Consider the following 57,671-nt stretch of genomic DNA (forward strand, 5'->3'; position numbering starts at 1 on the left):
TCGGCTTCAGTGCCGGAAACCTTGTGATGGTTGAGGTGCAGATGACGACGGATCCACGGGTTGATCGTGCTCGGTCGCGCCAGCCAGACCAGGCCCATCATCAGGTTGTGCGGCACGCGCTGCTTGCGGAAGTACATGCTGTGGATCAGGTCGTGTTCCAGCTCATGGGTCAGCGAGGCGAAAAAAGCATTGAACAGCAGGCACACCCACCAGGCCATATGGCCAGTGATGTACAGCGCCGCCGAGCCGATCATCCCGGCCAGCGCGAACGCCAGAATCCCCGCACCGAGGGCATCCTGACGCTGAAGAATCGGGTAGCGCTCACGCAATTGCGCACCCTTGGCCAACACCACTTGGCGAATATGTGCCGAGCGCTGCGCCGCATTCAGTCGTTCAGGGCTTGCAGAAGTACCGTCCATGCTTCCATCCTCGGGTCTAAGATGAATGCATCGTGCCTTGCCGGGGTTCGATCCGCGCTAGCCAAGAACGCCAACCTGTTGACCGGACGCGCCAATCCGCATGAAGGAACCGACCTCCCTCGCCAGCTGGACCCGCGCCTTGCGCAAACAACTCGACGCGCTCGGGCTGGACAGCCTTGCCTTGTGCCAACAGGCCGGGCTCGACCCTACGCTGATGGACGACCCCAATGCGCGCTATCCGCTATCCGGTACCACGCGCCTGTGGGCGCTCGCCGTTGAAGCCAGCGGCGACCCGGCGCTGGGCTTGCGCGTGTCGCGTTTTGTCAGCCCGACCACGTTCCACGCGCTTGGTTATGCACTGGTGGCGAGCGGCAGCTTGCGCGAAGTGTTCGAACGCATCGTGCGTTATCATCCGGTGGTCAGCGATGCGCTGGAGCTGGAGCTGAGCCGCCGCCAAGACCGTTATCAATTTCGCCTGAAAATTCCGCCCGGCAACCCGGCGCCGGCCTTCGAAGCCATCGACGCATTTACGGCGATCTACGTGCGCACCTGCCGCAATCGCCTCGGCCGTGACTACGCACCGCTGGCGGTGTACTTGCGCCGCCCCGAACCGAGCGATGCCCAGCAATGGCACAAAGTCTTCCGCGCGCCGGTGTATTTTTCCGCCGCCGAAGACCGCCTGGAATTCGCCCTCGGCGACTTCGACAGCCACCTCGACGACGCCAACCCGGAACTGGCCGAGCACAACGAAGCCGTACTCAAACGCACCCTCGCCCAGCTCAAACCGCTGACCTGGGAGCGCAAGGTGCGCGATGCCATTGAAGAACAACTGCCCGAAGGCGAACCGAGCGCCGAGCGCATCGCCCAGGCCTTGCACCTGAGCCTGCGCAGCCTGCAGCGGCATCTGGCGGATGAGGGCTGTCGCTTCGACACCCTGCTCAACGAAAGCCGCGAGAATCTGGCGCTGCTGCACTTGCGCGACCCGCAGTGCTCCTTGAGTGAAGTCAGCTATCTGCTGGGATTCGCCGACACCAGCAGCTTCAGCCGCGCGTTCAAGCGCTGGACCGGGATGACGCCGGGGCAGTTTCGGGATCAGTTGCGCTGAGTTTCAACTGTTGCGCAGGCTGCGCGCCAGACCGGCCGACCATTGTTCGATCATTGCAGCGCCCACCTCTGCGAAGGCAGGATGATTTGCGCTGTACTCCGCCATTTCGCCCAGCGCTTGCTGTACACCCTGCGCGACCATTTGCAGTAACTGGTTGCAACGCGCTTCACTTAGATTGCAGGCCGTACGACCAAACCTGGTAAGCATTTTATGCTTGGGCCACGCCTTCGAACCGCCCAACAGCAGTGCCATGCTATCGCTCTTGATGTACACCGACGTGGTGATGATGTCGTACGCCGGAGCCAGCCTGACCAATGCGCGCTCGCCACAATCCTCATAGAGCACGCCAAAGTTTTTCAGGTGGGCATCGCCGTTTTTCAATGCCGCCGATAAAGCGACAATCTTGAAGAAAGCTTCCAGTGCGTGCTTGAGTAATGAGGGCGAAACAAACGCCTTGATCTGCCGTGCGACTCCTTCGTAAGAGCCATCGTATTTGGCCTTCGACGGCCAGCCGTTGAGCACGCAAAAGTCTTCGAAACCGAGGTATCCGGTGTCGCTCAAGTCAAAACGCTCGATGACGAGAAATTTGCCATGCTCGCTGAGTTCGAAATGCGGCACGTCGAGGCCACAAAGTTGCGCAGCGCGCAGGCAGAAATATTCGTTGGTTGCCAGCTCGGGATACTCTTCGGCACGGAAGGCTTTGACCAGATGAGTCGAGCCTCGGTGCGTCAGTCGGTCTATTGCAGCGGCACTGTCACGCACCAACACTTTGGGCTGCACGCCTGAAACTCCGGAATACTGCCCGTAAGTCTGCAAAAGATCCTCGAACAAACCTTGCGCACCGTCATGAACCAACAATTCAGCCAGCGAGGTTTCAGGTGGACGATCAGTTGTCGATGCGCTCGCGATCGAAAGACGCCCGAGTTGATGCGGGCCGACGATACTTAGTAAAGCGAAGTCATCGAAGCCGCGCACGGCTTTGCTGAAACGCCGGACCAACTCATCGCGCAACGCACCTTCAGGAAGATTCATCTCGAATATCGGATGAATGCCGCGTTCATAACCATAACTTTCCAGGCGTGTCGGCATGGTCAGCGAAACGGCATTTTCATCAATCGCATCGTCCCGATAGCTGAACACGCTGTCGACACCTGCGTGCCCGCGCCCCAATCTTCCAACCTCATGGCCGCCGACGCAGACCTGCAAGCGGTCCAATGCCTCAGTCATGGAAGTTCACCTTGCGCAGCGTGTCGAGTGTCGGCCGTCGAGAGGCGCGGGGGATTGCGGCCAATTCGTAGCCGAATCCATTAAGAATCGCTTCGACTTTACGCAGACCGATTTCCGAGATTGTGTTGTTTTCAATCCCCGAGATTGTTGCGCGGCTCATGCCGTATTGCTGCGCCAAAGCTTGCTGGGACAGCTTTTCAGCCTTACGCAAGCTTCTGATCAACTCGCCAATTTTTTCCATCACCGCCCCAGATGCATTGTTTACAATGCAAATCCACTAAAAAAAATTAACTGCATCATAAGCAATGCAATTAATTGAGCTTAGCGTAGATGGTCAGCCATCGCTAACGTCTTAACACCGCCCCGCAAACCCTAACTCAAACACCGTCCCCCCCACATCACTCCTCACCCGCACCTGCCCGCCATGCAACTGCATGATCGACTGCACGATCGCCAAACCCAGCCCACCCGAATCTCCCGGTTCCGCACGTGAAGGATCGACGCGGTAGAAACGGTCGAACAGTTTGCCCAGATGCTCAGGCGCGATGACCGGGCCGTGGTTGTGCACTTGCAGCCAGCACATACCCGGTTCATCGCGGCGTTGCAGGCTGATCAGGCTGCCGGGGTCGGCGTGGCGTACGGCATTGGCCAGCAGATTGCCGAGGGCGCGTTGCAGCAGTTGCTGGTCGGCGAGCAATTCGCCGTGCATGCGGTTTTGCAGTTGGAGGTCGCGGTCATCGGCCAGGGCTTCGAAGTAATCGCAGAGTTCGTCGCCGACGTTGCGCAAGTCCAGTGTATGCAGATTGAGCGCACGTTCGGCCTGTTCGGCGCGGGCGAGGAACATCAGGTTCTCGGCCATGCGCTTGAGCCGTTCGAACTCTTCCATGTTCGAGGCCAGCACTTCCTGATATTCGGCCGTGCTGCGCGGATGGTTCAGGGCCTGGCCGTTGCTGGCGAGCAAGGTGTGCAGAGGGGTGCGGATTTCGTGGGCGAGGTCGGCGGAGAATTGCGACAGGCGCTGCACGCTGTCGTCCAGCCGCGCCAGCATGGTGTTGAGCGCGTGCACCGGCTCGCGCAGTTCGGTCGGCGTGCCCTCGGTAGGCAGGCGTCGATCGAGGCTGCGCAGATCGATACTGCGCACCGCTTCGCTCAACTGATGCAAGGGCTGCAAGCCACGCCGCAGTAATAACAGGCCCAGAGCAAACGCGAGCACCGCGCCGAGGCCGACGGACAGGTACAGACGCAGGCGATAACTGCCGAGCATCTGCTCACGCTCGGTGAGCACTTTGCCGGCGATCACCGTGAGGGTTTCACCGTTGGGGCCTTGGGCCTGGCCGGACAGCAAGGCCAATTCGGCGCCGTCGCTGGCCTGCCAGGTGAGCACGTCACGGCGCTGCGGCATTTGCTCTCGCGGTAATGCATTGAGCGCGGGCAGTTCACGCTGACGCGGGTTGATCGCGATCACGCTGGAGCCGTCGGCCCGGCGCACCAGCAGCAGACTGTCGAGATTACCGAGCATGTTCTGATACAACCGTGGCCGTGCCTGCAAGGCGTCGAGGCTGTCGCTGTCGGCGAGCAAGGCGCGTACTTGCTCGAGGCGACCGAGCAAGGCCATGTCATCACGAAAGGCCAATTCCGAGGCCAGCGAGCGGTAGAGAAACACGCCGATTGCGCTCAGCACCAGCGCGCAGACCATGGCGAAGGCCAGTGCCAATCGCCAGGCGATCGACTTACTCCACATCGTCCGGCGCTTCCAGTTGATAACCGACGCCGCGCACGGTGTGGATAAGTTTCGGCATGTACGGATCATCAACCTTGGCGCGCAGACGCCGGACGGCGACTTCGACCATGTTGGTGTCGCTGTCGAAATTCAGGTTCCACACTTGCGAGGCGATCAGCGTGCGCGAAAGCACTTCGCCCTGGCGGCTGGCGAGCAGTTGCAAGAGGGCGAATTCCTTGTTGGTCAGGGCAATGCGCTGGCCGCCGCGACTGACCCGTCGGCGCAATACGTCGATTTCCAGGTCGGCGATGCTGTACGACTCGGCTTCGCGCATCGGCCCGCGCCGCAGCAGCGTGCGCACGCGCGCGAGCAGTTCGGCGAAAGCGAAGGGTTTGAGCAGGTAGTCATCTGCGCCCAGCTCAAGACCACGCACACGGTCTTCGATAGCGTCCTTGGCGGTGAGAAACAGCACCGGTGTGGCGCCGCGCTGGCGAATCAGCTGGAGCAATTGCCAGCCGTTGAGGCCAGGCAGCATCACGTCGAGGATGATCAGGTCGTATTCCTGTTGCTCGATAAAATAGCGGCCGTCGAGGCCATTGAGCGCAACATCCACGGCGAAACCCGACTCGCCCAGACCCTTGGCGAGGAAGTTGGCGGTTTTGGCTTCATCTTCTACGACCAGCAAACGCATGGCACACCTCGATTGATCAGGCACACAGGCTAGGCGTGTTCGGCGCCGTTGCCCATTACAAACTTGTAATCCGCCTGACGGGGTTCTGACGAAGTGCGCCGGTTAAGGTGCAGACCTTCCCATTCGGAGCCTGCACATGACCGTCAAATACCTTGTCGCCAGCCTGATCCTCGGCCTCAGCGGCGCTGCAAGTGCCACGCCAGAACTGCCGCGCCACGCCGATCTCGACCTGAAAACCGCACGCTGGCTGGCGGACAAGGCGATGAGCAGTTGCACCGGCACGGTGTCGGTGCTCGACCGTGGCGGTAACTTGCTGGTGACGTTGCGTGGTGACGGCGTCGGGCCGCACAACACCGCCGCCAGCCAACGCAAGGCCTACACCGCGCTGTCGACCAAGACGCCGACGCGGCTGTTCGCCGAGCGCGCCCGCAGCAACCCGGAAACCGCCAACCTCAACACCCTCGATGAATTGCTTTTGCTCGGCGGCGGCATTCCGTTGTTCGCCGGCAGCGAACTGGTCGGCGCCATGGGCGTGGCCGGTTCCGGCGGCGGTGAGCAAGACGAAAACTGCGCCCGCGCCGCCGCCGACAAAGCCGGCCTGACCATCACCCGTTCCCACTAAGGAGATCCACCATGACCACCCTGCGCATGACTCTCGCCGCCCTCGGCCTGAGTGCTGTTTCCAGCCTGACGATGGCCGCCGGCAATCCGCTGAGCGTGCACGTGCTCAACCTGGAAAACGGCCTGCCGTCACCGGGCATCAACGTCACCCTGGAAAAACACGTCGGCGAAAACTGGCAACCACTGGCCCAAGGCACCACCAACGAGCAAGGGCGGATCGCCGAGCTGTTCCCGGCCAAACAGCCATTCGAAGCCGGTGAATACCGCGTGGTGTTCAAGACCGGCGAGTATTACCAGAAGATCAAGCATGAGACGTTCTTCCCGGAAATTCCGGTGATCTTTCAGGTCAAGCAGACCGATCAGCACTACCACATCCCGCTGCTGCTGAGCCCGTACGGTTTCTCGACCTATCGCGGTTCGTAAAATAAACACAGATCCTTTGTTGGAACTGGTTTCTGTGGCGAGGGGATTTATCCCCGTTGGACTGCGCAGCGGTCCCATTTTTCAGGGCCGCTTCGCGCCCCAGCGGGGATAAATCCCCTCGCCACAGGTGCCAGTTCCGACATTGGATCGGTTTCAGTTTTCAGATCGTGGCCAAGGCACGCAATCTCACCGCATCGAGAATTTCGATTTCGCCGTATGCGAGCCCGATAATCCCCTGCCCCTGCAGATCCTTGAGGATCTGATTGGTGGTCTGCCGCGACAGCGACAGCATCGCCGCCAACTGCTCCTGCGGCAGTTGCAGCATCCGGCGTGGTGCGTCGAGTTCGCCGTAGCCTTCGGCAATCATCAGCAGCCGATGGGCGAGACGCGCCGGGGCTGGCAGCAGGCTCAGCTGTTCGAGATTGATGAAGGCCAGGCGCAATTTGTGGCTCATCAACAGCGCCAGATGCCGCCAGTACTGCGGCTGTTCGTCGAGCAATTTGAGCAACGCCGCTTGCGGAACATTCAGCAAGGTGCACGACCCGACTGCATAGGCATCGTGAGTGCGAGGCTGGCCATCGAACAGGCAGATTTCGCCGAACCAGTGCGGCGCCTCCACCAGACTCAACAACGCCTCCTTGCCCTGCTCGCTCACCGCGCCGATGCGCACGGCGCCATCGAGCACTGCATACAGACCGCACGGCGCATCGCCACGCTGGAACAATCGTTGTCCCGCCGTCAGCCGCCGCTCCCGAGCCAGCGCCAGCAGGCTATCCTGAAAAGATGCAGGCAAATGACTGAACCACTGGCCGCTGAGTAACTGTGCACGAATTTGCATAACCACTCCTGGAGTGTCGCCTGCCCGACAGAGCGAACGCGGATCCCGAGGGATGATGCATTCAACCCCACTGGAGGAACAACAATGAAAAGCCTCGTCGACCATCTCAGTCAATACGCCGCCTACCACCGCGACCCGCGCAACATTGCCAGCCACTTTATCGGCATTCCGCTGATCGTGGTGGCGGTGGCTGTCCTGCTGTCACGGCCGCAGTGGGAGCTGGGCGGGCTGTGGATATCTCCAGCCGTTGTGGTGGCGCTGGCCTCGGCGTGGTTTTACCTGCGTCTGGAGTTGAAGCTTGGCGTGTTGATGACAGTACTGATGGGGCTGTCGGTGTGGGCCGGGCATGCACTGGCGCAGCAGAGCACCATGGTCTGGCTGAGCAGCGGCCTGGCGATGTTCGTGATCGGCTGGGTGATCCAGTTTGTCGGGCATCACTATGAAGGGCGCAAACCGGCGTTTGTCGATGACATCAGCGGGCTGATTGTCGGGCCGTTGTTCGTTGTGGCTGAGTTGGCGTTTCTGCTGGGGATACGGCAGGAATTGAAACAAGAGATCGAGTTGCGGGCGGGGATGGTGCGGGTCAATCCGAATCGCGCTGCTGTCTAGATCGTATTCGCGAGCAGGCTCGCTCCCACATTTGGAATGAGTTTTCCCTGTGGGAGCGAGCCTGCTCGCGAAGCTTTTGCCTTTAAATATTGGCGACTTTCTGCCAGACCTTCGGCTTGAAGAACAGGGTTTCACCCTTGGCCAACCCGATCAGGCTGTCGTGGTCTTTCACCACTTCGGCCTCGATCAAATCCGTCTGCCCCTCAACCTTCAACGTCACCCGCGTGGTCGCGCCCAACGGCCGGATATCGCGCACTTCAGCGGCATGGTGATCTTCCAGCTCATGCTTGGACAACGACACTTCGTGCGGGCGGAACAGCACGTGGTTGTCGTCGCTCAACAGCAAGCGGTTCGAATCGCCGAGGAAGTGATAGACGAAATCGCTGGCCGGGTTTTCGTAGACGTCGCCCGGTGAGCCGATCTGCTCGATCACACCCTTGTTCATCACCACGATGCGGTCGGCGACTTCCATCGCTTCTTCCTGGTCGTGGGTCACGAACACCGAAGTCAGGTTGATGTCTTCGTGCAACCGCGCCAGCCAGCGCCGCAGTTCCTTGCGCACCTTGGCGTCGAGGGCGCCGAACGGTTCGTCGAGCAGCAGCACTTTAGGTTCCACCGCCAGGGCACGGGCCAACGCGATGCGCTGACGCTGACCACCGGACAACTGCTCCGGGTAGCGATCCGACAACCAGTCCAGCTGGACCATGTTCAGCAGTTCGTGGACCTTGGTGGCGATCTGGCTTTCGCTCGGGCGCTGGTTTTTCGGTTTCATCCGCAGGCCGAACGCGACGTTGTCGAACACCGTCATGTGGCGGAACAAGGCGTAATGCTGGAAGACGAAACCGACGTTACGATCACGCACATCGTGGCCGGAAACGTCCTCGCCGTGAAAAACGATGTTGCCCTGATCCGGGGTTTCCAGACCGGCAATAATGCGCAGCAAGGTGGTTTTGCCGCAGCCCGACGGACCAAGCAGCGCGACCAGCTCACCGCTGTGGATATCCAGGCTGATGTTGTCCAGCGCCTTGAACGCGTTGAAATTCTTGCTGACGTTACGCACTTCGATCGACATGAATTATTCCTCCGCGGCGCTGGCGCGCAGGCGGTTGATACGGTTTTCGCTCCACTGCTTGAGCAGCAGGATGAAGAGCGCCAGGATCAGCAACAGGCTCGCCACGGCGAACGCGGCCACGTGGTTGTATTCGTTGTAGAGGATCTCGACGTGCAGCGGCAAGGTGTTGGTCACCCCGCGAATGTGCCCGGAAACCACCGACACCGCACCGAACTCGCCCATGGCCCGCGCGGTACACAGCACCACGCCATAAATCAGGCCCCACTTGATGTTCGGCACGGTGACGTGCCAGAACATCTGCCAGCCATTGGCACCGAGCAGGCGCGCGGCTTCCTCCTCTTGGGTGCCTTGTTCCTGCATCAGCGGAATCAGTTCACGGGCCACGAACGGCACGGTGACGAAAATCGTCGCCAGCACAATGCCCGGCAGGGCGAAGACGATCTGGATGTCGTGATCCTGCAGCCACGGCCCGAACAGGCCCTGCGCACCGAACATCAGCACGTAGACCAGACCGGCGATCACCGGCGACACCGAGAACGGCAGGTCGATCAGCGTCACCAGCATGCTCTTGCCACGAAACGAGTATTTGCTCACGCACCATGCCGCACTGACGCCGAATACCAGGTTCAGCGGCACCGAAATCAGCACCGCGAATACGGTGAGTTTCAGTGCCGAAAGCGCGTCCGGCTCAAAGATCGCGGTGAAGAACGCGCCGAGACCGTTTTTCAGACCTTGCGATACGACGATGAACAACGGCAGCAGCAGAAACAGGAAAAAAATCAGCCAGCCAAGACCGATCAGGACTCTGCGCGAAGTGGCGCTGCCACGGCGCGCAGCGTTGGCCGAAGAGGCGGCCGCAATGGACGATTGGGACATGTTCGCGCCTCCTTATGGGGTTTCGATGCGCCGCTGCAGCAAGTTGATCAGCAGCAACAGGATGAAGGAAACCACCAGCATCAATACGCCAATGGCGGTAGCGCCGGTGTAATCGTATTGGTCGAGTTTGACCATGATCAGCAGCGGCAGGATCTCGGTTTTCATCGGCATGTTGCCGGCAATGAAAATCACCGAACCGTACTCGCCGACGCCACGCGCGAACGCCAGCGCAAAACCGGTCAGCCAGGCGGGCAGCAGTGCCGGAACCAGAATGTGGCGAAATACCTGCCATGGCTTCGCACCCAGGCACGCCGCCGCTTCTTCGACTTCACGGGGAATATCGGCCAGCACCGGCTGCACCGTGCGCACCACGAACGGCAGCGTGACGAAGGTCAGCGCCAGGGTGATGCCCAGTGGGGTGTAGGCGATCTTGAAACCGAGGTCAGCGGCAAATTGCCCGACCAGCCCGGCCGGCGCGTACAGCGCGGTCAGCGCAATACCGGCCACGGCTGTCGGCAGGGCGAACGGCAGATCGATCATCGCGTCGATCACCTTGCGTCCGGGGAAGGTGTAGCGCACCAGCACCCAGGCCAGCAGAGTGCCGATGATGCCGTTGATGATCGCCGCACACAGCGCGGTACCGAAGCTCAGCTTCAATGCAGCCAGCACCCGTGGTGCGGAGATGATCGTCCAGAACTGATCCCAGGTCAGCTGGGCGGCATGGACGAACATCGCCGCCAGCGGGATAAGCACAATCAGGCTGAGGTACACCAAGGTGTAACCCAGCGTCAGCCCGAAGCCGGGTATGACGGGGGAGATACGACGCGACATAAAAGTCCCTGGTTGAAAACGCATCAATGTGGGAGTGAGCCCTGTGGTGAGGGGACTTATCCCCTCACCACAAAAGCTCAGTCCCACATGTCATGTGCCCAGACATCAGGCCGGGTGAAGGCGAGATTACTGCGCCTGATAAATCTGGTCGAACACGCCGCCGTCGTTGAAGAATTTCGGCTGCGCGGATTTCCACCCGCCGAAGTCCTTGTCGATGGTCACCAGTTCCAGGTTCGGGAACTGCTGGGCGTACTTGGCCGCTACGTCCTTGTCACGTGGACGATAGAAGTTTTTCGCGGCGATTTCCTGACCGGCCGGGCTGTACAGATGCTTGAGGTAGGCTTCGGCGATCTGCGCGTTGCCCTTCTTCTCGGCATTCTTGTCGACCACGGCCACTGGCGGTTCGGCGAGGATCGACAGCGACGGCACGACGATATCGAACTTGTCTGCGCCGCCATCTTCTTTCAGCGCCAGGAACGCTTCGTTTTCCCAGGCCAGCAACACGTCGCCCTGACCGTTATTGACGAAGGTGATGGTCGAACCACGGGCGCCGGTGTCGAGGATCGGCACATGCTTGAACAGGGTTTGTACATATTCTTTGGCCTTGGCTTCATCACCGCCGTTGGCTTTCAGGCCATAGGCCCAGGCTGCGAGGAAGTTCCAGCGCGCGCCACCCGAGGTCTTCGGGTTCGGCGTGATCACCGAGACATCGTTCTTGACCAGATCGCCCCAGTCCTTGATGCCTTTCGGGTTGCCCTTGCGCACCAGAAACACGATGGTCGAGGTGTACGGCGTGCTCGCTTCCGGCAGACGCTTCTGCCAGTCGGCCGGCAGGCTCTTGCCGAGCTTGGCGATTTCGTCGATGTCACCGGCCAGGGCCAGGGTCACCACGTCAGCCCGCAGGCCATCGATCACCGCACGGCCCTGCTTGCCCGAGCCACCGTGGGACTGCTGGATTTTCACCGTGTCGCCGGCATGATCCTGCTGCCAGAACTTGATGAATTCGGCGTTGTATTCCTGATACAGCTCCCGCGTCGGGTCATACGACACGTTGAGCAGCTCGTAATCCTTGGCAACGGCGGAACCGGCAAACACGGCGCTGGCCAGCGCGGCCAAAGCATAACGGCGAATCGACGACATGGTGAAAGCTCCTGGAATTCTTGGTGGTGGCTTTTTCTTGTGTATTGCTGGAATCGGGTCCCGTTGAAAGATCGCCGCCTTCGCCAGCTCCTGCACACAGCCCCCTGTAGGAGCCGCCGAAGGCTGCGATCTTTTGATTTCAGCCCGGTTGTTTACCGGGTTGCTGCAAACGAAATTTCTCTTTGCGTTCGATCTGTACGACTTGCGCGTTGTGCACAGTGATCTCCACTGCGCCGAACCGCAGATCGCGCAGGGCGCTCTGGATTTCCCGCAAGATGGTGCTTTCGTCCTGACCGTCAACGCTGCGAAGGGATGCGCTCATGGTGCTGCTCCTTTGAAGGGGATTTGCCTGGCAGTGGGCGGCACTGCGTTCGGCGTGGGAGCAATATAAGAGAGGCATGGATATTCTTAAAAAGACTATTTAAGAATGTTTATATAACCAGAAAATAATAGTAGAGAGGGCAAGGGGTTTGCGCTGATTTGAACTCGTCAAGAGAACTTGTGGCGAGGGGATTTATCCCCGTTGGACTGCGTAGCAGTCCCATTTCTTGGGGCCGCTACGCGACCCAACGGGGATAAATCCCCTCACCACAAGGTCGGTGATAGCCAGATAGGCCTATTCAGCCAATCAATGGCGTTTTCGCCCAATCAAGCCGATCCGCAGACACCGGCCGCCCAAACCAGTAGCCCTGCCCCAGATCGCATTCCTGCGCCAACAGAAATGCCGCCTGCTCAACCTGTTCGATCCCTTCGGCATGGACCTGCATGCCCATGCTGCGGGCCAGCGCGATGATCACCCGGACAATCGCCACGTCATCTTCATCCCACGGCAACCCGGCGACGAAGCCCTGATCGATCTTGAGTTTCTGCACCGGCAGGCGCTTGAGCCGCAGCAGCGACGAATAGCCAGTGCCGAAATCGTCAATAGCCAGACGTACACCCAGCTCGCGCAAGCGATGCATCTGTTCCAGCGCCACTTCGGGATCGTCCATCACCGCGCTTTCGGTGACTTCCAGTTCCAGATAGACCGGATCCAGCCCGGTGTCGTGCAGCACCTGCGCCACCTGCTGATACAACTCGCGCCGGGCAAACAGCCGCGAGGAGACATTCACCGCGACGAACGCCAGCACCACGCCGCTCTGCTGCCATTGGCACATCTGTCGGCAAGCCTGCTGCATCACCCAGGCATCGATCTCGGCGATCAGCCCGGTGCGCTCGGCAATCGGAATGAATTCTGCCGGTGACACCAGACCGCGTTGCGGATGCTGCCAACGCACCAGTGCCTCGACGCCAACCAGACGGCTGCTTTGCAAGTCATGCACCGGTTGGTAGTAGACGCGCAGTTCCTCCTGCTCCAGTGCGCGGCGCAGCTCGAAGGCGATTTCGACCCGTTGCTGGGCATGGGCGGTCAGCTCTTCGGTATACAGCGCGTAGCCATTGCGCCCGCTGCTTTTGGCCTTGAACAGCGCGCTGTCGGCGTTGCGTAACAACTGCTCGGCGCTGAGGGCATCGCTGGGAAACAGGCTGATGCCGATGCTCGCGTTGATGAACAGTTGATTGCCATCTACCAGCACCGGCTCCTTCAAGGCGTCCAGAGTCCGTTGCGCCAGCGCGGCAGCCTGGGCCGGCTGTGGACAACTTTCCGCGAGCACCGCGAACTCGTCACCGCCGAGCCGCGCCAAGGTAATGCCGTGGCCGAAGAGTTCCTGCAAACGCGTCGCCACCGCTTTTAGCAACCGATCGCCGACGTTATGCCCGAGGCTGTCGTTGATCATCTTGAAATGATCCAGATCGAGCATCAGCAGCGCGCAGCCACGCTTGTGCGTCTGCGCGGAAGCCAACGCCTGTTCGGCGCGGTCGCTGAACAGCAGGCGATTGGGCAGATCGGTCAACGGATCGTGATGCGCCAGGTGTTTGAGCTCGGACTCGGAATCCTTGATCGCACTGATGTCGGAGAACACCGCCACGTAATGGCTGAGCCGGCCGGAATCATCGTGAATCACCCGGATGGTTTGCCACTGTGGATAAATCTCGCCAGTCTTGCGCCGGTTCCAGATCTCGCCGCTCCACTCACCTTCAGCCTCGAGGGTAGCGAACATCGCCTGATAGAAGCCCGGCGGATGATGGCCGGACTTGAACAGACTGGGCTGCTGGCCGATGACCTCGTCGCGCCGATAACCGGTGATCTCGATAAAGGCACGATTGACGTGGACGATGAGACCCCGGTGGTCGGTAACCAGCACCCCTTCGCGAGTGCAGTCGAACACGGCGGCCGCCTGACGCAGACGCTCACGGTCGGTGTGGCGCTCGCGCAAATGCGCGCCGATGCCGAGAAACCCGCACAGCCGCGCCCGTGCGAGGAAAATCAGCGCGGCGCTGATCGTTGCCAGCAGATAACCGTTGATCAGTTGCCAATGGGTCAGCTCACGGAAGTCATCGAAGAATCTGCTTAATAAATGATCAGAAACTTGCAGCCACAGGGCGGCCAGTACGAGGTAGAGCAGCGCTGCACGCAAGGCATCGCGGTAAGTCGCAGACATTCGGTCGTCCATGTCCCTACAAAAAGGTTGGAATTATAGGTCAAGAAACATTCAGCGACTTCTTATCTGAAAGGGCGACTGGTTTTATCTGTGTGCTTAGTGATAATGCAACGGCTGTTTTTATCTTTATCGAGGGCCCTATAGCCTATGTGGTACGAAGGTTTTCTTGGCTTGTCGGCCTGGTCACTGGTCGCGGTCACCCTGCTGATGACCCATGTGACGATTGTTGCAGTCACGGTCTATCTGCACCGTTACTCGGCCCACCGCTCGCTCGAGCTGAATGCGGGTCTGAAGCACTTTTTCCGTTTCTGGCTGTGGCTGACCACGGCGCAGAACACCCGCGAGTGGACTGCCATCCACCGCAAACACCACGCCAAATGCGAAACCGAGGATGACCCGCACAGCCCGGTCATCAAGGGTCTGTCCACCGTACTGCGCACCGGCGCCGAGCTGTACCGCAGCGAAGCGCAGAACCCGGAAACCCTGCGCATCTACGGCAAGAACTGCCCGGAAGACTGGATCGAACGCAACGTCTACAGCCGCTATCCGCTGCTGGGCGTGGCGATCATGGGCGTGATCGACCTGCTGCTGTTCGGCACCATCGGTATCACCATCTGGGCCATCCAGATGATGTGGATTCCGGTGTGGGCCGCTGGGGTGATCAACGGTCTGGGCCATGCCGTCGGCTATCGCAATTTCGAATGCCGTGACGCAGCGACCAATCTGGTGCCGTGGGGCATCCTGATCGGCGGCGAAGAGCTGCACAACAACCATCACACCTACCCCAACTCGGCCAAGCTGTCGGTGAAGAAGTGGGAATTCGACCTCGGCTGGGCGTGGATCAAGGTCTTCTGCTTCCTGCGTCTGGCCAAGGTGCAGCGGGTCGCACCGATTGCCCACCGCGTCGAAGGCAAAGGCAGCCTGGACATGGACACCGCCATGGCGATCCTCAACAACCGCTTCCAGATCATGGCCCAGTACCGCAAATTGGTGATCGGTCCGCTGGTCAAGCAAGAGCTGGCCAAGGTCGATCATTCGGTGCGCCACCAATTCCACCGGGCCAAACGCCTGCTGTCGCGGGAAACCAGCCTGCTGGAAGACCGTCATCACCTGCGCATCCAGACCATGCTCGAACACAGCCAGGCGTTGAAAGTGATCTACGAAAAACGCCTGGCTTTGCAGCAGATCTGGGTCAAGACCAGTTCCAATGGCCACGACATGCTCGCCGCCATCAAGGAATGGATTCACGAGGCCGAGGCCAGTGGCATCCAGTCGTTGCGCGATTTTGCTGATCAGCTGAAAACCTACTCGCTGCGTCCTGCGACTGCCTGACCCGCAATGAGGCTGCGATCTCAAAGATCGCAGCCTCATTGCACTCGTCAGCTCCAACCCCCACCGCCCGGCGGGACTCGGTAATGGCCGGGAACTTCGCCGAAAATCACCTATCTCAATGACACTTCGCCATCCCGGCGGGCTGTCCTGTGGCCGTTGTCGACATTGCGGCGCGCCCTTTGAGATTTGTGCCGATGGTCAACAACAACCAGAAAGACACGTCCTTCACTCAATGGCCCGAGGCCGCGCAAACGCTGATGGCGTTGATGCATGCGCAGGGCGAAGTCGCGCGCCTGAGCGAGCGCGAACAATTGATCAGTTCGCTGCTGGTCAGCGTCAACGCCGTGCTCTGGGCTTTCAACTGGGAAACCCGACAGGTGTTGTACGTCAGTCCGGCCTATGAACGGATCTTCGGCCGTTCCGCCGCGCTGTTGTTGGCGGATTACAACCAGTGGCGCGACAGCATTTATCCCGATGATCTGGAGTACGCCGAGCAGAGCCTCGCCGAAGTCCTGCACCGAGGTGCGGTGGAAGATCGCGAGTACCGCATCATTGCCGCCGATGGCCAGGTGCGCTGGCTCAGCGACAAATGCTTTATCAATCGCCAGGACGAGCCCGGGCAGCCGGTGATCATCGTCGGCATCGCCGAAGACATCACTGACAAGAAAAACATGGAAACCGAGCTGCAACGCTTGGCCACCACCGATGTGCTGACGCAAAGCAGCAACCGCCGCCACTTCTTCGAATGCGCCCACCGCGAGTTCGCTGAGGCCCGCCGCCAAGGCACGCCGCTGGCCTTCCTGCTGCTGGACATCGACGACTTCAAAGTGATCAACGACAGCTACGGGCATCCCGAGGGCGACAACGTGCTGCAACGGATCGCCGAGTGTGGACGCGGCTCATTGCGCCGTGGCGATCTGTTCGGGCGGATTGGTGGTGAGGAGTTCGCTGCGGTGTTTCCCGGCTGTGCGCCGGAGATGGCCGTGCAAGTGGCAGAGCGACTGCAGCAGGAGATCCAGCGACTGCGCTTCAACCACAACGGGCAAGCATTCAGCATCACCGTGAGCCAGGGCCTTACCAACCTCACCGACGATGACAAGAGCCTGGACAGCCTGTTCGCCCGCGCGGATGCAGCGATGTACGAGGCGAAACGGCAGGGCAAGAACCGGATTATTGCGGCCTGATCCGTATTTTGTGGCTGCCGCAATTCCTGTGGGAGCGGGCTTGCCCGCGATGAGGCCCGCACTTTCAACAAAAATGTTGCCTGCGCTGGCGCCTTCGCGAGCAGGCTCGCTCCCACATTGGAATGTGGTGATCTGTCATTTGCGCATCCGCAGCAACTCCGGCAGCCCGATCTTGAGCAACCGCGCCGTCCGGCTCTTCGCCAGTTCCTCTACGCCTTCATGCTCGGTCAGCCGCGCCATCTGCGCCGCCATGTGCATCACCAGCGCCTCGCGACTGTAAACGCCACCACCTAGCTGGTAGGCCGAAGCAATCAACTCGCGCAACTCCAGCGGCAGACGCCAGCGGGTGCGCAGTGCCGAGCCATAAGAGGCGCCAAACTTCGCTAGCGCTTCACCGACCTCCTGCAACTCGTCCAGCTCGCCGCCGGCCTGCTGCCATTCCTGCAAGCAGCGCAGCAGCGCCAGATCGCCGAGCCGATGCAGCATGCCCGCGCAATAGCAACGCTCCTGATCCAGATCGAGCAGGCGCGCCAGCGTGCGCGCATATTCCGCCGTGTGCAGGGACAGTCCCCAATAGCGCTCGGCGTAATCCGCCAGGCATGGATCGCTGAGTCGCGCGCTGCGTTTTAGCGCCAGGCCGAGAATCAGGTTCATGCTCTGCCCGGTGCCGAGTCGGTGCAGCGCCTGGGCCAGGGTTTGCACCGGCGCGCCGTAGTGTTGCGCGGCACTGTTGGCGGCTGCGATCAGCACGGCGGTAATCTGCGGATCGGTGCGGACCTCTTCCTCCAGCAACTTGAGGTCCAGCCCTTCGGGATTGAGGCTACGCTTGACCGCCACTTGCACGTCGGTCATCAACGGCGCGCCATCGGCCTGCTCGCGACGCCGCTCAAGGAACACCGAGAGCGTAATGCCCGGCGCCAGTGCCGGCACTTCGCAAACCACCGCTTCGCCAGCGTTGAGCAGCAACCCCTGCAAGCGCTCGGTCAGGTCTTCCATATTCAACGGCTTGGTCAGGTACGCCGTCGGCGCCAGCGGAATCGCTTCGCGCACACTGGCGCTGTCGTTGCGGCTGCTCATCAGAATGAACGGCAGCGGCGGATTGCGTTTGCGCTGGCGGACGCTGCGCAGCACATGCAATCCGTCGATGCCAGGCAGCTCCCAATCGACGATGGCCAAGTCATAGGGCACCTCGCTGAGCAACGACATTGCCTGCTGGCCATCGGCACACAAATCCAGACGCGCATCGCAGCGCACATTGAGTAGCACTTGTTTGAGCAGGTCACGGGACCAGGGATCGGCCTCGGCAATCAACACCCGAGGTACGGCGGGTAAATCAACGGCAGTCATGCGCGCTCTCCTTGCAATGCCTGAACCTTAGCCAATGCTGGCGATTCGATACAGCGCAAACAGGTCCGATGTGTTTCAAGGGACGAAAAAAACCCGCCGAAGCGGGTTTTTGTCGAGCAAGTCACACCAACGGATCAGAGCTCAGAGAAGCACTCTTCGATGATCGCCAGACCTTTGTCCAGTTGCTCATCGGGCGACGTCAGCGGAACCAGCACGCGCAGCACGTTACCGTAAGTGCCGCAGGACAGCAGGATCAGGCCCTTGTCACGCGCCTTGGCCACCACGGCAGCCACGGCAGTCGGGTTCGGCTTGTGGCTGTCGCCGTTTTCGAACAGCTCGACCGCGATCATCGCGCCCAGCGCACGCACTTCACCGATCACCGGGTACTTGGCCTGAATGGCCTTCAGGCCAGTGACCAGACGCTCACCGACAGCCTTGCAACGGTCCAGCAGTTGCTCTTCTTCAAACACTTCCATCACTGCCAGTGCAGCGGCGCAAGCGATCGGGCTACCGGCGTAGGTGCCGCCCAGACCACCCGGAGCGATGGCGTCCATATATTCGGCTTTGCCGCACACGCCGGCCAGCGGGAAGCCGCCAGCGATGGACTTGGCGAAGGTGGTCAGATCGGCGGCAACGCCCATCTGTTCCATAGCGAAGAAGGTGCCGGTACGGCCAGCGCCGGTCTGCACTTCGTCAGCGATCAGCAGGATGCCGTGCTGGTCGCACAAAGCGCGCAGACGCTTCATGAATTCCTTCGGCGCGACGTAGAAACCACCTTCGCCCTGCACCGGCTCGATGATGATTGCAGCGATGTCTTTCGGCTCGGCGTCGTTCTTGAAGATGCGTTCGATGGAAGCGATCGAATCGTCGATGCTCACACCGTGCAGTTCGTTCGGGTACAGCGCGCGGAAGATGCCGCCTGGCATCAGGCCCATGCCGGCCGAGTACGGCACGACTTTACCGGTCAGGCCGAGGGTCATCATGGTGCGACCGTGGTAAGCGCCGGTGAAAGCGATCACGCCAGCGCGGCCAGTGGCGGCACGGGCGATCTTCACGGCGTTTTCCACCGCTTCGGAACCGGTGGTGACCAGCAGGGTTTTCTTGGCGAAATCACCCGGCACCTTGGCGTTGATTTTTTCGCACAGCTCAACGTACGGCTCGTAGGCCAGTACCTGGAAGCAGGTGTGGGTCAGCTTGTTCAGCTGTTCGGTCACGGCGGCGATGATTTTCGGGTGCACGTGGCCGGTGTTCAGTACAGCGATACCGCCAGCGAAGTCGATGAACTCGCGACCTTCAACGTCGGTCACGGTGGCGTTCTTTGCCGACTCGGCGAAGATCGGGTGAATCTGGCCAACACCACGTGGAACAGCTGCGGTACGACGGGCCATCAGTTCAGCGTTAGTCTTGCTCATTACAGTCCTCATTCGCCGCTCATCGGGCGGCGTGGTTCAAGGATAAAGCGGGAGAAATCGGCGGTGGCAGCATGCGATGATCGACTGCCACGGCGTTCCTGGCCGCAGAGAAAATTCCTGTTTGAAACGACGCAAAGGGACAGCGCTCTCGTGCCCTTTGCGTTTGCAGCGATCTCTTTCCCGGCTTAGATGCCCAGGCAGAGGTATTTGATTTCCAGGTAATCTTCGATGCCGTACTTGGAGCCTTCACGGCCCAGGCCCGAAGCCTTGATGCCGCCGAATGGCGCGACTTCGTTGGAGATCAGCCCGGTGTTGACGCCGACCATGCCGTACTCCAGCGCTTCGGCGACACGGAACACACGGCCGAGGTCACGAGCGTAGAAGTAAGAAGCCAGACCGAATTCGGTGTCGTTGGACATGGCGATCACTTCGGCTTCGTCTTTGAAGCGGAACAGCGGCGCCAGCGGACCGAAGGTTTCTTCCTTGGCCACGGCCGCGTTTTTCGGCACGTTGGTCAGGATGGTGGGCTCGAAGAAATTGCCTTCCATCGCCTTGCCGCCCGCCAGTACGGTGGCGCCTTTGCTTACGGCGTCAGCGATGTGTTCCTGAACCTTGGCCACGGCTTTTTCGTCGATCAGCGGGCCGGTGGTGGTGCCGTCTTCCAGACCGTTGCCGATCTTCAGTTTGGCCACAGCCACTTTCAGCTTCTCGGCGAACGCATCGTAGACCGCGTCCTGAATGTACAGACGGTTGGCGCAGACGCAGGTCTGGCCATTGTTGCGGTACTTGGAAATGATCGCGCCTTCGACGGCCTTATCCAGATCGGCGTCGTCGAACACGATGAACGGCGCGTTGCCGCCCAGTTCCAGCGAGACTTTCTTGATGTCCTTGGCGCATTCGGCCATCAACTGGCGACCGATTTCGGTCGAGCCGGTGAAGGACAGTTTGCGCACGATCGGGTTGCTGGTCAGCTCGCTGCCGATGTCGCCAGCGCTGCCGGAGACCACGCTGAACACGCCCGCAGGAATGCCCGCGCGCTGAGCCAGTTCGGCCAGGGCGAAAGCGGAAAACGGAGTTTGCGATGCCGGCTTGAGCACCATGGTGCAACCAGCGGCCAGCGCCGGGCCGGCCTTGCGAGTGATCATTGCTGCCGGGAAGTTCCACGGAGTGATCGCAGCAGTAACGCCGATCGGCTGCTTGATCACGATCAGGCGCTTGTCCGGCTGATGACCCGGAATCACGTCACCGTAGATGCGTTTGGCTTCCTCGGCGAACCACTCGATGAACGATGCGGCGTAAACGATTTCGCCCTTGGCTTCGGCCAGCGGCTTGCCCTGCTCGAGGGTCATCAGGCGCGCGAGGTCGTCCTGGTTCTCGATCATCAGTTCGAACCAGCGACGCAGTTTGCCGGCACGCTCTTTGGCGGTCAGTGCACGCCAGGCCGGCAGCGCCTTGTCGGCGGCCTCGATGGCACGGCGGGTTTCAGCGGCGCCCATCTTCGGCACGGTGCCGAGGATTTCGCCGGTTGCCGGGTTGTTGACCTTGATCGTCTGACCGTTGTCGGCATCGACCCAAGCGCCATCGATGAAGGCTTGCTGGCGGAACAACTGGGTGTCTTTAAGCTGCATGTCGGCTTTCCTTAACAGCACCGCGGCCTGCGCGGAGCAAATTATGATTGTAGAAAGGCGCCTCGCAAGGCTGCCGTCAGGGAAATCAGTGAGCGGATTGTGGCGCATCAACAGTGCACGACCGGGCGCACCTGCGCTGCAACATCCCGCCAAAGAGCGTTTGAAATCTCAAACGGATCGTAGGTTCAAAGGGGGTAAAGGACAATAGGTCGTTCGAAAAAAAGAACAAAAATGCCGCTTTTCAGATCAACGCACACAATACCCATGCCGCAGGAAAAACCTTAGATCAACCCCGACGAAGCGCCAAGCGAGGGTTTTGCAGGACGTTACCGCTTTAAGGAATGCAGCGATTTTGCGCCGACACGCACACTGACAAAACCCGCCAAACCCGGCATGGACGCCCCGAGCCGACCTAGGTATGATGTCGCCCGCTGCACCAGTAGCTCAGCTGGATAGAGTACTGCCCTCCGAAGGCAGGGGTCGTGGGTTCGAATCCCGCCTGGTGCACCATGAATCAAACGAGAAAGCCCCGGACTGTGATGGTCCGGGGCTTTTTTGTGGGCGATGGCAAGATCGCTGGAACGCCGTCACTCCGTCGTCCAGTCAAACTCGTAATATTCATCGTCGTCATCCCCCTCCTCCTCAGCCTCGTCAAATACCTCGTCTTCTTCAACGAGGTCTTCTTCCGGCTGATTCAGCAGAAACTCCTTACGTGTCTCGGTTACTGCACGCCGCATTTGTTCGCCCTTTTCCGGGCAGTTGAGTAGCTGGGCGATGCGGTCGATTTTTGCTGCCACGGTGTCCTCCAGCGCATTGGCAATGGCTTGATAGTGCGCGTTTTCGCGGGGCAATGCCAAATGGCTGGGGAATCAGGGCAGTCAGCCGCCCGTGAGCGGCCGAACCTCAGCGGTGATAACGCCGCACCGCGCTGCTGTTGCGCAGCACATGGCCTTTGATTTTTTCCATCAGCTCGGCGCGGGTCAGGCCGGCAGGCAGGGCGTCCGGGGCGAGGTCGAGGGCGTAGATCTGGATGATGTAGTGGTGCGCGCTGTCGCCCACTGGCGGGCACGGACCCATGTAGTGGGTGTTGCCTTTGCTGTTGGTGCCGCCGACGCCTTCGAGGGCGGATTTGGCACCGACGCCGGCCGCGATCTGGTGGGTGGTGGGTTTGATGCCGTAGTGAATCCAGTGATCGACGCCCAAGCCTTTCTGGCCATCCGGGTCGTGCATGACGATGGCGTAGCTCTGGGTACCGGCCGGGCCGGCGTTCCAGCTCAACGCTGGCGACTGGTTCTTGCCGCCGCAGCCGGGTGCGTCACTTGCCGCTGCCGAGGTGAACAGACGGTTATCCGACACGCCGGGGATGCTCAGGGTGAAGCGCTCCTGGGCCTGCGCCGGGAACTGCACGCAAAGGGTCACGGCGATGGCCGCCAGCCATGGGTTGAGAGAGGTCAATCGGGTCATTCCGGGAGCACCTTGTGCAGTGAGGCCGTCGTCGGCCCGCAAACTATAGCCGTACCGTTCGTGCCTTGGCAGTAGCAAATGGCTGAACCTCGCGCGGCGCCGCCAACTCACAAGAGAAATGCCTGCGAGGAAGCCGAAAATGTCCCTGCACCGAGTCGCCCGTTTCGCCGATGTCCCGCAAGACCGTGGCCTGCAAGTCGAAATCGGCGACTGCAAGATCGTCCTGCTGCGTGCCAACGGCGAGTTGCGGGCTTTTCAGGGCCTGTGTCCACATGCCGGCGCACCGTTGGCCGAGGGGGCGTTGTGTCACGGCAGGTTGATCTGCCCCTGGCACAAAGCCGCCTACCGCGCCGAGGACGGCGGCCTGTGCGAGCCGCCATCGCTGGACAGTCTCAAGCGCTATCCGCTGGAGTTGCGCGGCGATGAAGTGTGGGTCGATGACCAGCCGTTGCCCGATCCGCACACCCCGCCCGCTGACGACCCAAGAACGTTCGTGGTGGTCGGCGCCGGGGCGGCGGGTACGGCTTGCGCAGCGGCGCTACGGGAGAAGGGTTTCGGCGGACGCATCGTGCTGGTCGATGGCGAACCGGATGCCGGCTACGACCGCACGGTGTTGAGCAAATTTGTTCTCGCCGGGGAGATGTCGCCGAAAGAAGTGCCGCCGCTGCGCGATGAGGCGTTCTATCAAGCGCAACGGATTGAACGTGTGCAAGGCGAAGTGACTTCACTCGACGCCCCAGGCAAAACACTGCATTTGAACAACGGCGGCATCCTGCAATACGACGCCGCTGTACTCGCCACCGGTGGCGCGCCCAATCCGTTGAAGCTGCCTGGCGCCGGGCTGGCGAACGTTTTCGTCCTGCGGTCGAAAGCCCAGGCTGACCAGATCATCAACGCAGCTCAACCGGGCCAGCGCGCGGTGATCATCGGCGACAGTTTTATTGCTCTCGAATGCGCGTCAGCCCTGCGCGAGTACGGCCTCGACGTTACCGTGCTGGCACGCCACTCAGTCCCGTTTGCCAAACAATTCGGCGAGGCCGTGGGCAAGGCGATTCGCGCCCTGCACGAAGAGCACGGGGTGAAGTTCATCAGCGAACACGAGGCTACGCAGATCCTTGGCGAGGACAAGGTCGAGGGCGTGCTGCTCGACAACGGTCTGCGCCTGGCAGCGGATCTGGTTCTCGCCGGCGTCGGCGTTCACCCGGCCACTGCACCTTTCGAATCATTGCCCAAGGAAGAAGACCAATCGTTGCGTGTCGACGACGGCATGCGCGTGAGCGATGGTTTATGGGCCATCGGCGATATCGCCACGTTCCCGCTGAGCGGCCAGCCAACTCGCATCGAGCATTGGCGCCTGGCCCAGCAACACGCGCGGATTGCCGCCGCCAACATGCTGGGTGGCGAGGAACATTATCTGGATGTGCCATTCTTCTGGACGTACCACTTTGGCAAGAACTACGACTATCTCGGTCACGCTGCAGAATGGGACGAGGTCGAGTTCAGCGGTGAGCCGGAACAGCCGCCGTTCATCGGCCTGTTTGCAAAAGACGGCATCGTCGTTGCGGCGGTGGCCTGCGACAAGCAACGCGCGATGGCGCTGCTGGCCGAGCGGATGAAGCAACCTCTGCGGATCAAGGAGGCCTGGACGCTGATTCAGGCCTGACACCGGTCCTGTAGGAGCTGACGAGTGCAACGAGGCTGCGATCTCTTGATCTTGTTTTTACATAAGCAAAATCAAAAGATCGCAGCCTTCGGCAGCTCCTACAGTGGAGGTCACGTCAGCCGGTTTACCGGCTCGCGTTGATCATCGCCATCGGCATGCAGAAAGATCACCCGCTGTTGCCCCGGCGGCGCGGGCAAGGCCTGCTGCTGTAACGGCCAGAAATGCGTTTCCACATGGCTGATGTCGCCGTCCTGATCGTTATGAATGGTCATCACCCCCGGTGTGCGCAGTTTCTGGAAACGCTCGTCGCACAGCTTGAAACTCTTGCTCAGACCTTCATCGCCAATCACCGGTGACGGCAAACGGCGCTGGGCGAAGCTGCGGCTTTTGCGTTGCTGGTAACGCGCCCAACCGATCAGGATCACCGCGTTGACGAGCGCCACCCACATGTAAACCTGCAAAGTGCCCAAGGCGTCGAATGCCGAATGATCGATGCGCGGGCCGCCGGTGGTTTCGATCAATGGCCATAACCCGCGTACCAGCAGGAACAGCAGGCCAACCCAGGCCAGGACGGTGAGGATCACGTCGATCACCACCAGAAAGGGCCGCTGGCGAGTGCGGATAATTTTCATTTGATGACTTCCTCCTGGTCGTCGCCCAGCGGGCGAATGCCCCGATCAGGACTGACCCAGCGCGCGCGTTTTTTGTGTTGGCTGAACAACACTTTGGGGAAACTGACCAGGGTGGTCAGCAGACTGACGAGCCAGAACACCAACGGATACCAGACCACCCAGAACATGGTCTTGCCCAGACCCGGCTCATACCGCCGGTCAATGACGATGCTGACGGCAAACTGCACCAGGCAGACAAACGCCAGCAACAGACCGGTGAAGGCCGGTGGCATCAGGTGATCCACGGCGATCGCGTCGGGCATGACCATGAACTTGCCCATGCCCCAGAAAATCACCGACAGCAGGAAAGTGAACGCCCAACCGGTGGACAGGCAGTATTCGAACAGCAGCGGCCACAGGTAGCGATGGCGGTATTGCCAGATGCCGCGAATGTTCTTGAACAGCACTTCGGCGCCACCCTGAGCCCAGCGCAGACGCTGCTTCCACAGGCCGCCGAGGGTTTCCGGCATGAGGATCCAGCACAGCGCGCGCGGTTCGTAGAAGATGCTCCAGTGATCGAGTTGCAGCTTCCAGCTGATATCGATGTCTTCGGTGATCATGTCCGGGCTCCAGTAGCCGACCCGGTTCAGCGCGGTGCGGCGGAACGCGACGATCACCCCGGAGACGGTAAAGATGCGCCCGAAGACCCGTTGCGTACGTTTGATCAGACCGATGATCGAGGAGAACTCGCCGACCTGCACCCGCCCGATCAAGGTCGAACGCGTGCGGATGCGCGGGTTGCCGGTCACTGCGCCAAGACGTGCGTTATCCAGCATCGGCGCGACCAGATAAGCCGCAGTGTTTGGGGCCAGCAAGGCGTCGCCGTCGATGCACACCAGATACTCGCTGCGCGCAGCGATCGCGCCCATGCGCAGGGCTACAGCCTTGCCCTGGTTTTCCGCCAGATGCAGAACCCGCAGTCGCGGATCTTCCTTGGCCAGCGCATCGAGCACTTCGGCGGTGTTGTCCTTGGAGCCGTCGTTGATCGCGATCACTTCGATGTTCGGGTAGTGCTGGGCCAGCGCCGCGTAAATGGTATCGGCAGCGTTATCGCCTTCGTTGTAGCAAGGAATCAGAATCGAAATCAGCGGCTCGCCTTCCAGCGGTGGCGGCAGCGTGTCGTCCTGCCATGGCCAGTGGCGCTCCCAGTGCAGCCAGAAATACAGGCCGCCGGCGATCCATAACCCGGACATGAACAGTGGGTAGAAGAACACGAACGACATCAGGAACTGGCCGGTCACGAGGAAGATCAGCCCCAGCGGAACGCCAAGGACAATCGCCAGAACAAGCAGGGCTAACAGTCTATCCAGCATGTTATGGATTCCATTTGTTGGAGAGTGCAGGCCTTACGGTTTTCAGGTCTGGCAGGTTGTCGAGAAAGTTGTCCGGGTAGTAACCGAAGCTGGTTGCGCCTTGACGCTTGAGCCGGCCCATCCAGTCCGCCAGATGCACGGCGTCGATATCGGCCTGATCCTTCTGGTTCCAGTCACGCGCCTGCAATTCGAACACGGTGCGGTTGAGCGCGCCGGGACGTTTCTTCACCGTGGCGACCAGTTCTTCCAGCCACGGGCCGGACTCGGCCAGCGTCTGTTTTTCCATCAACGGCATGGCCATCGGCGCCGTCCAGTCGTAGGTGGCGAGGAAGTCATCGAGGTTCTGGGCGAACCACGCTTCGCTCTCTGGATTGAGCATCGGTTCGGCGAAGATGTTGCGTGCGGTCAGCACTTGCGGGCCGCGAATCGCACGGACTTTCGCGGTCAGTTCGTTGGTGAAGTCGATCAGGTAGCGGCTCTTGAAACGCGTCCAGCGTTGCATCGCCGCCGGATCGTCGCGCAGCGCGGCAATCGAACCTGGCAGACCTTGAGCGGCGTAGGCCTTCAGGGCATCCGGGCTGGCGTCCTCGAAATCCGAGAGCACCGCATCGTCGTGGTAGAGAATGCCGTCGACCGAGGTCAGCCGCGCCACATCTTCATAGATTTCACCGATGATCTTGCGCACTTCCGGATTGAACGGTGACAGGCGTTTGTACTGCTTCGGGTCGACCGAGGTGATGGCGGTTTTCGGGTCCCAGCGGGTTACACGCGGCAGCTTCGAATCCAGTTCGAAACTCAGCACCGGCATCCACGCAAAGACCTTCACGTGGGCACGGGTGCGCAGTTGCCAGGCGACGCGGTCGAACAGGTCGGCGCGCATCGGCAAGTGACGGTTGGGGAAGTACAGCGAGTGCACCAGACCATCGCCCTTGGGGTCGGCGAAGGCTTGCAGGAACACCGTGCTGGCACCGAGGTCAGCCATGCGCTGCACCAGTTTGCCGAGGTTGATGTCCTGCTGGGCCGGGTCCGGGTCGTAGACGTTGTCGAGGTCGACATGCACCACGCGCATCGGCGCTTCGGCCTGCACCGAGACGATGCTGTTGGCGAAATGCTCGCCATCAGGATCGGAGGCGACCAGAAAGCGCGGCCCGCTCATCAGGTTATCGAGGGTGTCGAGGCCGTCGTCCAGGGTCAGGGCCATTTCGTAGCCCTCCTCGCCAACCACGGTCAGCGAGGTACCGTCGGCGGTGCCGTACGGCCAGACCCAGACGCGTGGTTTGTAACCGGTGGCCTTGCGGATCTTCTCGGAAATGTTTTTCACGTCGGTGCGAATGCGCGCCTGGAAATCGGCTTCGGATTCGTAGCGTTTGGTCACCGGGTCATAACGCCGGGTCGCGGCGGCCGGCTGCAGGTTGCCCTGCGGGTTGCCAAGGATGCCTTTGTGGTTGGCATCGGTGTGAGCGGCGATCTCTACCAACCCGGACCTGGAAATTTCGCGGATCTGCTGCCAGGTCAGGAAGTTGTCACGGTTACGCGGTGTGCCGGCGAAATCCACCGGTTGATTGAGCGGCGTGTCGATCCAGGTGCCAACCGGCGCCAGCAAGGCTGGCCAGTTGTAGGCGCGCAGCACTGGCAGCACGCGGGTATAGAAGCTGGCGTAACCGTCGTCGAAACTGAGCAGCACCGCTCTCGCCGGCAGCTCCGGGCCGCCCTTGCGTGCGGCCATGATCTGGTCGACGGTCACTGGTTTGTAGCCGTTCTCGCGCAGCCAGGCGAGCTGCTCGATCATGCGCTCGGTGCGCACCGCCACCACGGCCTGATCAGGATCACGGTCTTCGACATCGTGGTAGGCGATGCCGAGCACGTGGTTTTTTGGCCACGGTTGTTCACTGGCCGCGACCGGGCGCTCGGAGGGCGGCGCGAAGGCCGGGGCTTGCTGGGCGCAGGCGCTGACCAGCAGCGCTCCCAGCAGAAGGATGAAACGCGAGATAAAAGGCATCTTCAAACTCTTCTAGAAGCGGAAAGTGAGGTCGACAAGCAGACGCAGATCAGTTTCCCGATCACCGTCATAAGGCCGGTTGATCACACTGAACATGCCGCCCACATCGAACACGTCGTTCCAGGCGTACCGTTGGCCGTAACCGAGCAACGCCATGCCGCCGGTGCCGTGGTCGCGCTGACTGTAAGTGCCCGCGCCGGCCTGGAATTGCTGGCTCCAGGAAGTCTCGTAACGGTGGTAGAGCACGTGGTTGACGTTGACCAGCGGCATCACGCTGAAGTCCGACTTCGGGTTGAAGTAGGGCACGTCGTCGGATTTCGAGTTGTGGCTGGTGCCGACTTCCAGGCCGGCGTCGACCTGGATGTTCGGCGCGGTGTAGATGCCCTCGCGCCCGGTCACCAAGGCTTCGACGCGGTTGTTGCCATCACTGAAGTGCGACGGGCTGACCGACACGCGCCACTCGCGGCTTTCGTTGGCGCGCCAGCGCAGGAACGCACTGCCGCCATTGGCCTTGATGTCGCTGTTGAGCGCGCGCAGCGGCGTTTCCGCCGAGAGGTATTCGAGGCTGCCGCCGTACTGCCAGTGATCGTTGATGTCGCGGGCTATCGCCAGGCGTGCGCCTTGTTTGTCACCGAAGCCGTAATCGTGATTCGACACCTCGGCTTCGAGGGTCATGTCACGGGTGCGCCGTTCCAGGCCGACACGCTGGAAGCGATGGTGGCCGGTGCCTTCGGCGAAATCACCGGTGGCATAACCGGCCCCGGCGAAGACACGCCAGTCTTCATTGATCGGTGGGCTGTAAAGGGTGCTCTGGATACCGAAATCACGGCTGCCGCTGACCGCACCGGCATCGCCGCTGCCGCCACCGTTGGCCTTGCCGCCGTAGGCTTCGACGCGCAGTTCGGCCATGTCATGCACTTCCCGTTCGCGAGCCAGACGCTGCACCTGGCGGTTGTCCGGATAACGCGCGACCACATCGTCGACCAGCGCATCGTTCTGCCGCCACTCCTGCAACTCCATCGCGGTGCGCGCCTGAGCGACTTCCAGGCCGGCATCGCGGGGCGCCATGCTCTCGGTTTCCTTGAGCTGATTTTCCGCGCGGCGCGGCCACTGTCGGGCGAGGTAAAGATCGGCCTGGGCCAGACGCAAGCCAAGGTTGCCCGGCGCCTGATCGACCAGCGTCTGCAAACGCTCTTCGCCGTGCGGAAGATCGGAACCGTAGGTGCCGGCCTGGGCGGCGAGTTGCTGGGCGTCCATCCATTCGTCGTTGGGGTTGCCGATGGGCAGACCTTTGAGCTCGACGCGCGGACGCTGGGCTTTCGCTGCGTCTTCGGCGACCTTGCGTGCTTCATCGGCGCGGTCGCTTTCCAGCAGCGAGTAGTACAGCGCAGTGCTGTCCTCAAGACGATCACCGACATCGGCGTCCGGCGCCGAAAGCACCCGGCGATACAGATCGGTGGCAGTCTCGGGCTCACGCTGATCCAGATAAGACGCTGCCACCCAGCGCAAAGCATAGGTCGGAATCTCCACGCCCTCGGCTTGCAGCTTTTGATATTCGCTGATGACGTCGGCGGTGCGCGCCCGCGCCTTGAGCGCGCCCATGCGGTCGATGCGCCAGCGCGTCACGTCATCGTGAGCAGAGGCGTCAGGGGTCCAGGTTGCGAGCAATTTGTCGTAAGCGGCCAGCGCGCGGTCGGCGATGACGTAGCGTTCCCTTTCGCTGCGGGTGGCCAGTTCGGCGAGGCGCACGCGTTCGGCGGCGAGATCGCCTTCCAGGCGGCGCAAGGTCACCGGATCAATCAGGCCTGGACGTTGACTGGCCAGCCGCAGCGCCGGTTCTGGCAGGCGTGCCTTTTGCAGGGCGACCACGTACTCGCGGGCAACTTCCGGCTTGTTGCCGGCGCGGATGAAGGCCTGATCGTATTCGAAGAGTGCGTCGTACTGTTTGCCGGCTCGACCGAGTGCGTAGCCCAAGGCGAGACGGCGTGACGGATCGTCGGGTTTGGCGGCGACCAGCGCCTGGGCGCGGGTGACGGCCTGATCGGGTTTGCCGGAATCGGCCTGGGTCAGCGCGAGACCCAGTTGCAGGTCGGCGTTGTCCGGCTCCAGCACCAGCGCCTTGTTGTACACCTGGGTGGCCTGATCCCAGCGCTTGAGGTTGCGATAGGCACGCGCAACGGCAGTCAGCGCCTGCACCGGCAGAACGCGGTCACGGCCTTGGGTTTCATAGACCTTGACCACTTCGGCATCGAGCCCGGCCCAACTGGCGATTTGCAGATGATCGCTGATCTGGCCTTCGCTGGCCTGGCCAGGCGGCACCTGACGCAGCACGGTCAACGCAGGCGTGTAATGCCCGGCCCGGGCATCGCGCACCATCTCGTCGTAGGGTGTGTCGGCCAACGCCAGCAGCGGCCAGAGCAACTGGCTGCACAGGGCGAATCGGAACAAAGGGCGTAAACCACGATGTAATACAGGGCCATCAATACGCGGCATTTGTCAGCATCCTTACATGGCCAGCCGGGTCGCAATGCCCTCCTTGCCCATTCGTAACGGTGGCCGACAAAAACAGCCTTCGGCCAAGCTTGGTGAGGCAGTCTGCACGCAAGCGAGAGCGAATTTTCACAACGCAATATTTGTTCAGAATCGGTCCATCTGTACAAAATCCGTACAGCAAAACGCCCGGCGCCTGTTCACACAGGGGCCGGGCGTCTGGGGGGGGCGCGGTTGGGTTTATTGCTCTTGGGTGACGCCGGCAAACTTGCTCATGAGGAAACCGATGAACTGCTCGACGGTCATCTTCTGGCCGTTGAATTCGACCTGATTGGCCGCGTAATGCAGTTTGGTCACCACGTTGGTGCCGTCGGCGACAGCCAGTTGCGAGCCGACCGCCATGCCGGCGAACATGTCCGCCGCTTCCTTGGACTGATCGACGATGGCTTTGGCGTCAGTCTGGCCATCGAGTTGCGCCTGCACGCTGAGCAGATCGACCAGCATCGGCTTGGATACCTGAATGTTCAGGTCGAGCAGCGCGATCAGTTGCTTGCCGAGTTGATCCGGCGGCAGATCCATCGATTGCGGCTTGGTCAGGTCGATCACCAGATTGGCGCGGCTTTCACCGTTGGCGGTGTTGAACGACAGGTTCTCCAGCGCCAGTTGCGGGCCGGCCGCCAGCAACTTCTGCAGATCGGCTTTGACCTGGGCGTTTTCCGCTTCGGTCAGATTCAGCTCCGGTGCCGGCAAACCCTGCGCGGCGGCCTCGGCGGCAGCTTTTTCGTATGGCTGCAATTTGGTCTGGTAGATCTGCATCAGCGACATGGTCGACGGAATGTCGAGGTTCTTCAGGCTCATGGCCATGGCCGCCGAACCGACTTTCTTGTCGTTGAGCGTCACTTCGCCGATTTTGTAGTCGGCACGCCCCGAGGCGTTGCTGCCGCTTTCTTCGGTGCGGTTCTTCATTTCGAAGTTCTTCACGCCCAGCACCATCGGCTTGGCACCGAAGGTGGTTTTGCTGCTGGTCACTTCCAGGGTGTTTTCCCCGGTGTAGTAGCCGTAGCTGCTCTTGGTGAGGTTGCTGGCCAGGGTCAGACCGTTGAGCTCGACCTGCACCGGCGCCTGGTCTTGCGACACGGTGACCAGTTTCAGGTTGTCCATGTAGCCGTCGGCCTTGACCTTCTGCGCCTGGGCGCTGGCGGCGATGTCCATGCTCAGACCGGAAAACTTCAGGCTCGACTGCTCATCCAGCGCGGTTTCGAACGGCACCAGGTTGAGGGTGCTGGTGGTCGATTCGTCGTAGCCGATGTTGGTCACGCCCTTGAGCGGCGCGGCGCCGTTGGTGGCGGCGAACCATTTTTCCGTGGACGGGCTCTTTTCCAGCTCGTAGTTGCTGGTGGCCATGACCGGCAGCCACTTCAGCGAGACCAGACGCGAGAACGGCAGCGGGCCGTGTTCGATGTGGTCGACGAACAGCAACTCGACCGGGGCATCGCCGAACATCTCGCCCTCGCCCTTGAGGCGATAGTGCGCGGTGCTGGTGAAGGTGTGGCGTTCCAGCGACACCAGTTCCAGCGACGCGGTGCCGTTGGAGCCGGCCATGGCGGTCTGCAGCTCTTTGTTGGCGTTGCTGACGGCGTTGTTCAGTACGCCTTCGATCTTGGTCCCGGTGTACCAGGCCCCGCCTGCGCTGATCGCGCCGATGGCAACAACAATTCCGAGAAGCACGCCTGCTGATTTATTCATGAATGACCTGATCGGTTTCCGTGGCTGTGGATGAAGTCGTCTTCCTTGAACCCGGGATCGGGTCGCGGCTCGACTGTGCGCAATTAAGCGGTGGAGATTAGCACCGGGCGCGGGCGACGGCCCAATGTTTAAAGGTTAAAGAGTGTCTATGGAGGGAATGGACAGTCGGCAGGAGCGAAGAGTTTCGGTGTTTTTGCGGGCCTCTTCGCGAGCAGGCTCGCTCCCACCAGGATAGTGCTGTACCTGTGGGAGCGAGCCTGCTCGCGAAGAGGTCGGTGGATTCACAGCAAATCAGGAATACTGAACCTCGATTTCATCCAGCTGATGATCAAAGCTCTTCAGCCGCGCGGTCCAGGTATACACCAGCACTTCGAAGTCGCGATCGATCACCGCTCCGCCGGTGGTATCCGCCCGCACATCGCAGAAATCCAGCTGATAGCGTTCACGAGCCATGGCCGTGGCGACGTCGGACAGCTCGCGGGCGTTGCTCAGCCAGTGCCAGCCGTCATCGGCGATCTGCTTGTCGAGTTCCAGGCATTGCTTCTTCAGCCCTTCGAGGCTCTTTTCCAGCGGCGTGCCGGTGAGCTCGCCCATGACCTCGGCGAAGGTTCGCCCGGGCTGCCAGTAACTGCCCCAGAAGTAGCGGTCGAACACGGTTTCAACCCGGCGCAGGGCGACTTTGGTGTCCCAGATCAGCACGAGCATCTTGCCGCGCTCGAGCTGGCGCTTCTTGACCCGTTGCAGCTGAATCGAGGTCCACGCGACGACGACGATCGCCATCACCGCGATCAACGCAACGGCGCTGTCGAGGAAAACCATTGCCGTGTCGATCTGGTGGGCCAGCATGATCCCGTAGAAATACGTGGCCGAGAGCAGCACCAGTGCGACCAGAGCGCACCAGAAGCCGAGAGCGTAAGGGTTTTTCATTATTGGTTTCCCCTGGGCCAGCACGAGCAATGTGCATTGCAGGAGCGCTTGGCATGGGGCGCCCCTCCAACACTTCAAAGCATAGCAACGGCCTCAGGGTTTGCTGGCGCTCGAGGTGTTCGTTCGTCCGCTTTCCCAGCCACCGCCCAGGGCGAGGAACAAATCGATCTGGCTCATTGCGACCTGGGTGTTGGCGGCGGCCAGTTGCGCGGTGACATCGGTGTAGGTGCGGGTTGCTTGCAGGTCGGCAAGGAACGACTCGCGGCCGGCCTGGAAGAAGCGGTGCGTCTGCTCGGCGGCGAGCTTGGCCGACTGCTCGGCTTCGGCCAGCGCATCGCGGCGTTGCAGCAGCGCGCTGTACTGGGCCAGACCGGTCTGGGTCTCGCGGATGGCGTTGAGCACCACGCCGTCGAAATGCGCTAGCGCGCCTTGAGTGTTGGCCTCGGCTTCACGGATGCGCGCGCGGGCGCCGTTGGTCGGTACTTTCCAGCTCAGCGACGGGCCGAAGCCCCAGCGGTTGGTCGACGGGTCGCCAAGGTCATCAATGATGCCGACGGTGCCGATGGTCGCGCCGATGCTGATGTCCGGGTACAGCTCGCCGGTGGCAATGCCGATGCCGGCGGTTGCCGCCGCGAGGCGCCGTTCAGCCTGACGAATGTCGGGACGGCGCTTGAGCAGCGCAGCGCCGTCACCGACCGGCACCAGTTGCGCGATCTTCGGCAACTCGGCGCAACTGGCTGTACCTGCCGGCAACTGCTCGACCGGTTTGGCCAGCAGCATCGACAGACGGAACAGCCCGGCCTGACGCGCCGCTTCATAACGCGGCAAGTCGGCGCGCAGGGATTTGAATTGGGTCTGCGAACGGGTGACCTGGGTCTCGTCACCACGCCCGGCGTCACGTAGACGCTGGATCAGCGTGGTGCTCTGCGATTGCAGGTCGAGAGAATGCTCGGCGATTTCCCGCTCTTCATTGGCTGCGCAGACTTGCGTATAGGCGCGAACCACGTCCGCCACCAAGGTGATGCGCGCAGTGTCGGCTGCGGCCTGAGTCGCATCGGCATTGGCTTTGGCCGCTTCGATGCCGCGTTGCAAGGTGCCCCACAGGTCGAACTGATACGAAGCGCTGATGCCGATATCGGCGATGTTGGCCACCGGGACTTTTTCCGGCAGCAGGAACGCCTGACCGGACTCCTGCAGACGTTGCGCACCCATTTTCACCCCGCCGCTCCACCCACCAGCGGCCTCGGCTTCATCCACCTGAGCACGTGCCCGCGACAGGTTCGCCGCCGCTACACGCAAATCGGTGTTGGAAGCCATGGCCTGCTGTACCAGTTGATCGAGGCGCGGGTCTTTATACAGCCGCCACCAGTCCGCCGGCACCGGCGCCGAGACCACCGGTTTGCCGGCGACTGCCAGCTCACCCTGAATATCCTTGCGCTGCACCGCCGCGTCGGCGGGCACCTGATAATCCGGGCCGACCATCTGACAGGCCGAGAGCATCACGCCCAACCCGGCGATCAACCAGGCCCTGCTCATGGCTGCGACTCCTCATGCTGGTCGTCGATGATCGACACGGTGGCGGTACGCCCGGCAATCATGCGGAAGTCGGCCGGTACATCATCGAATGCGATGCGCACCGGAATCCGCTGTGCCAGGCGCACCCAACTGAACGCCGGGTTGACGTTGGGCAGCAGGTTGCTGCCGCTGGTGCGGTCGCGGTCTTCGATGCCGGCGACGATACTTTCGACATGCCCGCGCAACCTGGCGCGGTCGCCGATCACGCGGATATCCACCGATTGCCCGACGTGGATGCCGTCGAGTTTGGTTTCTTCAAAATAGCCGTCGATGTGAAAGGAGTTGCTGTCGACCACCGACAACACCGGGCGCCCGGCGGTGACGAACTCCTGCGGACGCGGCGCGCGGTCGTTGACGTAACCATCGACCGGGCTGCGGATCACCGAGCGATCGAGGTTGAGCTGTGCACTGTCGATCGCCACCAAGGCTTCGGCCAATGCCGACTGCGCACGGGCGACGCGCGACTGGCTTTCTTCCAGTTGTTCGGCCGGCACCAGGTTACCGAGGCCACGGTTACGCTTGGCTTCACGCTGCGCCTGGGCGAGGGTTTCTTCGCGATCGGCAACGGCGGCCTTGGCCTGGCGCAGAGCCAGTTTGAAGCGATCCTGGTCGATGCTGAACAGCACCTGACCGCGCTTGATCAACTGGTTGTCCTTTACCTCGACCTGCTGGATCAGCCCGGACACGTCCGGAGCGATCTGGATGATGTCGGCACGAATGTGGCCGTCTCGGGTCCACGGCGCGAACATGTAATACATCACCATGCGCCAGACGAGGACAACGGCAAAAGTCACGATCAGCAGGGTCAGAACCACGCGACCGATGGTCAGAAACGGTTTTTTCATGTCATCAGGTATCGACTGAGTGAGTCCACGCCGTACAGCAGCACGGCGTAGAGCGCCACGTTGAACAATGCCCGGTGCCAGACCAGACGGTAAAAATGCAGGCGTTGCAGCACGCCATGCACCAACAAAAACAGCACGTAAGTGATGCCCATCAGCACCAGCAGGGTCGGCAGGAAGATGCCGCTGATATCCAGATCACCGATCATAGGGGCGCTCCATCGGGCAGCGGTTCTTCGGGCTCGGCGCTGGAGACGAACTCGACGCCGGGCAGCAAGGCCAGACGCAGACCGCTCAAGGCGTGCAACAGGTGCAGACGGGTTTCATCGTCACCCTGGCCGTTGAGCGCACGGCGCGTGCGATCGAGGGTCATCAGCAGACCGCTCGGTGCCGGCAGGCGTTCGTCGGCTTTGAGGCAGGCGCGAAAATACTCGCCGACCTCGCCCACCACTTGTCGCAGCAGGGCGTTTGGCGCGCCGGTGACGCGCGGGGTGTAGGCAAGCAGATCGAGCATGTTCAGACCGACACGCACTTCACGCATGGCGATGCCGGTGTCCTGACCGGTCAGGGCCAGACGCGGCAGGTGCTGCATCAGCCGATCGAGCAACTGCACGCCCAACTGCCGATGCTCGGCGAGGCTGGCCGGTTCGGTCATGCTGACGATGTCTTTCCAGCTGAATCGGGTCAGACGCTTGGCCGCCAGTTCGGCACCGAATGGCCGCGCTACCAGCGTCCAGATGAAGGCGAACAACAGCCCCAGCGGTCCAGCCAGATTGGAGTTGGCGAAGGCGAAAAAGTCCGCGTCGTAGGCACCCTGAATACTGATGAACGACGAGGTATTGACCAGCGTCAGCAGCATGCCGAGGTAGAAACGCGGCTGCACGGTCAGCGTACCGATGCAAATGAACGGCACGGCAAACGCCAGCACCAGCATCGGGAAATCGTGCAGGTTGGGCAGAATCAGAAACAGGTAAAGACTGGCAAACAGCACCGACATCCCGGTCCAGAAAAAGAACCGGTAAATCTGCGGCGCCGGGTCGTCCATCGAGGCAAAGAAGCTGCACGCCACCGCCGCCAGAATCACCGCGCTGCCGCCGTCCGGCCAGCCGAGCAGGATCCACAGCACCGAAGCAACGATGATCGCCAGAATGGTCGAGGCCACCGAGTACAGCATCAGCCCGCGATCGATGAACGGCGTCAACCGGCCCAGGCGCCAATGCCGGTACACCGCGCGCCAGCTGTCCTGGCGCTCGCACAGAATCGCATCCTGCAGGCTGCGGCAGTCCTGCCACAGATCGATGAATTCACCGAGGCGGTAAATCGCATTGGAGAACAGCAACTGCTTGCGCTCCTCCAGCGCTTCGGCGCTCGGTTGCAACGCGTCGAGTTGATCTCTCAGTGCTTGCCAGCGCTCGAGATTGGCGTCCGCGTGGCCCAGCCATTCCCGGGTCGCGGTCAGCAACGGCTGGAATTTTTCCACCAGTTCCGGGGTGCGACGTTCGAGGGCGTACAGCGAATCCTCAAGGGCATCGATCACCGGCAACAGATGGATCATGCGCCCGCGCAATTCCTTGGTGTTGCGCACGGTTTGTGGCCGCGCGCCTTCGTGGGGCAACTGGCCGATCATCAACTCGAGGCTGTTGAAATTGGCGACCATGGCCATGCGCAGCGCGGTGACTTCTTCCGGCTGCACATCGCGGCTGAGAAACTTCAGGCTGTAGCTCGTCGCATCGGCGAACCATTTGCTCACGGCATCATTGAACACCGGCGCCAGGCGTCGCGGCCAGAACATCGCACCGACCACCGCAGCGACGGCGATGCCAAGGAAAATCTCTTCGGTACGCGCCTCGGCCACGTCCCACACCGCCAGCGGATTATCGACCACCGGCAGGGCAATCAGCGGCAAGGTGTAACCGGCCAGCATCAGCGCATAGCTGTTGGCGGTGCGCAGATGCAGGGACATGAACAGCAGAATGCCGGTCCACAACGCGATCACCACCACCAGCACATACGGGCTCTGCACGAACATCGGCACGAACAGCACCGCCGCCGCTGCGCCGAGAAATGTACCGGCCGCGCGGTAAAGCGCTTTGGAGCTGGTCGGGCCGAGAAACGGGCTGGAGACGATATACACCGTGGCCATCGCCCAATACGGACGCGGCATTTGCATGAGCAAGGCGATGTACAGCGCAATCATCGACGCTGCAAAGGTACGAACCCCGTAAAACCAGTCACGGGCCGGCGGCATGCCAGTGAAAAAACCGTTCAAGAATTGACCACCACAGGCGAACTCGCCGCCTCAAAAGCCCTCAGTACCCGAAGCGTAGCTTCCAGATCACTGCGCTCGATGCCTTCCAGCACCTCATGACGCAAGCGCACCAGCTCAGCCTCCACCGCCTGTACCAGCTCGCGACCGGTATCGGTCAGGCTCAGGCACTTGGCGCGGCGATCCTGGGCATCTTCGGTGCGACAGACGTAACCGGCGTGGCACAGCTGATCGAGCAAACGCACCAGTGAAGGACTCTCCATCCCCGCAGCCTGGGCGACTTGCACCTGACGCACGCCCTCGCCCAAACGCCCGATCATCAACAAGGGCACGGCGCAGGCTTCGGAAATTCCGTAATTGACCAGCGTGGTCTGGCAGATCTTCCGCCAATGCCGGGCGGCCACCACCATGGCGCTGCTGATGTTCATCTGGAGACTGTCGAGGGAATCGGACACGGGATAACGGACACTGTTAGTTTGCTAACTATCAATATCGCACTGGATGGGAATTTCAGTCAAGTTTTGAAACAAATCTCTCCGTTAGTCGCCCTATCTGACTCAAAGCTACCTCCTTCGATACTGACAAGGTATATATGTTGTCATCACCAAATTCAGGAGCCCAACATGTCAAAACAAGCCGTTTTCACAATGAAACTGGAGCCGGAACTGCGGGAGGAGTTCATGGCGGAAGCCGAAGCGGCACACCGGCCGGCGTCGCAAATCATGCGAGACATGATGCGTCAGTATGTTCAAACCCAGCGAGAGGCCCGCGAATATGAAGCGTTCCTGCAACGCAAGGTTGAAATCGCTCGGGAATCCGTACGTGCCGGAGACGGATTGAACAACGAAGACGTAGAAGCAGCGTTCGCGGCAAAGCGCAGGCAGGCAGAAGATCACCTATGAAAATCATATGGACGCCAGCCGCCGCACAGGATCGTGCAGACATTTGGGACTACTTGCAGGCCGCCAACCCAAGAGCGGCCATCGAAATGGATCTGCGCTTCAGCGAAGCGGTTCATCGCCTTTCCGACAATCCGTTGATTGGCCGTGCCGGCATCATTGCCGGTACGCGTGAGCTGATTCCGCATCCCAGTTACCGTCTTGTCTATCAAACGGAGAGAGATGCCGTCTGGATCATGGCGCTGGTGCATACGGCACGGACTTGGCCTCAGCCGAAGTAATCAGCCCGCCCCTTGCGCAACATCACATTCAACTGATCCACCACCTCCGCCCAATCCGCATCATCCAGAATCTCCTCGCGCAGAAACTGCGCCTGACTTTCCGTCCAGAAAAACGCGTCAGCCAGATGCAATTCCGGTTTGAGCGGCGAATGGCTGGCGATGAATTTGTCGATGCCGGTCGGATCGTCATCGAGGCCGAGTTGTTTGAACAGGGCCGGTAGGCTGTGCTGCGGATTTTCCATGATGCAACTCCTCTGCAATTCAGGTCCGGCGTTGCGCCGTTTGCTGCAATGGAGTTGATCATAGCTGGCGCTGCGGGTTCAGGGTCTGGCGACGTCAGGCGAGCCTGCGGCCAGTTGCGCTGACGGATAGACCGATTGCCATCCGCCGCCCAACGCCTTGTACAAACCGACCATCGCCAGGGAAACGCCGGTCGAGCTTTCCACCCATTGCTCCTGCGTGGCGAGCAAGGCGCTCTGCACGGTGAGGACGTTGACGAAATCGACCACGCCTTCGACGTATTGCTGTTGCGCGGTGCGCAGGGCGATCTGGTTCTGGCGCACGGCTTCGGCGAGGCTGTCGCGACGGCGCTGGCTGGCGTTGTAGGCGGTCAGTTGATCATCGATTTCATGCCAGGCGCGCAGCACGGTTTGCTGGTAGGCGATGGCCGCTTCCCGCTGTTGGGCTTCACGCAGTTGCAACATACCGCGCAGGCGTCCGCCGTCGAACAACGGCAAGCTGAATTGCGGGCCGATGGCAAAGGCACGCGAGCCCCATGAACCGAAATCGCTCAGCTGCATGGCCTGTGAACCGAGGTTGCCGGACAGGGTGATGCGCGGATAGAAATCGCCCTTGGCCACGCCGATGTTGGCGGTGGCGGCGTGCAGACGCGCTTCGGCCTGGCGGATATCGGGGCGGCGTTCGGCCAATTGCGACGGCAGGCCGATGGCGACTTGCAGTGGTGACTGCGGTACTGCCGCGTCTGTGGATAACGTTTGAGCGAGAGCTTGCGGTGGCTCGCCCATCAACAGACTGATCGCGTTGATCAGTTGCGCCTGACGCTGCTCGAGCGCCGGCAGCCGTGCCTCGATGGCGGCGACTTGCGCGGCGGCTTCGGCGACGTCCAGGTCGGTCGCCACGCCATCGGCCAGCCGCAGCTGCGAGAGTTTCAGGCTGTGGCGAGCGACGTCGAGGTTCTGCTCGGTGACGGCGCGGGTGTTCTGCACGCCGCGCAGCTGAATGTAGTTTTGCGCGGTGTCGGCGAGCACGGTCAGCAGTACGTCACGACGGTCGTTTTCTGCCACTTCGAGATTGGCATCAGCGGCTTCGGTTTCACGGCGCACGCGGCCCCAGAAGTCCAGTTCCCATGACGCCGAGAAGCCGGCATCCCACAGGTTGAAAGCCTCATCGCCGTTATTTCCCGATGGATCGTTCAAGCCTTTGCCACTGTTGCGTTTACGTGCGTAGCTGCCGGTGGCGGCGCTGTTCGGATAACGCTCGGCGGTGATCACCTGGCGCGCGGCGCGGCTTTGTTGCAGGCGGCTGCTGGCCAGTTGCAGGTCGAGGTTGTTGTTCAGCGCCAGTTGGGTGAGCGCGGAAAGTTGCGTGTCCTGAAAGGTTTCCCACCAGTGTTCGTTCAGGGGTTCGCTGACGGCCTGGCTCGGGGCGGATTGGCTCGGTTTGGCCCAGTCGGCAGGCTGAGGGGCTTCGGGTTTCTGGAAGTCCGGGCCGACGGTACAAGCGCTGAGGCTGACTGCAAGCAAGGCACTCAGGGTGAGCTGCTGCCTATGCCGCCATCGCTGGCAAGCCAGCTCCCACAAGGATTGTGCAGGTTGTGCAAAATGGTTCAGCCTGCCAATGACCCCTGTGGGAGCTGGCTTGCCAGCGATGAGGCCAACCGATTCAACACCGATCATCGCTGCGTCACCTCGCGCCCGGACGCCTTTGAGCTGGCGGTATCAATACTCGCCTCGACCGACATCCCCACCCGCAACCGCTCAGCCAGTGGCTGGCCCGGCTCCAGCATGATCTTCACCGGAATCCGCTGCACAACCTTGGTGAAGTTGCCCGTCGCGTTATCCGGCTTCACCGCCGCAAAGGTCACGCCAGTTGCCGGCGCAATGCTCTCGACGCGGCCGGTCAGGGCTTCGCCGCCCAAGCTGTCGACCCGCACTTGCACATCCTGACCCGGCTGCACGTCGGTCAACTGGGTTTCCTGAAAATTGGCGACCACATAAGCCTGCTGCAACGGCACCACCGCCAACAGTTTGCTGCCCGGGGTGACGTAGGCACCGACACGCACCGCGCGCTCGCCGATCATGCCGTCCTGCGGCGCGGTAATGCGCGTGTAAGAGAGGTTGAAACTGGCGATTTCCAACGCCGCCTGCGCGTGTTTCAGATTGCCTTCAGCGGCGTTGCGCTGGGCAGTGAGGATTTCGACTTGTTTGCGTTCGGCCGCCAGTTTCGCCGTCGCGGTGTCGAGACGCGCCGAAGCCTGATCAATGCGCGTGCGCGCCTGTTGCGCGTTCTGCACGGTGCCGGCACCGACTCCGGCGAGGTGGTTGTAGCGGTTCAGTTCCTGCTGCGCAAAGGCCATTTGCGCTTTGGCCGAGACCACAGCGGCCTGCGCCTGAGCGATCAGCGACGCCTGCCGCTCAAGGGTCGCATTGGCGTTCTGCAATTGCGCCCGCGCGACCAGGGTTTGCGCGTCCGCCGCTTCCGCCGCTGCGCGCAAATCACGGTCATCGATCAGCGCCAACAATTGCCCGGCCTTGACCTGCTGGTTGTCTTCGACCAGCACCTGCTTGATGAACCCGGCCACGCGCGGCACCACCAGCGTGTAGTCGGCGGAGACGAAGGCGTCATTGGTGGTCTGCTCGGTGCGTTGGCCGAACAGCCCGGGCATCGCCAGGTACACCAGCACGCCCACCGCCAGCGCGGCAGCCACGGCCACCGCGAGTTTTTGCTTGGATTGAGTCATAAAAAACCTTCAGTTTCAGTACAGCGATCAGGTCGGCGCGCGCGGCGGATAAATCCGCGTCGGCAGCCAGAAAATCAGCAGGATCAACGCCACGGCGACGCCAGCCATGCACAGGTACAAATCGGACGAAGTCAGCACCACCGCCTGCTCGTGCACGCGGTGAGCGAGGCCCGGATCGCTGTGATCGGCCAGCGGCGAATTGCCCAGGCTGTCGACCAACATGGTCGAATGGAAATGCAGGCGCGCGGTGGTCAGCGCTTCGATCACGCCGGTGGCGACCACTGCGGCGAGACCTTTGACGGTGTTGAACCACGCCGACGCGAACGGCCCTTCCATCGGCGTGATACTGCCGGTCGACAACATCAGCAGCGGCAACACCGCCATCGGCTGGCCGAAAATCTGCAGCCATTGCAGGACGTAGAAATCATCGCGAATCCACGCCGAAGTCAGGTGCGAACCGCCGAGGCAGGACAGCGCGAGCATGCTCAGACCCATGCCGAGCACCCAGCGACAATCGACCCAGCGCAAGTTGCATAGCGCCGCCACCAATGGCAGCGCAATCAGCTGCGGCAGCGCGGCAATGAGCATGATCGGCGCGGTTTGCGCTGGACGATAACCCTGCACCTGCGCCAGATAACTCGACGGAATCAACACCACCGCCAGCAGCACGATCAACACCCCGGCGAGGGTGATCAGGGCGAACAACAGGTTGCGGATGCCGAGCATTTGCAGCTTGAAAAACGGAATCGGCTGCGACCATTCATTGATCATAAAAGCCACCAGCAGCAGCGAACCGGCACCGAGTAATCCACAGATCAGATTCGACTCGAACCAGTCCAGCCGATTGCCCTGCAACAGACCGATCACCAGCATGCAGATCGCTGGAAAGCCCAGCAGCAGGCCTTTCCAGTTGAACGATTTGAAGCGCTCCAAGCGCAGCGGATCCTGGGGCAATCCGTAAGCCACTGCGGCCATGGCGATCAGGCACGGCACGATGATCTGCCAGAAGGTCCATTGCCAGCCGATGTATTCAGTCCACAGACCGGCCAACGGCGTGCCGAGACCTGGCCCGAATGTCGCTGTTAGTGCGTAGCCGGCCAGTCCGTAGAGTTTGATGTTGGCCGGGAGAAAGCGCAGCGCGACGGTCATCAGCATCGGCGGCAATGCACCACCGGCGAGGCCCTGGAGGATGCGCATCAGCAGCAGACTTTCGTAATTAGGCGCGAACGGGCACAGCACGCCGAGCACGGTAAAAAGACCGATGGCGCACAGCGTGAAGCGGCGCAGCGAGAAGGTCACCGCACACCACGGCGCGAAGGCCATGGCTGCGACCGACGTGGCGGTGTAGCTGGCGACCAGCCAGGTGCCTTCGTCGTAGCCGATGTGCAGCGCGCCGCGAATATCGGCGAGTGCGACTTTGGTGACCATCTCGTTGAGGCCCGAGACCAGCACGGCCAACAGCACGCCGACCAGACCAATGATGATCCGCGCCCCGAACACCGGTGGCGCAGCCGCCGTCGCCGGGCTGGTCGCGGCGAGAGGCGCCGAGACCGTCAGGGATGTCATGAATGAAAAGCTCCGGGGGTGAAATACCGGAGCATTTTAGTGGGGCTTGATGCTGACGAAAATTGACTTATTGGCAGGTTATAAGTGCATCAGACACAACGGTGAATGCCTATGTGGGAGCGAGCCTGCTCGCGAAAGCGGAGGACCAGCCGCCATTGAGGTGACTGACTCGACGCCTTCGCGAGCAGGCTCGCTCCCACAGGGATTCGATGGTGCCTGATGATTTACGGCTGTGCCGCCAGCCACGTTTCATCGCAGCAGGTCTTGAGGGTTTCACGCAGCCAGCGGTGGGCCGGGTCCTTGTCGAAGCGCGGGTGCCAGGCCTGGGTCAGCATGAGCATGGGCAGCGGAATCGGCAGGTCGAACGAACGCAGTTTCAGGCCCAGCCGCCGCACGCTGAGCAGGGCTTCTTTGGGCACCGGCAGGATCAGGTCGGAGTCGGGCAAGGCAAACATCGCCGCGTGGAAGCTCGGCGCGATCACCGCCACCCGGCGCTCCAGCCCCAACGCATTCAACGCCGTGTCGATCGGGCCGCGAGCGATGCCACGCCGCGACATGCTGATGTGGGAAAAACCGGCGTAGCGCTCGGCCGTGATTTCGCCGTCGAGCAAAGGATGGTTCTCGCGCACCAAGCCGACGAAATGCGTGGAGAACAGGTTCTGTACCTTAACCTCCGGCGTGAGCGGACGGGTGTTGCTGACGCTCAGATCGATGCGTCCTTCGCGCAGCGCCTCATCGTCGCCATCGCCTTCCGGGACGAAGCGCAATTCGCAATGCGGGGCGAGTTGGTCGAGGGTGTCGAACAGCTTGCCGCCGTAAACGCCGACGAAGAAATCATTGGCGCGAATGCTGAAACGTCGACGCAAGGTGCCTAGCTCGACGCTGTCGGCGGAACGAAACAGCAGCGCCGCCTGCTCGACCACGTCGCGCACCTGTTCGCGCAGTTCGAGGGCTTTGGGGGTCGGCACCAGGCCACGCCCGGCGCGCACCAGAATCGGATCGCCGATGGCTTCGCGAATCCGCATCAGCGTGCGGCTCATGGCCGCCGGGCTGAGGTTCATCCGCCGCGCCGCGCCGACCACACTGCCCTCGTCGAGCAAGGCATCGAGGGCGACCAAAAGGTTCATGTCCGGGAGTTGCATGCTGAGCACTCTTGGCCGATCTGGATTGATCCGGGCACAATGCTAACAAACATCCCTAAAGAGTGACGATGCCAGCGCTGGCCTCTTCGCGAGCAGGCTCGCTCCCACCCTGGAATGCGTTCTCATGTGGGAGCGAGCCTGCTCGCGAAGAGGCCGGCCCAGCCAACGAAGACCTCAGCGCTGCATACCCCAGCGCTTGACGGTCACGCGCTCGAGGGTGGCAAACACCAGATTTTCCACCAACAGGCCAATCAGGATCACCACCGCCAACCCGGCAAACACCTTGTCGGTGTACAGCTCATTGCGATTCTGGAAGATGTACCAGCCCAGCCCGCCCTTGCCGCTGGTCGCGCCAAACACCAATTCGGCCGCGATCAACGTACGCCAGGCAAACGCCCAGCCAATCTTCAAACCGGCGAGAATCGACGGGAGTGCCGCCGGGATCAGGATGAACAACACAAGGCGCAAACCCTTGAGGCCATAGTTGCGCCCGGCCATGCGCAGCGTCTCGGACACACCGAGAAATCCGGCATAGGTGTTCAGCGCCAACGCCCACAACACTGAATGCACCAGCACGAAAATCAGACTGTTCTGCCCCAAGCCGAACCAGAGCAGCGCCAGCGGCAGCAGGGCAATCGCCGGCAACGGATTGAACATCGAAGTCATGGTGCTGAGCAGATCACGTCCCAACTGGGTCGAGACCGCCAGTGTCGTCAGGGCGAACGCGAGGACGATGCCGATCAGGTAGCCCTTGATCAGCACCACCAGCGAGATCCAGACCTTGGCCAGCAGCTCGCCACTGAGCAGCCCGTCGAACAGGGCCTGCGCGGTTTGCAGAAAACTCGGCAGCATCAGGTCATTGTTCTGAATCCGCGCGACCACCTCCCAGATGATCGCCAGCACAATCAGGATCAGGCTTTTGCGCAACCAGCCCTGTTGCCACAGGCGCGTGCCAAGCGGCAACTCGCGCTCGACCGGCACTGCGGTCAGCGGCTCGAGCACGGTTTCGAATTCTTCACGCACGGATGATGAATGGCTCATCGGGTAGTCCTCCTGGCCGCTCAATAGGCGATGCGAATGTCGTTGAAATCGTGATCACGTTCGGTCTCCGGCGCCTGGCCCTCATCGAACAGCAGACGATGAATGCGCCGCGCCGACGCCTGAAACGCCACGCCGCCGAGGCTGTGCAGATCGTATTGATGGCTGTGCACTTCGGCGCGCACCCGCCCCGGATGTGGCGACAACAAGAGGATGCGATTGCCCACCACCAGGGCTTCTTCGATCGAATGAGTAACGAACAGCAGGGTGAAACGAACCTCTTCCCAGAGCAGCAGCAATTCCTCCTGCATCTTGCGGCGGGTCAACGCATCGAGTGCAGCGAAGGGTTCGTCCATCAAAAGAATTTTTGGTTGCATGGCCAACGCCCGGGCGATCGCCACCCGCGCCTTCATGCCGCCGGACAAGGTGTGTGGATAGGCGTCGGCGAACGCTGCCAGACCGACCTTTTCCAGGTAGTGCAGCGCACGCTCTTCGGCGTCTTTCTTGTTCAAGGTGCGCGAGGCCAGCAGCGGGAACATCACGTTCTGCTTCACGGTTTTCCACGGCGGCAACTGGTCGAATTCCTGAAACACCACAATGCGGTCCGGCCCCGGCGCATCGACGCGCTGGCCTTGCAGGCGGATCTCGCCTTCGCAGGGCTGGATGAATCCGGCGACCGCTTTGAGCAAGGTCGATTTACCGCAACCGGACGGGCCGAGCAGGACGAACCGATCAGCCGGGTCGACGGCGAAACTGACTTGATGGGTAGCGCGCACCACTCGCTGCGGCGTGCGGTATTCGAGGCTGACGTGATCGACGGCCAGCAACGCTTCGCTGTGGGCGATCGGGTTGCTGACCGCGCGGCCTGGCAAAGGGGCGTTCATGATCGATCTCCGGCAAATCAGAAAGGCGCGTCGCCCTGGATGGTCGTGCGATACAACTTGCGGCGCAGATGCGCGGGGCAGCCGGCGGCGAGGTGGATCAGCGAGCGGTTGTCCCAGAACACCAGATCATGCGGCTCCCATTGATGGCGGTAGATATTTTGCGGCAGCACGCTGTGAGCGAAGAGTTCGCCGAGCAGCTGACGACTTTCGTCTTCCGGCAAGCCGACGATGCGCGTGGTAAAGCCTTCGCTGACGAACAAGGCTTTGCGGCCGTTTTCCGGATGGGTGCGCACCACCGGATGCACCACTTCGGCGACCTGAGCCAGTTGTTCCGGGGTCAGGGTCGGGCGCCAGTTACCTTCGAACTTGGTTTCGCTGTAGCGCGCGGTATAGGAATGCGCAGCGGAACGTCCTTCGACCGCAGTGCGCAAGGCAGCGGGCAAGTCGTCCCAGGCTTTGTGCATGTCGGCGAACAGCGTGTCGCCGCCCTCGGCGGGCAGCTCTTGGGCGTGCAGCATCGAGCCGAGACTTGGCAGCTCTTTATAGGAGAGATCGGAATGCCAGAACTTGCCGGCGTCACCGAGACCGATGTTCTGGCCGTTCTCGATAATGTTGGAAACGATGAGGATTTCCGGGTGATTGGCCAGCAGGAACTGCTTGAGCACATGGATCTGCAACACGCCGAAACGGCGGCTGAAATCGATTTGCTGTTGCGGGGTAATCTGCTGATCGCGGAAGACCACGACGTGGAAATCCAGGTGCGCGCGGTGAATCCGCGCGAAGTCCTGATCATTGACCGGCCGGCGCAGGTCGAGGCCAACGATCTCGGCGCCGACGGCACCGCTGAAGGGGCGAATTTCGAAGATTTGCGGCGCGACAGTTGCGGCGCTTTCGGTGGCAGTAGCGGCGGACATCAATCATCTCCCACGCACGGCGCGCTCATGGCCGCGCTCGTCGATCAGACACTCACGCTGGATTGCGTGTCGGTTCAGGTCGTGCGGCGCGCCGATTGGTCGGCAGGTACGCAGGTGGGAGACTTTATAGCTATAAAAACTGGAAATTAAATACCGTTAATGAATAACGATATGGCGAATGGTGAGGGGGTGGGTGACCATTTGTGTCACTTACCGACGGATATGTAGCGCTTCGGAGGACGCCTTCGCGAGCAGGCTCGCTCCCACAGTTGGAATGCAATCTCCTGTGGGAGCGAGCCTGCTCGCGAATAGGCCGTCACCAGCGCCGAAGATCTAGCGCTCGTGCAACGCTTCAGCCCGCGCCCGAATGATCGGCTTGAGCAAATAGCTCAACACCGATTTCTTGCCAGTGATGATATCCACCGAAGCGACCATCCCGGGAATGATCAGCAAAGGCTTTTCATCCGTGCCCAAGTGGCTGCGCTCGGTGCGCACTTTGATCACGTAGTAGGTGGTTTTCTTGTCTTCGTCGGTGATGGTGTCCGCACCGATCTGCTCCAGCTGTGCCTTCAGGCCGCCGTAAATCGTGTAGTCATAGGCGGTGAATTTGACGATCGCTTCCTGACCCGGATGCAGGAACGCGATGTCCTGCGGGCGGATCTTGGCTTCGACCAGCAGGGTGTCGTCCAGCGGCACGATTTCGACCATGTCGCTGCCCGGCTGGATCACACCGCCGATAGTGTTGACCAGCAACTTGTTGACGATACCCCGCACGGGTGAGGTAACCAGCGTACGGCTGACGCGGTCTTCCAGCGCCTTGCCGGTGGCCTGGGCCTTGTTCAGATCGGTGCGCGCTTCGTTGAGTTGGGTCAGCGCTTCGCTGCGGAATTTGCCGCGGGTTTCGTCGATCTTGCGCTGCACTTCCTTGATCGCCGATTCGGCGCGCGGAATGGCCAGCGTGGTCGCGTCGAGCTGGCCACGGGTTTCCACTTCGGCACGCTTGAGGCGCAACACTTCCACCGGCGAGACCGCGCCCTGCGCCACCAGCGGCTCGGACATGTTGATTTCCTGACGCTGCAAGCCGAGTTGCTGACGGTACTGCGCCTGCTTGGAGCTGAACTCACGCAGCTCTTGCTGGCGCTGGATCAATTGCTCCTGCAGGCCGCCGATTTCGTCGTGCAGTTGCTGACGACGGCTGATGTACAGCGACTCTTCGCTTTTCGCCTGACCCGGCACGGCTTTGAGTACGTCCTCGGGGAAGTTCAGCGGACGATCATCGACTTCCGCGCTCAGACGCTCGACCCGCAGCAGCATCGACAGGCGATCAGCCTCGGTTTCGCCGACGTTGGAGGCAAAACGCGTGTCGTCGAGACGAATCAGCGGCGCGCCGGCCTCGACGATCTGGCCTTCCTTGACGAACAGCTCGGAGACGATACCGCCCTCCAGGTTCTGGATTTTCTGGATCTTCGACGACGGAATCGCCTTGCCGTCGCCCTTGGTCACTTCGTCGATTACGGCGAAGTTGGCCCAGAGCATGAGGAACACGAAGAAGCCGATGATCGCCCAGATGGTCAGGCGCACGACGCGCGGGGCGTCTTCGATCAGCGCCTTGTTGACCTCTGGCAGCGGCTGGCCCTGCAGCGAGGCAGAGCCCTTGAAGTAGCGACGGATCGACTCCTTGACACCGGACTTAAGCAACACTGATCTGCCCCTTCTTCAACGCTTCCATCACGGCGGCTTTCGGGCCGTCGGCGAGAATCTGCCCGCGATCGATCACCAGCAGGCGATCGACCAGCGACAACAGCGATGCCCGGTGCGTGACCAGCACCACGGTCTTGTTTTCAATCACTGCTGCGAGGCGTTGCTTGAGGCGTTCTTCGCCGGTGTTGTCCATCGCACTGGTTGGCTCATCCATCAGCAGAATCGGCGGATTGAGCAACAGCGCCCGGGCCAGGGCGACGTTTTGCCGCTGGCCGCCGGAAAGGTTCTGCCCGCGCTCGCCGACTTGCAGTTCGTAGCCTTGCGGGTGCAGACGGGCGAATTCGTGGACGCCGGCCAGTTCGGCGGCTTGCAGCACCAGCTCGTCTTCGACGTAACGCGCGCCGGACACCAGGTTGTCACGCAGGGTGCCGGACAGCAGCTGGATGTCCTGCGGTACGTAGCCGATGTTGTAGCGCAGTTCGCTGACGTCGATCTGGCGGATGTCCACGCCGTCGACCAGCAAGGCACCGTCGTCCGGTTGGTACAGGCCCACCAGCAGTTTCGCCAGCGAACTCTTGCCCGAGCCGCTGCGGCCGATGATGCCGATCTTCTCGCCGGGACGGATGACCAGGTTGATGTTCTTCAGCGCAGGGTTCTGCTGGTCCGGGTAGGTGAAGCTGAGCTGACGGCATTCGATCGCACCCTGCAAAACCTTGCGGCTCAGCGGGCGCTCTTCGAAATTGCGCTCCTGCGGCAGCTCCATCATCTGGTCGACCGAAGTCATGGTCACCCGCGCCTGTTGATAGCGCGTGAGCAGGCCGGACAGCGACGCCAGCGGGCTCAGCGCACGACCACTGAGCATGTAGCAGGCAATCAGCCCGCCCATGCTCAGGTTGCCGGCGATGATCTGGTACACGCCGAAGACGATCATGATCACCCCGGCCAGTTGCTGGATCAGCAAGGTGATGTTCATCGCCAGACCGGAGAGCATTTTCACTCGCAGCTCTAGGCGGCTGAGGGTGCCGATGGTCTGCTCCCACTGATACTGGCGCTCGCTTTCGGCGTTGTTGACCTTGACCGCATCCAGACCGGCGAGGGTTTCGATCAGGCTCGACTGGCGCTCGGCGCCCAGCGCCATGGTGCGTTCCATGGTCGCGATCAACGGCTTCTGCAAGGCGTAGCCGATCAGCAGGGCAATCGGGAACGCCAGCACCGGAATCCACACCAGATGCCCGCCGAGAATGGCGATGACGATGAAAATCAGGATGGTGAACGGCAGGTCGATCAGACTGGTCAGGGTCAGCGACGCGAGAAAGTCGCGCAGGCTCTGAAACTCATGGATGTTCTGGGCAAAACTACCGACCCGCGCCGGGCGGTATTTCATCGCCATGCCGACAATGCGCTCGAACAGCGTGGCGGAGATGATCAGGTCGGTTTTCTTCCCGGCCAGATCCAGGCACAGGCTGCGCAGGCTCTTGAGGATCAAGTCGAAGATGTAAGCGCCGGTGATGCCCAGCGCCAGCACCCACAGGGTTGCTTCGGCCTGGTTCGGTACTACGCGGTCGTAGACGTTCATCACGAACAGCGGTGCGGCCATGGCGATGATGTTGATCAGGAAACTGGCGGCGATCGCATCGGCATACAGCCAGCGCGAACGCTTGAGGGTGTCGCGAAACCACGAGCGTGCACGCGGGATCAGCGTGCCGTGATTGACGTCGAATTTGTGCTGCGGCTGGGCGAAGAACACTTTGCCGGTGTAATCGTCGCTCAGCAGTTCGCGGCTGACCACCGATTCGCCGCCATCGCTTTCGCTGAGCAGCACTCGTGCTTCGTTGTCGCCCTGCCAGCCGAGCAGAACGGCGCTGCGGCCATCCTTGAGCAGCAACAGCGCGGGCATGGCGATCGCCGGAATTTCTTCGAGTTTGCGCTGCAACACTCGCCCCTGCAGCCCGGCGCGAGCCGCTGCGCGCGGCAGCAACTCGACACTCAAACGTTGTTTGGGCAGCGGCAGGCCGGTGGTCAGCATCGCCGCGCTGGCAGGCTTCTGGTGCAGCATGCACAGGGCGAGCAGACCATCCAGCAACGGATCGTCATGCAACGCGCGTGGATCATGGCTGAGTTGAACTCGACTGACTTCTGATTCCACGCTCGACACTCTTTAACAGTTGGAAGGGATAACTCAGTTCATCCCAGGCAGCTGGACCTTGGGCTTCACGTCGTTCTGCACAACGGATGCCAACGGCGCGACCACTCCCTGGCTTTTGAGCAATTGGCCCATGGTCGCCTTGATTCGGTACTGAGTAAATAACTGAATGTTCTTGATTTCCGCCAGACGCCGCGAGGCGGTGAACAGTTCGTTTTCGCTGTCGAGCAAATCCAGCAGGGTGCGTTCGCCGAGGCTGAATTGACGCTGGTAGGCGGTACGCACCGAGGTGCTGCGATCGACGTATTGCTGGGCGATCGGCACTTGGGCGTTGGCATTGTTCAGCGCGTTCCAGGCGAGGCCGAGCTCTTCATTCAACTGACGCAGGGCGTTGTTGCGGATGTCCAGCGCCTGGTTGGCCAGGTACGACTTGGATTCCAGATCGGCCTTGTTGCTGCCGCCGGAATACAGGTTAAAACGCATGCGCAGCATGGCCTGCCATTCGTTGTTGTGGCCGTTCTGACCATCGAGATCGTTGTCGGCGGAGCGGCCCAGTTCGGCGTCGAAACGCGGGTAGAAGGTCGATTTGGCGGTGGCGAACTGCTTCTCGGCAGCGGCGATGTCCGACTCGGCGGAACGCAGGATCGGGCTGTTTTCCAGCATTTGCGCGCGGGCTTCATTGAGGTTGGCCGGCATCATCGCCATGAACGGCGCCGGGCGCTCGAGCTGGTCGGGCATCTGGCCGACGGCGCTGAGGAAGTTGGTTTCCGCGTCGGCGAGGTTGGTCTGTTCGGTGATCAGATTGTTGCGGGCCTGGGCCATACGGGCTTCGGCCTGATCGAGGTCGGCACCGCTGCCGACGCCGCGCTGGGTGCGCAACTGGATCTGGTCGTAGATGCGCTGGTGGCTCTTGAGGTTCTCCTCGGCCAGACGCACGAATTCGCGACGGGTCAGCACGTCCAGATACACCTGGGCGACGGTCAGTGCAGTACGCTCGGAAGTACCCAGCAGCGAGTAAGCACGGGAGCTGACGTTGGCTTGTTGACGCGCAACTTCGTTAGACGTCGCGAAACCGTCAAAAACCATTTGCGAGAGACGTAAACTTGACTCGCTGCGGTTCAACGTCTCCCAGTGATTGCTTCCACCGTTCGCTCTCGTGGTCACACTGTCAGTGCCTTCACGGCCATAACCGCCCAGCAGATCGACCTTGGGCAGGTATCCCCCTTTCGCAGCCTTTAACTGATAATCCGCCGCCAATCGACTATTGACCCCCGCCTGAATCTCCGGATGGACATCCAGCGCCTGTTGCATGGCTTCTGGTAAGGATTGTGCTTGTACAAAAGAGGCGGCGAGAGCGAAGGGAGCGGCAAGGAGCAAAAGCGAACGCATGGTTGGAATTTTCCCGGAACTTCTTGTCTTGAATCACAGCAGAAACGTGGTGCTGCGTCGGATGATGGCAACCCGAAAGACCGTATGTCGGAAAGTTCAAAACAGGAACTGGATGACAGGCTGAAGGACAGGTCGCCGCGGAAATATCAATGTGACATTAGTGGGGCGATTGTTTAGGATGGCTCCCAGAAGGTCAATAGTTTGGCATAAAGTTAATCGCGATAATTTATAGCCAGATTATTGACGGAAATACAACGTCAATAAGTTATCCATTTATAGAAAGTACGTCCAGACTGAAGTGGCGCCGACGCCCGTCAGGTCCATGGAAGTCAACTGAATGTGACACCCCGGAGAGTCTTCAATGAGCAGTGTTGTTGCCGTCGTCAAAAGCATTGTCGGTCAGGTTTTCGTGGTGTCCCCAGAGGGCGTGCGTCGCGTACTCGTTGAAGGCGATCGCCTGTATGTCGGCGACCAGATCGATACCGGTCTGGCCGGCGCGGTGTCGCTGGAACTGGCCGATGGCCGCATGCTCGATCTGGGTCGCGACACCCAGTGGAGCGCCAGCTCGCCTGACTCCAGCACTGACCTGGCCGAAGCCACCGCGCAGGCTGCGCCTTCTGTAGAAGAACTGCAGCAAGCCATCGCCGCCGGTGTCGACCCGACCACCGCACTCGAATCCACCGCGGCCGGCCCGACCGCCGCAGGTACCGGCGGTGCGGCCGGTGGTGGTCACAGCTTCGTCATGCTCGACGCCACCGCTGGCCGCGTCGATCCGACCATTGGCTTCCCCACGGCGGGCATCAATTCTGCCGGGCAAGTCGCGCAGGACACCACGGGCGGCCTGACCACCGACACCACCACCAACGCACTGCGTGACTCGACCCTGAGCCTCAGCGCCACGCCGACCATCACCGAAGCCGGCGGCGTGCTGGTGTACACCGCGACCCTGACCCAGGCGCCGCTGACCGACCTGACTATCACCCTGTCCAACGGCGCAGTCATCGTCATTCCCGCCGGCGCCACCACCGGCACCGTCAACGTGCCGCTGGCACCGAACGACACGGTCTACAACGACCCGAGCCAGATCGACGTGACCGTCACTGGCACCAGCGGCGGCAACGGCATCACCGTGACCCCGCCGACTATCCCGGCGACCACGCAAGTCACCGACACCGTCGACACCACTACCGTCACGTTGACGGCTGGTTCGAGCGTGACCGAAGGCGGCCAGATTACCTACACCGCGACGCTGACTAACCCGGCGCAAACTCCGGTCACCGTCACGCTGTCGAATGGCTCGACCATTACCATTGGCGCTGGCCAGACTACCGGCACCGTCAACGTGCCGACCCCAGCCAATGACGTTTACAACAATGGCAGCACCGTTACGACCACGATCACCGGGGCTACCGGCGGCAACTTCGAAAATCTGGTGCCGAACCCGACACCAGCCGTTACCACCATCACAGACTCGGTTGATAACACCGGCCTCACGCTGACCGCGACCAACAACATCGTCGAAGGCGGCCAGATCACCTACACAGCGACACTGACTAATCCAGCGCAAACGCCGGTAACCGTCACCCTGTCCAACGGTTCGACCATCACCATTGCTGCTGGCGAAACCGTGGGCACCGTCAACGTGCCGACTGCGGCCAACGACGTCTACAACAATGGCGGCACCGTCAGCACCACGATCACTGGCGCTACCGGTGGCAACTTCGAAAACCTGGTGCCGAACACCACACCAGCCGTTACCACCATCACAGATTCGGTCGACAACACCGGCCTGACCCTGACTGCGACCAACAACATTGTTGAAGGCGGTCAGATCACTTACACCGCGACACTGACCAACCCGGCGCAGACGCCGGTTACCGTCACCCTGTCCAACGGTTCGACCATCACCATTGCGGCAGGCGAAACCGTGGGCACCGTCAACGTGCCGACTGCGGTCAACGACGTCTACAACAATGGCGGCACCGTCAGCACCACGATCACTGGCGCTACCGGCGGCAACTTTGAAAACCTGGTGCCAAGCAACACGCCTGCGGTCACGACGATCACCGATTCGGTCGACAACACCGGCCTGACCCTGACTGCGACCAATAACATCGTTGAAGGCGGTCAGATCACTTACACCGCGACACTGACCAATCCAGCGCAGACGCCGGTAACCGTCACTCTGTCGAACGGTTCGACCATCACCATTGCGGCTGGCGAAACCGTGGGCACCGTCAACGTGCCGACTGCGGCCAATGACGTCTACAACAATGGCAGCACCGTCAGCACCACGATCACTGGCGCTACCGGTGGCAATTTCGAAAATCTGGTGCCAAACACCACACCAGCCGTGACCACCATCACCGACTCGGTCGATGACACTGGCCTGACTCTGACCGCGACCAACAACATCGTTGAAGGCGGTCAGATCACTTACACCGCGACACTGACCAACCCGGCGCAAACCCCGGTAACCGTCACTCTGTCGAACGGTTCGACCATCACCATTGCTGCGGGCGAAACCGTCGGCACCGTCAACGTGCCGACTGCAGCCAACGACGTCTACAACAATGGCGGCACCGTCAGCACCACGATCACTGGTGCAACCGGTGGCAATTTCGAAAATCTGGTGCCAAGCAACACGCCTGCGGTCACCACGATTACCGATTCGGTGGATGACACTGGCCTGAGCCTCAGCGCCACCGGTTCCGTGGCCGAGGGTGGCCAGATCACCTACACCGCCACGCTGACGAATCCGGCCGGCACCCCGGTAACCGTGACCCTGAGCAACGGCTCGGTGATCACCATTGATGCCGGCAAAACCACGGGCACCGTTAGCGTTCCAGCGCCGGCCGATGACGTCTACAAAGACGCCGGCCAGGTCGAAGTCAGCATCAAGGACGCCACCGGCGGCAACTTCGAAAATCTGGTGCCGAACACTACTCCAGCTGTGACCGAAATCACTGACACCGTCGATACCTCGACGGTGAAGCTGACCGCAGACACCTCGGTTGCCGAAGGCGGCACCGTGACTTACACCGCCACCGTCGGCGCGCCAGTCACCGGCTCGCCTGTGGTCGTGACGTTGGCCAATGGTCAGAACATCACCATCGCCGTCGGCCAGACCACCGGCTCCATCACCTACACCGCACCGAACGATGCCTTGACCGGCAACGCTCCGCTGACCAACTCGATCACTGGCGTAAGCGGTGGCAACTACGAAGATCTGGTGGCGGACAAAACTCCAGTTTCGACCACCGTCACCGACGTGGCCGACACCACCAATCTGTCGCTGAGCGCGACCGCTTCCGTGGCTGAAGGCGGCCAGATCACTTACACCGCAACCTTGACCAATGCTGCTGGCTCGCCAGTGACCGTGACCTTGTCGAACGGCGCCGTCATCACCATCAAGGCAGGCGAAACCAGCGGTAATGTGAGCTTCCCGGCTCCGTTCGACGACGTCTACAAAGACGCCGGCTCCGTGCAGGCCACCATCACCAGCGCCACCGGCGGCGACTTCGAGAACCTCGTTCCGAGTACCACGCCAGCGGTCACTCAAGTCACCGACACCATCGATACCTCGACGGTCAAATTGACCGCCGACACCTCGGTCGCTGAAGGCGGCACCGTCACCTACACCGCCACTGTCGGCGCGCCCGTCACCGGCTCGCCAGTAGTCGTGACCCTGGCCAACGGCCAGAACATCACCATCGCCGTCGGCCAGACCACCGGCAGCGTTACCGCCCCGGTATCGAATGACGTGCAGATCGGTCACGCACCACTGACCAACTCGATCACCAACGTCAGCGGCGGCAACTACGAGAATCTGGTCGCCGACAAGACCCCGGTCAGCACCACTGTCACCGACACCGTCGACACCACCAGCGTCGCGCTGACTGCCACCGGCAACGTCAACGAAGGCGGGCAGATCACCTACACCGCGACGCTGAGCAACCCGGCCGGCACGCCGGTAACCGTCAATCTGAGCAACGGTTCGGTCATCACCATTGAAGCCGGCAAGACCACCGGCACCGTGACCGTTCCGGCACCTGCCGACGACGTCTACAAAGACGCCGGCAAAGTCGAAGTGACCATCAAGGACGCCACCGGTGGCAACTTCGAAAATCTGGTGCCGAGCACTACGCCTGCGGTGACCAATGTTGCCGACACGATCAACACCACGCACCTGACCCTCAGCGCAGAAAGCTATGTGCTCGAAGGCTCTTCGATCACTTACACCGCAACGCTGACCAACGCCGCGCAGACGCCGGTGACCGTCAACCTGAGCAATGGCCAGACCATCACCATCGAAGCCGGCAAGACCAGCGGTTCGGTGACGATTGCCGCACCGAGCGATGACGTCTACAAGGACGTCAGCAAGCTCACCGTAACCATGACCGATGCCAGCGGCGGCAACTTCGAGAAACTCGACGTCAGCAAGACCCCGGTCAGCACCACGGTCAACGACACCGTCGACACAACCGCACTGACCCTGACTGCCAGCGATACCGTCAGCGAAGGTGGCCAGATCACCTATACCGCGACCCTGAGCAATCCGGCCGGCACTGCGATGACCGTTACCCTGGCCAACGGCGCGGTGATCAACATCGCTGCCGGTGCTACCAGCGGCTCGGTGAATTTCCCGGCGCCCGCCAACACCCCGTACATCGATGGCAGCAACGTGCGGACGGCGATCGCCAGCCACAGCGGCGGCAATTTCGAGCGCGTCGAGGCCGATCGTTCAGCTGTGGTGACCAAAG

At 61.3% G+C, this 57,671-nt stretch carries 49 protein-coding genes and 1 tRNA gene (2 of these 50 running past the window's edge); 11 read left to right on the top strand and 39 right to left on the bottom strand.

Annotated features, from left to right (window positions below):
• On the bottom strand, positions 1-419 hold the 5' portion of the coding sequence (locus tag J2Y39_RS20770) for a fatty acid desaturase (protein WP_310219433.1). It extends 655 nt beyond the left edge of the window; the window shows 419 of its 1,074 coding nt (coding positions 1-419); it begins with the start codon at positions 417-419; its stop codon lies beyond the left edge, outside the window.
• A 100-nt stretch (positions 420-519) separates the two neighbouring features.
• Here J2Y39_RS20770 and J2Y39_RS20775 point away from each other — a divergent pair, with 100 nt between their 5' ends.
• Entirely contained in the window at positions 520-1,524 is a 1,005-nt protein-coding gene (locus tag J2Y39_RS20775; RefSeq protein WP_305381957.1) for an AraC family transcriptional regulator, read from the top strand.
• A gap of 3 nt (positions 1,525-1,527) precedes the next feature.
• Here the strand turns inward: J2Y39_RS20775 and J2Y39_RS20780 are convergent, their stop codons facing one another.
• From J2Y39_RS20780 to J2Y39_RS20795, 4 genes are all read right to left on the bottom strand, one after another.
• A complete protein-coding gene (locus tag J2Y39_RS20780) occupies positions 1,528-2,751 on the bottom strand; it encodes a type II toxin-antitoxin system HipA family toxin (RefSeq protein ID WP_252879215.1) in 1,224 nt (407 codons plus the stop codon).
• Entirely contained in the window at positions 2,744-2,992 is a 249-nt protein-coding gene (locus J2Y39_RS20785) for a helix-turn-helix domain-containing protein (protein WP_016772238.1), read from the bottom strand. Before J2Y39_RS20785 ends, J2Y39_RS20780 begins: the two co-directional genes overlap by 8 nt.
• A gap of 111 nt (positions 2,993-3,103) precedes the next feature.
• Positions 3,104-4,492 carry a heavy metal sensor histidine kinase gene (locus J2Y39_RS20790; RefSeq protein WP_150637866.1) on the bottom strand — a complete coding sequence of 463 codons (1,389 nt, stop codon included), beginning with the start codon at positions 4,490-4,492 and terminating at the stop codon, positions 3,104-3,106.
• Entirely contained in the window at positions 4,482-5,162 is a 681-nt protein-coding gene (locus J2Y39_RS20795) for a heavy metal response regulator transcription factor (protein ID WP_041477440.1), read from the bottom strand. The genes J2Y39_RS20790 and J2Y39_RS20795 overlap by 11 nt, the downstream gene beginning before the upstream one ends.
• Positions 5,163-5,298: 136 nt before the next feature.
• Here J2Y39_RS20795 and J2Y39_RS20800 point away from each other — a divergent pair, with 136 nt between their 5' ends.
• Both J2Y39_RS20800 and uraH read left to right on the top strand, forming a co-directional pair.
• Positions 5,299-5,784 carry a heme-binding protein gene (locus J2Y39_RS20800; RefSeq protein WP_041477439.1) on the top strand — a complete coding sequence of 162 codons (486 nt, stop codon included), beginning with the start codon at positions 5,299-5,301 and terminating at the stop codon, positions 5,782-5,784.
• Between the two features lie 11 nt (positions 5,785-5,795).
• Positions 5,796-6,206 (top strand): hydroxyisourate hydrolase, encoded by a 411-nt coding sequence (gene uraH, locus J2Y39_RS20805; RefSeq protein ID WP_056786996.1) that lies wholly within the window; start codon positions 5,796-5,798, stop codon positions 6,204-6,206.
• A gap of 160 nt (positions 6,207-6,366) precedes the next feature.
• Here the strand turns inward: uraH and J2Y39_RS20810 are convergent, their stop codons facing one another.
• Positions 6,367-7,044, bottom strand: coding sequence for a Crp/Fnr family transcriptional regulator (locus J2Y39_RS20810; RefSeq protein ID WP_236168252.1), 678 nt, complete (start codon positions 7,042-7,044; stop codon positions 6,367-6,369).
• Positions 7,045-7,128: 84 nt separating this feature from the next.
• On the opposite strand from J2Y39_RS20810, the gene J2Y39_RS20815 reads away from it, so the two are divergent.
• Positions 7,129-7,653: a DUF962 domain-containing protein gene (locus J2Y39_RS20815; protein ID WP_236168253.1), complete on the top strand. Its 525-nt coding sequence runs from the start codon at positions 7,129-7,131 to the stop codon at positions 7,651-7,653.
• A gap of 82 nt (positions 7,654-7,735) precedes the next feature.
• Here the strand turns inward: J2Y39_RS20815 and J2Y39_RS20820 are convergent, their stop codons facing one another.
• From J2Y39_RS20820 to dibA, 6 genes are all read right to left on the bottom strand, one after another.
• Entirely contained in the window at positions 7,736-8,725 is a 990-nt protein-coding gene (locus J2Y39_RS20820) for a sulfate/molybdate ABC transporter ATP-binding protein (RefSeq protein ID WP_056786991.1), read from the bottom strand.
• Positions 8,726-8,728: 3 nt separating this feature from the next.
• A complete protein-coding gene (gene cysW, locus J2Y39_RS20825) occupies positions 8,729-9,601 on the bottom strand; it encodes a sulfate ABC transporter permease subunit CysW (RefSeq protein WP_041477435.1) in 873 nt (290 codons plus the stop codon).
• A 12-nt stretch (positions 9,602-9,613) separates the two neighbouring features.
• On the bottom strand, positions 9,614-10,432 hold the full coding sequence (gene cysT, locus J2Y39_RS20830; protein ID WP_016772245.1) for a sulfate ABC transporter permease subunit CysT: 819 nt from the start codon (positions 10,430-10,432) through the stop codon (positions 9,614-9,616).
• 126 nt (positions 10,433-10,558) lie between these two features.
• The gene (locus J2Y39_RS20835; protein ID WP_310219441.1) at positions 10,559-11,572 is read right to left on the bottom strand and encodes a sulfate ABC transporter substrate-binding protein; all 1,014 of its coding nucleotides are present in this window, start codon (positions 11,570-11,572) and stop codon (positions 10,559-10,561) included.
• Between the two features lie 139 nt (positions 11,573-11,711).
• A complete protein-coding gene (oscA, locus tag J2Y39_RS20840; RefSeq protein ID WP_007917682.1) occupies positions 11,712-11,894 on the bottom strand; it encodes a sulfur starvation response protein OscA in 183 nt (60 codons plus the stop codon).
• 298 nt (positions 11,895-12,192) lie between these two features.
• On the bottom strand, positions 12,193-14,112 hold the full coding sequence (dibA, locus tag J2Y39_RS20845) for a phosphodiesterase DibA (RefSeq protein ID WP_310219443.1): 1,920 nt from the start codon (positions 14,110-14,112) through the stop codon (positions 12,193-12,195).
• Positions 14,113-14,259: 147 nt separating this feature from the next.
• Here dibA and desA point away from each other — a divergent pair, with 147 nt between their 5' ends.
• Both desA and J2Y39_RS20855 read left to right on the top strand, forming a co-directional pair.
• On the top strand, positions 14,260-15,444 hold the full coding sequence (gene desA, locus J2Y39_RS20850; protein ID WP_122508377.1) for a delta-9 fatty acid desaturase DesA: 1,185 nt from the start codon (positions 14,260-14,262) through the stop codon (positions 15,442-15,444).
• Positions 15,445-15,638: 194 nt separating this feature from the next.
• Positions 15,639-16,628 carry a sensor domain-containing diguanylate cyclase gene (locus J2Y39_RS20855; RefSeq protein ID WP_310219506.1) on the top strand — a complete coding sequence of 330 codons (990 nt, stop codon included), beginning with the start codon at positions 15,639-15,641 and terminating at the stop codon, positions 16,626-16,628.
• A gap of 135 nt (positions 16,629-16,763) precedes the next feature.
• Here the strand turns inward: J2Y39_RS20855 and J2Y39_RS20860 are convergent, their stop codons facing one another.
• The 3 genes from J2Y39_RS20860 to gabD form a co-directional block, all read right to left on the bottom strand.
• A complete protein-coding gene (locus J2Y39_RS20860) occupies positions 16,764-17,975 on the bottom strand; it encodes a response regulator (RefSeq protein ID WP_310219449.1) in 1,212 nt (403 codons plus the stop codon).
• Between the two features lie 134 nt (positions 17,976-18,109).
• Positions 18,110-19,387: a 4-aminobutyrate--2-oxoglutarate transaminase gene (gene gabT, locus J2Y39_RS20865; protein WP_003220503.1), complete on the bottom strand. Its 1,278-nt coding sequence runs from the start codon at positions 19,385-19,387 to the stop codon at positions 18,110-18,112.
• A gap of 185 nt (positions 19,388-19,572) precedes the next feature.
• Positions 19,573-21,015 (bottom strand): NADP-dependent succinate-semialdehyde dehydrogenase, encoded by a 1,443-nt coding sequence (gabD, locus tag J2Y39_RS20870; RefSeq protein WP_024011131.1) that lies wholly within the window; start codon positions 21,013-21,015, stop codon positions 19,573-19,575.
• A 433-nt stretch (positions 21,016-21,448) separates the two neighbouring features.
• Here gabD and J2Y39_RS20875 point away from each other — a divergent pair.
• A tRNA-Arg gene (locus J2Y39_RS20875) sits at positions 21,449-21,525 on the top strand.
• A gap of 77 nt (positions 21,526-21,602) precedes the next feature.
• Here the strand turns inward: J2Y39_RS20875 and J2Y39_RS20880 are convergent.
• Both J2Y39_RS20880 and J2Y39_RS20885 read right to left on the bottom strand, forming a co-directional pair.
• The gene (locus tag J2Y39_RS20880) at positions 21,603-21,872 is read right to left on the bottom strand and encodes a hypothetical protein (protein WP_310219454.1); all 270 of its coding nucleotides are present in this window, start codon (positions 21,870-21,872) and stop codon (positions 21,603-21,605) included.
• A gap of 46 nt (positions 21,873-21,918) precedes the next feature.
• Positions 21,919-22,479, bottom strand: coding sequence for a YbhB/YbcL family Raf kinase inhibitor-like protein (locus tag J2Y39_RS20885; RefSeq protein ID WP_016772253.1), 561 nt, complete (start codon positions 22,477-22,479; stop codon positions 21,919-21,921).
• A gap of 139 nt (positions 22,480-22,618) precedes the next feature.
• On the opposite strand from J2Y39_RS20885, the gene J2Y39_RS20890 reads away from it, so the two are divergent.
• The gene (locus J2Y39_RS20890; RefSeq protein WP_310219457.1) at positions 22,619-24,142 is read left to right on the top strand and encodes an FAD-dependent oxidoreductase; all 1,524 of its coding nucleotides are present in this window, start codon (positions 22,619-22,621) and stop codon (positions 24,140-24,142) included.
• Between the two features lie 110 nt (positions 24,143-24,252).
• Here the strand turns inward: J2Y39_RS20890 and pgaD are convergent, their stop codons facing one another.
• The 11 genes from pgaD to J2Y39_RS20945 all read right to left on the bottom strand — a co-directional run bounded on the left by pgaD (position 24,253) and on the right by J2Y39_RS20945 (position 38,399).
• On the bottom strand, positions 24,253-24,774 hold the full coding sequence (pgaD, locus tag J2Y39_RS20895) for a poly-beta-1,6-N-acetyl-D-glucosamine biosynthesis protein PgaD (protein WP_310219458.1): 522 nt from the start codon (positions 24,772-24,774) through the stop codon (positions 24,253-24,255).
• Complete coding sequence (gene pgaC / locus J2Y39_RS20900) at positions 24,771-26,126, bottom strand: poly-beta-1,6-N-acetyl-D-glucosamine synthase (protein WP_305381948.1); 1,356 nt, start codon at positions 26,124-26,126, stop codon at positions 24,771-24,773. Before pgaC ends, pgaD begins: the two co-directional genes overlap by 4 nt.
• Position 26,127: 1 nt before the next feature.
• Positions 26,128-28,125: a poly-beta-1,6-N-acetyl-D-glucosamine N-deacetylase PgaB gene (gene pgaB, locus J2Y39_RS20905; RefSeq protein WP_310219459.1), complete on the bottom strand. Its 1,998-nt coding sequence runs from the start codon at positions 28,123-28,125 to the stop codon at positions 26,128-26,130.
• A gap of 12 nt (positions 28,126-28,137) precedes the next feature.
• Positions 28,138-30,618: a poly-beta-1,6 N-acetyl-D-glucosamine export porin PgaA gene (pgaA, locus tag J2Y39_RS20910; RefSeq protein ID WP_310219461.1), complete on the bottom strand. Its 2,481-nt coding sequence runs from the start codon at positions 30,616-30,618 to the stop codon at positions 28,138-28,140.
• Between the two features lie 237 nt (positions 30,619-30,855).
• Positions 30,856-32,361 carry a YdgA family protein gene (locus tag J2Y39_RS20915; RefSeq protein ID WP_310219463.1) on the bottom strand — a complete coding sequence of 502 codons (1,506 nt, stop codon included), beginning with the start codon at positions 32,359-32,361 and terminating at the stop codon, positions 30,856-30,858.
• Between the two features lie 291 nt (positions 32,362-32,652).
• Complete coding sequence (locus J2Y39_RS20920; protein ID WP_150742987.1) at positions 32,653-33,288, bottom strand: NADH:ubiquinone oxidoreductase subunit N; 636 nt, start codon at positions 33,286-33,288, stop codon at positions 32,653-32,655.
• 93 nt (positions 33,289-33,381) lie between these two features.
• A complete protein-coding gene (locus J2Y39_RS20925; protein WP_073471477.1) occupies positions 33,382-34,824 on the bottom strand; it encodes an efflux transporter outer membrane subunit in 1,443 nt (480 codons plus the stop codon).
• On the bottom strand, positions 34,821-35,708 hold the full coding sequence (locus J2Y39_RS20930; protein WP_310219465.1) for an HlyD family secretion protein: 888 nt from the start codon (positions 35,706-35,708) through the stop codon (positions 34,821-34,823). The genes J2Y39_RS20925 and J2Y39_RS20930 overlap by 4 nt, the downstream gene beginning before the upstream one ends.
• Positions 35,705-35,914 carry a DUF1656 domain-containing protein gene (locus J2Y39_RS20935; protein WP_016772264.1) on the bottom strand — a complete coding sequence of 70 codons (210 nt, stop codon included), beginning with the start codon at positions 35,912-35,914 and terminating at the stop codon, positions 35,705-35,707. Before J2Y39_RS20935 ends, J2Y39_RS20930 begins: the two co-directional genes overlap by 4 nt.
• On the bottom strand, positions 35,911-37,974 hold the full coding sequence (locus tag J2Y39_RS20940) for an FUSC family protein (protein ID WP_236168260.1): 2,064 nt from the start codon (positions 37,972-37,974) through the stop codon (positions 35,911-35,913). Before J2Y39_RS20940 ends, J2Y39_RS20935 begins: the two co-directional genes overlap by 4 nt.
• Entirely contained in the window at positions 37,971-38,399 is a 429-nt protein-coding gene (locus tag J2Y39_RS20945) for a MarR family winged helix-turn-helix transcriptional regulator (protein WP_016772266.1), read from the bottom strand. Before J2Y39_RS20945 ends, J2Y39_RS20940 begins: the two co-directional genes overlap by 4 nt.
• A 195-nt stretch (positions 38,400-38,594) precedes the next feature.
• Between J2Y39_RS20945 and J2Y39_RS20950 the strand changes: the two genes are divergently transcribed.
• Both J2Y39_RS20950 and J2Y39_RS20955 read left to right on the top strand, forming a co-directional pair.
• Complete coding sequence (locus J2Y39_RS20950) at positions 38,595-38,873, top strand: hypothetical protein (RefSeq protein WP_016772267.1); 279 nt, start codon at positions 38,595-38,597, stop codon at positions 38,871-38,873.
• Positions 38,870-39,151 (top strand): type II toxin-antitoxin system RelE/ParE family toxin, encoded by a 282-nt coding sequence (locus J2Y39_RS20955; RefSeq protein WP_016772268.1) that lies wholly within the window; start codon positions 38,870-38,872, stop codon positions 39,149-39,151. The genes J2Y39_RS20950 and J2Y39_RS20955 overlap by 4 nt, the downstream gene beginning before the upstream one ends.
• Here the strand turns inward: J2Y39_RS20955 and J2Y39_RS20960 are convergent.
• The 11 genes from J2Y39_RS20960 to J2Y39_RS21010 form a co-directional block, all read right to left on the bottom strand.
• Complete coding sequence (locus tag J2Y39_RS20960; protein ID WP_130887562.1) at positions 39,139-39,393, bottom strand: DUF2789 domain-containing protein; 255 nt, start codon at positions 39,391-39,393, stop codon at positions 39,139-39,141. The two genes, J2Y39_RS20955 and J2Y39_RS20960, sit on opposite strands and share 13 nt — an antisense overlap.
• Before the next feature lie 78 nt (positions 39,394-39,471).
• Positions 39,472-41,067 carry an efflux transporter outer membrane subunit gene (locus J2Y39_RS20965; RefSeq protein ID WP_310219468.1) on the bottom strand — a complete coding sequence of 532 codons (1,596 nt, stop codon included), beginning with the start codon at positions 41,065-41,067 and terminating at the stop codon, positions 39,472-39,474.
• A complete protein-coding gene (locus tag J2Y39_RS20970) occupies positions 41,064-42,131 on the bottom strand; it encodes an HlyD family secretion protein (protein WP_095181148.1) in 1,068 nt (355 codons plus the stop codon). Before J2Y39_RS20970 ends, J2Y39_RS20965 begins: the two co-directional genes overlap by 4 nt.
• A 27-nt stretch (positions 42,132-42,158) precedes the next feature.
• Complete coding sequence (locus J2Y39_RS20975; protein ID WP_310219471.1) at positions 42,159-43,697, bottom strand: MFS transporter; 1,539 nt, start codon at positions 43,695-43,697, stop codon at positions 42,159-42,161.
• Between the two features lie 224 nt (positions 43,698-43,921).
• The gene (locus J2Y39_RS20980; protein ID WP_310219473.1) at positions 43,922-44,839 is read right to left on the bottom strand and encodes a LysR family transcriptional regulator; all 918 of its coding nucleotides are present in this window, start codon (positions 44,837-44,839) and stop codon (positions 43,922-43,924) included.
• A gap of 174 nt (positions 44,840-45,013) precedes the next feature.
• Positions 45,014-45,880, bottom strand: a complete 867-nt coding sequence (locus J2Y39_RS20985) for an ABC transporter permease (RefSeq protein WP_041477414.1) — start codon at positions 45,878-45,880, stop codon at positions 45,014-45,016.
• A 20-nt stretch (positions 45,881-45,900) separates the two neighbouring features.
• On the bottom strand, positions 45,901-46,761 hold the full coding sequence (locus J2Y39_RS20990) for an ABC transporter ATP-binding protein (RefSeq protein WP_310219475.1): 861 nt from the start codon (positions 46,759-46,761) through the stop codon (positions 45,901-45,903).
• A 17-nt stretch (positions 46,762-46,778) separates the two neighbouring features.
• Positions 46,779-47,675 carry a TauD/TfdA family dioxygenase gene (locus tag J2Y39_RS20995; RefSeq protein WP_236168266.1) on the bottom strand — a complete coding sequence of 299 codons (897 nt, stop codon included), beginning with the start codon at positions 47,673-47,675 and terminating at the stop codon, positions 46,779-46,781.
• A 333-nt stretch (positions 47,676-48,008) separates the two neighbouring features.
• Positions 48,009-49,376, bottom strand: coding sequence for an HlyD family type I secretion periplasmic adaptor subunit (locus tag J2Y39_RS21000; protein ID WP_024011116.1), 1,368 nt, complete (start codon positions 49,374-49,376; stop codon positions 48,009-48,011).
• Positions 49,366-51,522, bottom strand: coding sequence for a type I secretion system permease/ATPase (locus tag J2Y39_RS21005; RefSeq protein ID WP_051600365.1), 2,157 nt, complete (start codon positions 51,520-51,522; stop codon positions 49,366-49,368). Before J2Y39_RS21005 ends, J2Y39_RS21000 begins: the two co-directional genes overlap by 11 nt.
• A gap of 33 nt (positions 51,523-51,555) precedes the next feature.
• A complete protein-coding gene (locus J2Y39_RS21010; RefSeq protein ID WP_095181152.1) occupies positions 51,556-52,908 on the bottom strand; it encodes a TolC family outer membrane protein in 1,353 nt (450 codons plus the stop codon).
• A 361-nt stretch (positions 52,909-53,269) separates the two neighbouring features.
• Between J2Y39_RS21010 and J2Y39_RS21015 the strand changes: the two genes are divergently transcribed.
• Positions 53,270-57,671, top strand: the start of a protein-coding gene (locus J2Y39_RS21015) for a LapA family giant adhesin (RefSeq protein ID WP_310219478.1). Its footprint extends 11,237 nt past the window's final position; 4,402 of the gene's 15,639 nt are visible here — the first part of the coding sequence; its start codon is at positions 53,270-53,272; its stop codon lies beyond the right edge, outside the window.

It is taken from the genome of Pseudomonas sp. 2957 (assembly GCF_031456345.1).
GTDB lineage: Bacteria > Pseudomonadota > Gammaproteobacteria > Pseudomonadales > Pseudomonadaceae > Aquipseudomonas > Aquipseudomonas siliginis.

What these genes read in the sequence shown, in the direction of transcription:
- J2Y39_RS20775 (WP_305381957.1), top strand. Translation starts at nt 520, where the DNA reads ATGAAGGAACCGACCTCCCTCGCCAGCTGGACCCGCGCCTTGCGCAAA.
- J2Y39_RS20780 (WP_252879215.1), bottom strand. Translation starts at nt 2,751, where the DNA reads ATGACTGAGGCATTGGACCGCTTGCAGGTCTGCGTCGGCGGCCATGAG.
- J2Y39_RS20785 (WP_016772238.1), bottom strand. Translation starts at nt 2,992, where the DNA reads ATGGAAAAAATTGGCGAGTTGATCAGAAGCTTGCGTAAGGCTGAAAAG.
- J2Y39_RS20790 (WP_150637866.1), bottom strand. Translation starts at nt 4,492, where the DNA reads ATGTGGAGTAAGTCGATCGCCTGGCGATTGGCACTGGCCTTCGCCATG.
- J2Y39_RS20795 (WP_041477440.1), bottom strand. Translation starts at nt 5,162, where the DNA reads ATGCGTTTGCTGGTCGTAGAAGATGAAGCCAAAACCGCCAACTTCCTC.
- J2Y39_RS20800 (WP_041477439.1), top strand. Translation starts at nt 5,299, where the DNA reads ATGACCGTCAAATACCTTGTCGCCAGCCTGATCCTCGGCCTCAGCGGC.
- uraH (WP_056786996.1), top strand. Translation starts at nt 5,796, where the DNA reads ATGACCACCCTGCGCATGACTCTCGCCGCCCTCGGCCTGAGTGCTGTT.
- J2Y39_RS20810 (WP_236168252.1), bottom strand. Translation starts at nt 7,044, where the DNA reads ATGCAAATTCGTGCACAGTTACTCAGCGGCCAGTGGTTCAGTCATTTG.
- J2Y39_RS20815 (WP_236168253.1), top strand. Translation starts at nt 7,129, where the DNA reads ATGAAAAGCCTCGTCGACCATCTCAGTCAATACGCCGCCTACCACCGC.
- J2Y39_RS20820 (WP_056786991.1), bottom strand. Translation starts at nt 8,725, where the DNA reads ATGTCGATCGAAGTGCGTAACGTCAGCAAGAATTTCAACGCGTTCAAG.
- cysW (WP_041477435.1), bottom strand. Translation starts at nt 9,601, where the DNA reads ATGTCCCAATCGTCCATTGCGGCCGCCTCTTCGGCCAACGCTGCGCGC.
- cysT (WP_016772245.1), bottom strand. Translation starts at nt 10,432, where the DNA reads ATGTCGCGTCGTATCTCCCCCGTCATACCCGGCTTCGGGCTGACGCTG.
- J2Y39_RS20835 (WP_310219441.1), bottom strand. Translation starts at nt 11,572, where the DNA reads ATGTCGTCGATTCGCCGTTATGCTTTGGCCGCGCTGGCCAGCGCCGTG.
- oscA (WP_007917682.1), bottom strand. Translation starts at nt 11,894, where the DNA reads ATGAGCGCATCCCTTCGCAGCGTTGACGGTCAGGACGAAAGCACCATC.
- dibA (WP_310219443.1), bottom strand. Translation starts at nt 14,112, where the DNA reads ATGTCTGCGACTTACCGCGATGCCTTGCGTGCAGCGCTGCTCTACCTC.
- desA (WP_122508377.1), top strand. Translation starts at nt 14,260, where the DNA reads ATGTGGTACGAAGGTTTTCTTGGCTTGTCGGCCTGGTCACTGGTCGCG.
- J2Y39_RS20855 (WP_310219506.1), top strand. Translation starts at nt 15,639, where the DNA reads ATGGTCAACAACAACCAGAAAGACACGTCCTTCACTCAATGGCCCGAG.
- J2Y39_RS20860 (WP_310219449.1), bottom strand. Translation starts at nt 17,975, where the DNA reads ATGACTGCCGTTGATTTACCCGCCGTACCTCGGGTGTTGATTGCCGAG.
- gabT (WP_003220503.1), bottom strand. Translation starts at nt 19,387, where the DNA reads ATGAGCAAGACTAACGCTGAACTGATGGCCCGTCGTACCGCAGCTGTT.
- gabD (WP_024011131.1), bottom strand. Translation starts at nt 21,015, where the DNA reads ATGCAGCTTAAAGACACCCAGTTGTTCCGCCAGCAAGCCTTCATCGAT.
- J2Y39_RS20885 (WP_016772253.1), bottom strand. Translation starts at nt 22,479, where the DNA reads ATGACCCGATTGACCTCTCTCAACCCATGGCTGGCGGCCATCGCCGTG.
- J2Y39_RS20890 (WP_310219457.1), top strand. Translation starts at nt 22,619, where the DNA reads ATGTCCCTGCACCGAGTCGCCCGTTTCGCCGATGTCCCGCAAGACCGT.
- pgaD (WP_310219458.1), bottom strand. Translation starts at nt 24,774, where the DNA reads ATGAAAATTATCCGCACTCGCCAGCGGCCCTTTCTGGTGGTGATCGAC.
- pgaC (WP_305381948.1), bottom strand. Translation starts at nt 26,126, where the DNA reads ATGCTGGATAGACTGTTAGCCCTGCTTGTTCTGGCGATTGTCCTTGGC.
- pgaB (WP_310219459.1), bottom strand. Translation starts at nt 28,125, where the DNA reads ATGCCTTTTATCTCGCGTTTCATCCTTCTGCTGGGAGCGCTGCTGGTC.
- pgaA (WP_310219461.1), bottom strand. Translation starts at nt 30,618, where the DNA reads ATGCCGCGTATTGATGGCCCTGTATTACATCGTGGTTTACGCCCTTTG.
- J2Y39_RS20915 (WP_310219463.1), bottom strand. Translation starts at nt 32,361, where the DNA reads ATGAATAAATCAGCAGGCGTGCTTCTCGGAATTGTTGTTGCCATCGGC.
- J2Y39_RS20920 (WP_150742987.1), bottom strand. Translation starts at nt 33,288, where the DNA reads ATGAAAAACCCTTACGCTCTCGGCTTCTGGTGCGCTCTGGTCGCACTG.
- J2Y39_RS20925 (WP_073471477.1), bottom strand. Translation starts at nt 34,824, where the DNA reads ATGAGCAGGGCCTGGTTGATCGCCGGGTTGGGCGTGATGCTCTCGGCC.
- J2Y39_RS20930 (WP_310219465.1), bottom strand. Translation starts at nt 35,708, where the DNA reads ATGAAAAAACCGTTTCTGACCATCGGTCGCGTGGTTCTGACCCTGCTG.
- J2Y39_RS20935 (WP_016772264.1), bottom strand. Translation starts at nt 35,914, where the DNA reads ATGATCGGTGATCTGGATATCAGCGGCATCTTCCTGCCGACCCTGCTG.
- J2Y39_RS20945 (WP_016772266.1), bottom strand. Translation starts at nt 38,399, where the DNA reads ATGAACATCAGCAGCGCCATGGTGGTGGCCGCCCGGCATTGGCGGAAG.
- J2Y39_RS20950 (WP_016772267.1), top strand. Translation starts at nt 38,595, where the DNA reads ATGTCAAAACAAGCCGTTTTCACAATGAAACTGGAGCCGGAACTGCGG.
- J2Y39_RS20955 (WP_016772268.1), top strand. Translation starts at nt 38,870, where the DNA reads ATGAAAATCATATGGACGCCAGCCGCCGCACAGGATCGTGCAGACATT.
- J2Y39_RS20960 (WP_130887562.1), bottom strand. Translation starts at nt 39,393, where the DNA reads ATGGAAAATCCGCAGCACAGCCTACCGGCCCTGTTCAAACAACTCGGC.
- J2Y39_RS20965 (WP_310219468.1), bottom strand. Translation starts at nt 41,067, where the DNA reads ATGATCGGTGTTGAATCGGTTGGCCTCATCGCTGGCAAGCCAGCTCCC.
- J2Y39_RS20970 (WP_095181148.1), bottom strand. Translation starts at nt 42,131, where the DNA reads ATGACTCAATCCAAGCAAAAACTCGCGGTGGCCGTGGCTGCCGCGCTG.
- J2Y39_RS20975 (WP_310219471.1), bottom strand. Translation starts at nt 43,697, where the DNA reads ATGACATCCCTGACGGTCTCGGCGCCTCTCGCCGCGACCAGCCCGGCG.
- J2Y39_RS20980 (WP_310219473.1), bottom strand. Translation starts at nt 44,839, where the DNA reads ATGCAACTCCCGGACATGAACCTTTTGGTCGCCCTCGATGCCTTGCTC.
- J2Y39_RS20985 (WP_041477414.1), bottom strand. Translation starts at nt 45,880, where the DNA reads ATGAGCCATTCATCATCCGTGCGTGAAGAATTCGAAACCGTGCTCGAG.
- J2Y39_RS20990 (WP_310219475.1), bottom strand. Translation starts at nt 46,761, where the DNA reads ATGAACGCCCCTTTGCCAGGCCGCGCGGTCAGCAACCCGATCGCCCAC.
- J2Y39_RS20995 (WP_236168266.1), bottom strand. Translation starts at nt 47,675, where the DNA reads ATGTCCGCCGCTACTGCCACCGAAAGCGCCGCAACTGTCGCGCCGCAA.
- J2Y39_RS21010 (WP_095181152.1), bottom strand. Translation starts at nt 52,908, where the DNA reads ATGCGTTCGCTTTTGCTCCTTGCCGCTCCCTTCGCTCTCGCCGCCTCT.